Below are 57,671 nucleotides of genomic sequence, written 5' to 3'. Positions count from 1 at the left end.
TCCACCTGTAGAACTACAAGATTATCGGGTGCGTTTTTGCGAGAACATTCAATTTAATGCCGAGCAAAACCAAATCGAGTTTGACGCCCATTATCTCAAGCATAAAATCAAAAAAGATAAACAAGCGCTCAAAGATTTTCTCAAACACACGCCTTATAACCTGATTGTGCGCTTTAAGAATGAGAACTCATTAAGCTTACAGATCCGCCGTCAACTGCTATTACAACCACCATCACAGTGGGATGAACTAAAAGAGATTGCGCAGCAACTGAATATGTCGACTGCGACCATTCAACGTCGCTTAAAGCAAGAAGGTGTCAGTTATCAGCAGCTTAAAAATGACATCCGCTGTGATATTGCCATCGAACGACTCAGTAAAAGCAATGATTCAATTCAAACGATTAGTGATGATCTGCATTTTCATGACCCAAGTGCATTCCATCGTGCCTTTAAAAAATGGACGGGGGTCAGTCCAGGTGCTTATCGCGCTAAAACACTCAAACGCACGATAAACAGCATTTAATCAAATAAGGCGGCCATGCCCATTTTTATCCATTCGGCAGGATTTTCACTAATAGCATGTCTAAACCGAGATTAAAAATCTCATCATAATGCGGAGTTGTCCAATACGGTATGGCCTGTGCCAATAAAGGATAGTCCTCTGATCGTTGCTCGGGATTGATTGGCTCAAGTGCTGAATTGCCCAATTGATAACCTTTTGCTTCGTCAATGCCAGCACCAATTAAGTAATAATTCAAAATTCTGAGAAAATAGCTGCCTTGTTGAATGGATAAACCTGCATCTCTAAAAATCACTAAAAGTTGATTCATAAACTGACTACCAACATGAGTATTTAGTTGATGAATCGCCAATACAGGAAAGAAATTAGGATAGGTCTTTGCTAATGTTCGCCATTGCTGTGCGATCGAAATCAGCTGTTGTTTGATCGTTCCTTCTTTATTTTCGAATTGAATCGTTATAATCAGAAAATCGACAATTTCATCAAAAATCTGCTCTTTATTTTTAAGATGATAATAAATACTCATCGGCTCGCAATTCAGTCTTTCTGCCAGTTTACGCAAACTAAATTTTTCCACGCCAATCTCTTCAATCAGCGCAATTGACGTTTTCACGATAAATTCTTTTGACAGACTCCCCTTGGTTTTCGCCTTCTGATGAATGGTATTTGACATAAAAATGATTACCTAGTAATTTACCTTACAGTGTAAGTTTAATAAAAAGAGATTAAAAATGTATCACACTCTGCAAAGTTGGCATAAGACTGGAAATTATTTTTCTTTTCATAATTTTAATCTTTTTTATCAGTATTCAAACAAAGCTGAAGCTGACACGTTATTTCTCATTCATGGCTATCCTACTAGTTCCTATGATTGGTCAAAAATCTGGGATACGCTCTCAGAGCAATATCAACTTGTTGCGATTGATTTATTAGGCCTCGGATTTTCTGATAAACCAGCACCCTATGCCTATTCGTTTCAAGATCATGCCAATCAATGCATTGCATTAATCGAACACTTGAATTTAGACAAAGTGCATTTAATCGGACACGACTTAGGTGTGGGCGTCATTCAGGAGTTATTGGATCGACAACTGCAAGGAACGTTGAAGTTCACAATTCAATCTGGTGTTTTTATGAATGGCAGTTTGTTTGCAGAAGCGTATCGTCCACGCTTCATTCAAAAATTAATGGCTTCTTTTTTAGGCCATTTAATTGTGCCACTTATTTCACTACCTGTTTTTTCAAAATCGATGCGACAAATGTTTGATGCAAACCATCAACCCAGCACTGAAGAATTAAAGCAATGGTATGAACAACTCAACTTTAATCAAGGCAAAAAAATCATGGTCAGTTTAAATCAATCCATTTTTGATCGATTTAAACACCGTGATCGGCTGGTGAATGCCATGATCAATAGCCCAATCCCTATGTTATTAATAAATGGTAAAAATGATCCGAATTCTGGGCAACATATGGCGCTTCGTTATAAAAGCTTGATTCCAAATCCACGGGTGATTGAGCTAGAGGATTGCGGACACTGGACCCCTTGGGAACAACCGAACAGAGTGAAAAAAGAAATGATGCAATTTTTAGCAAAACCGTCTTAAAGCAATCCGCTACACAGTAAAACTCATCATCACACTGACTATTAAACTAAACCTGTAGCACAAAAGACTCTAATCAACGTATGATGAGTTCAGTTTTCGCTCTCTCGACCGATTGCTTGAGACAAGGAAATAACGCGGAGCATTCCATTTGCTTTTCAAGGATTTATTTAAATGTATTTACCTAAAATATTTGAAGAAACAGATCTTGAAAAACTCTATCAATTGATTCAAGACTATCCTTTTGCGACTTTAATTAGTCATAGTGCGGAAGGCTTGGAGGCCAATCATTTACCCTTTCATTTATTGCGTGATGAGCGAAACCAAACCGCAACACTGATTGCACATATTGCCAAGAATAATCCGCTGCATACGCAAATTGAAAACGGCGCTGAAGTTCTTATTATTTTTCAGGGTGAACACGGTTATATCTCACCGAATTGGTATCCAAGCAAACAACAACACCATCGACATGTACCGACATGGAACTATCAAGTGATTCATATCAAAGGAAACATCAATTTCCTGCATGACGAAAAATCTTTACGCGGTATCTTGGCTAGACTGACACGTACCCATGAAGCCAAACAAGCAACGCCTTGGAAAATGTCGGATGCACCAAGTGAATATATTGCTCAGGAACTGCAAGGCATTGTCGGGATCGAAATTCCGATCTCAGAAATCACGGGAAAGTTTAAACTCAGCCAAAATCGGGAAAAGCCAGATGCTTTGGGCGTGGTGGATGGGCTACAACAACAAAGTGAAAGCCGCTTAGCCAATGCAGTACAGCAATATATCGAGGATTAAACTGATTTTCGTCCTAGGCTAACACGATCATTTCCGCCATAGTCCTGAATGGTCTGAATCTGCTCAAAACCGTGTTGTTCAAAAATATCACGTACTGCTTGACCTTGGTCATAACCATGTTCAAGTACAATCCAGCCATTCGGTTTAAGCCAGTCTTTACCTTGGGTAATGATGATCTCAATATCCGCCATGCCCTGCTTATCTGCAATTAATGCACGCTCAGGTTCTGACTTGAGCTTTTGCATATGTACATCGTCAGGATCAATATACGGCGGATTGGATACAATCAAATCAAATTGTTGTTGTTCTAAAGCCTCAAACCAAGCACCACAGGCAAACTTCACCTGCATGAGACCATGTCGAACCGCATTGTCCTGTGCCACCTCTAAAGTCGGGGCATAGATATCAGTTGCAGTCACTTGCCATTGTGGACGTTCACTCGCAAGTGCCAAAGCAATTGCACCTGTTCCTGTACCTAGGTCAACAATATTGGCTTGTGAACTTAATGGCAGTTTTAATACCGTTTCCACAAGGATTTCGGTATCGGGACGCGGCACTAAAGTGTCATGGGTAACTTTTAAATCGAGCGTCCAAAACGGTTGTGAACCTGTGACATAGGCCAAAGGTTCACCTTGTTCGATACGAGCCAGCCCGTCTAAATAAGCTTGCTCTTGTATTTCCGTCAGTTCTTGCTCAAGTCTTAATTTAAGTTCTAAGGCATTGATTCCCAAAATATGTTCGAGTAGCCACGCCGCCTCTTGACGTTCATAGCTATCAATTTCACCTTTGATTTCTAAGGCTTGAGCAATATTCATTAGCCGCCATTTTCCTGTGCAAGCATCGCCAACTGATCCGCTTGATATTCACGATGTAAGCTATCTAGCAATTCGGTTAAATCACCTTCCATAATCGCATCTAACTTATATAAAGTCAGGTTGATACGATGGTCAGTCATACGACCTTGTGGATAGTTATAGGTACGAATACGCTCTGAACGATCACCAGAGCCGACCAAGTCACGGCGCATTTCTGAAGTTGCTGCATCAGCCGCTGCACGCTTGGCATTTTCTAAACGTGAGACTAACAACGCCATCGCTTTGGCTTTGTTCTTGTGCTGTGAACGCTCTTCCTGACATTCCACCACTACACCTGATGGGATATGGGTAATACGAACCGCTGAATCGGTTTTGTTAATATGCTGACCACCTGCACCTGATGCACGGTAAGTATCAATACGCAAATCGGCAGGATTAATTTCAACTGTAGTGTCTACATCGACTTCTGGCAGAATCGCAACCGTACAAGCCGAAGTATGTACACGGCCCTGTGATTCAGTCGCAGGAACACGTTGTACACGGTGCGCACCACTTTCAAATTTCAAACGACCATAAACACCTTCGCCATCAATACGGCAAATGATCTCTTTATAACCGCCATGCTCACCTTCATTTTCAGAAAGCACTTCAATACGCCAACCTTGTGTTTCAGCGTATTTGCTATACATACGGAATAAATCGCCCGAAAAGATCGCTGCTTCATCACCGCCTGTACCCGCACGAACCTCAAGATAGGCTGCGTTGGCGTCATTTGGATCTTTCGGAATCATCAACACATTTAACTGCTCTTCAAGCGCAACCAAAAGTGCTTTATTTTCTTTGATTTCTTCCTCGGCCATGTCTTTAAAATCAGGATCTGATTTCATCGTTTCAGCCGTTTCGATATCTTCTTCCGCTTGACGATATTTGCTCCAAACCTCAGTGATTTCAGTTAAATCATTATGTTCACGAGACAATTTACGAAAACGTTTATTGTCCGAAATTACTTCTACATCAGCGAGTAATGCAGTCAGCTCTTCGTGACGATCACAAAGTTGATCGAGTCTTAAACGGAGTGATGCTTTCATGGGTGGAATATCTCAAAATCTAAAGACTCAGTGCCGACGAAGCACGAGCAAAATCAAAAAATTGCGCATAGTTTACAGACTCTACTGCTTAAAAGACATAGAGAATCAGGGGAACTTACTATTCCACACCCATTTCATCACAAATTGTTCAGTTTTAGTTCTCAGTGCTTGTTCTCTGACCAAGGCTTATATATAAATAATGCAAGACAAATAGAAAGATAAAACAATAGGATAATTTATGAATAATTCTATAAACCGTCCCACCTCTGCCTTTATCGCTGCGAGTTGGGTGGCATTACTCGCAGGTGGTGTAGGCTTTATGATCGGCCTCTGGAATGCCAATATGCCTTTGCATGAAAAAGGTTATTATCTCGTGATCTTGCTGTATGGACTTTTTTCCGCAGCTTCTTTGCAGAAAACCGTGCGTGATCAACTGGAAGGGATTCCTGTTACGGCGATTTATTATGGACTCTGTTGGGCTTCGATGGCCCTATGTATTGGTCTTTTATTGGTGAGCTTATGGAATGCCGAACTGAGCATGAGTGAAAAAGGCTTTTACATCATGTCCTTTTTATTGAGTCTGTTTGGCGTGGTGGCAACCCAAAAGAATATTCGTGACTTAAACTATCAGCGTCTGCAGACTGAACTCAATCCACGTCAGTTCAAACACGAAGAGCAAACTGCGAAAGATGAATCCTTAGATTAATTAAAAAATGAATGGAGCCTTAAAATAAGGTTTCATTTTTTTTTGCAAGGTTTAACGATCTTATTGTTTAATCGTATCTTACGCGCATTCTCCTCTAAGCTCAGCAACATAACACTACAATCCAGAAACCAAAGAGTAATAATTCAGAAAAGCTTCTCCACACTTTCATACTCAAACTTTGTTACATTTGCAGCCATGAAAAAGAGGTCCGCTTTATTTCGGACACGGAGTCAAAAATGAAATTAAATGCTTGGTTATGTGCTGCTATTTTTGCGAGCTCATCATTGGTTACTGCTGCTCATGCTGATAATGCAACCCGTGTTGCTGCAACGTCTGCGCTTGGTAGCGTGGTCGGTACTGCGATTGGTAAAGAAATGGGTGGAAACAGCGGCGCAATGATTGGTTCTGCTCTCGGTGGTGCTGGCGGCGCTGCAGCTGCAAGTAGCAAACGTACCCGCACTGAAGCTGCCATTGGTGGTGGTCTAGGTGGTGTTGGTGGTTATACTGTCGGTAAAAACCTGGGTGGCACGACTGGTGGTTATATTGGTGCTGCTGCTGGTGCAGCGGGTGGTTCTGCTCTAGGCCGTAAAGTCGGACAAGACCGCGACTATGACAATTACCAATCTAAGAAATACAAGAAGAAAAGAAAGCATCGTCATCACTAATTCAAAAAGCACCTTCGGGTGCTTTTTTATGGCCTAGATTTTCCATTAATGTCTATAAAATCCTGAGCAAAACACTAGGTTGAATCCTTAATCTGAACTTTCTAGAATAATTCCTTATTTTTTATATGCCTTTTTTTGCATTATGAATACTGAATTACTCTCTCCTGCTGGTTCACTTAAAAATATGCGTTATGCCTTTGCTTATGGTGCCGATGCGGTCTATGCAGGCCAACCCCGCTATAGCTTACGCGTGCGGAACAATGAATTTGACCATGACAATTTAAAAATCGGGATTGATGAGGCGCATGCCTTAGGCAAAAAGTTTTATGTGGTGGTGAATATCCAGCCGCATAACAGCAAACTGAAAAACTTTATCCGCGACATTGAACCGATTATTGCCATGCAGCCCGATGCGCTGATTATGTCTGATCCCGGTTTGATTATGTTGGTACGTGAACATTTTCCTGAGATGCAGATTCATCTCTCGGTACAAGCCAATGCCATTAACTGGGCCACGGTAAAATTCTGGCAAGACTATGGTTTAAGTCGGGTGATCTTGTCACGAGAACTCTCACTGGAAGAAATCGAAGAAATCCAGAACCATGTCCCAGACATTGAACTGGAAGTGTTCGTACATGGTGCACTGTGTATGGCCTATTCAGGTCGTTGCCTGTTATCGGGTTATATGAATAAACGTGATGCCAATCAAGGTGCCTGTACCAATGCCTGTCGTTGGGACTATAAAATCCACACTGCGCAAGAAGATGCCAATGGGGACGTGATTCCTGTTCAACCAGTCGATACTCAACAGCAGTGTTGCTCACAGCCATCAAAAACGACGGATACGTCGCAAAGTGTTTTGGTGCAGCGTCATGATGAAGAGATGTTTGCCGCTGAAGAAGATGAGCACGGCACTTATTTTATGAATTCTAAAGACCTCCGCGCGGTGCAACATGTAGATCGTCTGACTCAAATGGGTGTTGCTTCTTTAAAGATTGAAGGTCGAACCAAATCTTATTTTTATTGTGCCCGTACGGCACAGATTTATCGTAAAGCCATTGATGATGCACTGATAGGTAATGAATTTGATCCTAGCTTGATGACTCAACTAGAAGGTTTGGCGAACCGTGGTTATACCGAAGGCTTCTTGCGCCGCCATGTGCATAGCGATTATCAAAATTATACCGATGGTTCATCGCATTTTGACTATCAACAATTTTGCGGTGAAGTCATTGCACGTCATGGCGACCATATTCGCATTGAGGTTAAAAACCGTTTTGTGATTGGTGATTCACTTGAGCTAATGACAACCAAAGGTAATATCAACTTCAAATTAGAACAGATGCGCGACCTTAAAGGCAATGCCATTGAAAGTGCCAAGGGTTCAGGCCATATCGTGGAAATTCCATTTTCCTCAGAGGTCGATATTGAATATGCACTGTTGATTCGTAATCTGCCTCATGCCACAACCGAGTTACGATCTGCGGCTTTGGCCTATTCGGCTGATTAAGATGACACTCATCATTACCAATGCATGTATCAATTGCGATATGTGTTTGCCTGAATGTCCTAATCAAGCGATTAATGAAGGTGCAAAAGTCTATGAAATTGATCCACAACGTTGCACTGAATGCATCGGTTTCTACACAGCACCCACCTGTCTCGCTGTCTGTCCCATCGATTGTATTCAGCCTGACCCAGCGTGGGTTGAATCTCCTGATCAACTGCTGATTAAATTCCATAACCTGAATCTATTCAAGCATTAAAGACTTGATTACAGATAGGCACAAACCCGTTAAAAGCATGGAAAAGTGCCTATCCTATCCTCAACGCAAAACAACTCATCATGATTTGCCCTTTTAAGCTCAGTACTGGCATCAAACTTGCTATTTAGTATTACGTTTTATTCAATTAGTATTACTACGGGTGTGCACCTATGCATCATTCAGTACTGTCAAAAAGGAAAAAGCTTTATTTGGGTTTGGGGTCTTTTCTAATTCCCATTCTGATCTGGAGCTGTGTCAGTTACTTACCTTTTATCTGGCATCCACAAGTTCAAATTATCAATGCAGGCTCAGCCACTTATCTACAGGCAGGCACCCGAATAGATAAGCAGGCTTATTATGCAGAGGCACAAGATGCCGTCAATCAAGGCAAAACACCGCCTACAGGTATTCTGGTCAATCCCATTTATTTGCCTGCACCGCATCAAGTGGCGAAGGCCTTATTTACCTCTTTTACCACACCTCCTCAACAGGCCGACGCGCCGTGGTTGCATCAAAGTCTATGGCACAGTATCAAGATTGTATTTACAGCGTTTTTTATCTCTTCATTGATCGGTGTGCCATTGGGCATCCTGTGTGGCTTTTCCAATACCATTTCCAAGCTGACTGAACCCTTTGTCGAGTTCTTTCGCTACCTGCCAGCACCTGCCTTTGGGGCATTAGCAGTGGCGATTTTAGGCATTAATGATGCCCCGAAAATTGCCATTATTGTGATTGGTACCTTATTTCAGCAAATTCTGATCATTGCCAATACCACTCGAATGGTTGATCGCGGTTTGGTTGAAGCAGGTTATACGCTGGGAACCAATAAGCTCAAAAGTCTGTTTCATGTGGTGATTCCTGCTGCATTACCCGATATATATCGTGATCAACGTGTGTTGCTCGGTTGGGCATGGACCTATCTGATTGTGTCGGAACTGATCGGTGCCACCTCAGGAATTACCTGGTTCATTACTCAACAAGCGCGTTATCAGAACTTTGACAATGTTTATGCCGCCATCCTGATTATCGGGGTGATTGGACTGTTGTGTGATTTGATTTTAATGAAACTCGGCAGCACACTGTTTAAATGGAAAAAAGGAGTATAAATATGACGGATAATTTTGATGCCAAAGCCTATTTTGAGCATATTTATGCGCGTCCCGTGATGTTGGAAACCAAGCAACTGACGCAAATTTTTCAGCATGGCCCATCTGAACGAATCGTGCTGAACCAAATTGATTTGCGTATTCATAAACGTGAGTTTGTCTGTGTGATTGGTCCTTCCGGCTGTGGAAAATCAACCTTAAGTCGTGTGATTGCAGGTCTAGATGACTACCACAGTGGTGAGGTTCTGGTTGAGGGGCAAAAGATTAAAGGCCCGAGTTCAGAACGTGGCATGGTGTTTCAAGGCTATACCTTATTTCCATGGAAAACCGTCAAAGAAAATGTGATGTTTGGCCCTTTGATGAAAGGTATCAGTCAAACCCGTGCCGAAGAAATGGCACGTGAGTGGATTAATATTATTGGCTTAGAAAAATATGAAAATCAGTTCCCACATGAACTTTCTGGTGGGATGAAACAGCGTGTCGCCATTGCCCGTGCCTTGGTCAATGAACCCAAAATTTTACTCATGGATGAACCTTTTGGTGCACTCGATCCCTATACCCGACAAAAGATGCAAAAGCATTTGATGGACTTGTGGCAAAACATTGATATCACCATATTATTTGTCACGCATGATATGGATGAAGCCATTTTATTGGCAGATCGTATTGTGGCCTTAAAAGCCAATCCGGGCGAGATCAAAGAGATTATCGAGGTCAATCTACCACGCCCACGAAGCATGGAACTGATGCATTCGCCTGAATTTAAACAATTACGGCAGCGGGTTGATCTGTTGGTACATCACCAAGAGGAACAACTCGACCCTGCACTACAAGATTTACCTAAAATTCCACGTATGACCCAAATGAGTACACAGAAATAAAATAGCGTTTGGGACGACCCAATCTGCTTCATTTATTGCTGGACGACCAGCCAATGGTGGATCTCATGAACCATGATTATGTGTTGCCCTTAATTGATATTTCACCCCTCAACAGTGAGCGTTTAGAAGATCGCAAACAGGTGGTCAAGCAACTTGATCAAGCCTGTAAGGAGGTTGGCTTCTTATACATTCAAGGAGAACAATTTCAGCCCGAACTGTTCGATCAGTTAAAACATGTCGCACAGCACTATTTTAGCCAAGACCAAGCCACTAAAATGCAACATTATATTGGTCTTTCCGAAAATCATAGTGGTTATGTGCCAATCGGTGAGGAACAATTCAAAGCCAATGTCTATGATCTAAAAGAATCCTATGACATCAATTATGACTATCTCGGTGAGCAGCATCGTCGCCCTTTAATCGGACCAACACTATGGCCTGAAGATGCCCACTTTAAACACACCGTCTTAAATTATTATCAACATATCAAAGCCATCGGTAATCAGCTATTTAAAGCTTTTGCTTTGGCACTTGAGCTGAATGAAGACTTTTTTGAACCGCATTTAAAGCATGCGCCGAGCCAATTAAGACTGATTCATTATCCTTACAATCCTGAGGCACAAGATCAATCAGGCATTGGTGCACATACCGACTATGAATGTTTTACCCTGTTATTTCCAACGGCGGAAGGTTTACAGGTACTGAATAAACAAGGTGAATGGATCGATATTCCCTTAATTGAAAACACCATGGTAATGAATATTGGCGATATGATGGAGATCTTATCTAATGGTCGTTATCTGGCAACCAAACATCGTGTTCGACGGGTGCAGCAAGAACGTTACTCTTTTCCGCTGTTCTTCTCCTGTGATTATGACTATCTGATTCAGCCACTGATTCCCAATGAAGCACCGTTATACCCGCCTATGAAAGGCGGTGAGCATCTATTCAATCAGACCGCTCAAACTTTTATGTACCTCAAGCAACGCATTCAATCAGGCGAGCTGGTACTTGAAAATGCCCGTCCGCTGTACTCCTTTGGTTTAAATGAACAAGGAGCAGGTGAATGAATCTAATCAACTTACTCGCGCAACTTGAGCCAACGCCAATTGATGATCACTTGCCCTTACCCCGCTATTTACTGGGATGTTTTAGACGTAAAAGTATCAGCTTCTTTAATGGTATGACCGATGAAAAAACCATTGTGTACTGGTTTCAGTCCAAATCTTTCAGCATTGACCTCCGACTGATCGATGCCAATCAAACTGCAGTACATGAGCGACAAGGATGGATTGGCGATACCTTATGGGATTCAGAGCGTGAATTACTCTCTTGGCAGGTGCATCAAAACTATCAGAATCATATTCAATGGCCTGAACCCGCCAAGCTTTACCCGATCGGTAACAGTATTTTAGAGTTTTCACCTTCCCATGCCTATGTCGAAGATTGGCGGCAACAGGCTCAACAGGGTTTATTTTTAGGTTTACGCCTCTTTCAGATGCAACATGTGGCAACACAGCAGATGATAGCTATGGATGGTGGCTTGATAATCAGCGATCAGCACATGGCTTATGCACAATCACGTCTTCCACAACAACAAAAGCAACTGAAAAATGGCCCACTTGATCATTCTAAAAATGATCTAAAAACAATTGAAAGCTATGAAGTCTCAGTTGCTTTAAATGGTTCTTCTATTGGTTTTAGTACAATCAGTAGTCGTTTACAGCAATCAATTTCACTCGATGATTTTGAAATTGAGAACGCCAATACCCTGACCCAACTGAAACAGATTGAAGGTGAGCTGTATCGACTTTATTTTCACTTAGATATCTATCAACCTGATTTTGTATTTCATACTACAACCGCAACCACCACGGATACACAACAATGGCTGGCTGCTGAACAAAAGCATTTATTTAAAAATGCCACGCGAATTTACTAATCCTGTTTCTATCTGATTGACTCTAAAAAGAACTATCAATTCTTTAAAAAGATTGTCCTTAAAGTTTTAAAATCCAGAAATAAAAAAATCGTTCTCATAGAACGATTTTTTTATACTAGAAAGTATCTATTTCAACTCACCCACCAAAGCCGGATAAATCAAGCCGTCTACATCCACTGCAGTTTTATAAATGCCATTACTGACATTGAATTGATTGACGTGATAGGTCGAACCATAAATCGAATCAAAGCCTGTTCCCTTCTGGAACACTTTCTTATTCGCTGTGATATCCAGTAAATGTGTCCCCTCAATAAATTGCTCATATTGTTGAGGATCAACACCAACACGATTAGCCATGATTTTTACCGCATCAGCGTGGGTTGCAGGGTCTTGGATGTATTTCACCGTTTTATCCCACACTTGGATCAGCTTTTTCCAGTCCTCTTGATGCGCCGATAAATGAGTTGGATTCACCGCAAGCGTATCGTAAATCAAACCTGGCTTATCTTTGGAACTATAAATAATCTTGGAACCCGCCACTGCTTTTAACGCTTGATTGGCAACGGGTTGCCATACTGCAATCGCAGCAATATCCTGACTGCCAAACACTTGAGGAAGTTCATTGGTTACTGAATTGACCAGTTTAATATCTGAGAATGGAATCTTGGCATCGGTCAAAGCCGTCGATAATAACAGGTGATCGACCAAGCCCTTTTCTGTTGCTATGGATTTGCCTTTTAAATCCTGGATGCTGTTGATGCCATTCTTGGCAATAATCACATCATTACCCGCAGAATAATCGGTCACCATAATGATCATGCCCTTGCTTCCACCCGAGGCATTGACTAAATTATCTCCATTGGTAATAAACACCGCATCCAGTTGATTGGCGGCAAAAGCAGAAATTGAGGCTGAATAATCAAACCATTTAAAGTCAACATTCAACCCTGCATCTTTTAACCAACCTTTTTCAATCGCTACTTGCCAAGCCACCCAACCAGGCCAATCACTATAGCCAATCGTAATAGGCGTGGTTGTCGGTACCTCTTTGGCCTCGGTCGCTTTTTCTGCTGTTGGCACTTTTGCGGAATTATCACACGCGCTAAGGCTCAGTCCCAACAGCACTGAAACGGATAAAGTTGCTATTGCTTGCTTCATAATCACCCCATATCTTTTTGAAAATCTCACCCAGAGCACATCTAAATCACGTGTTGAGCGACACTACCGATGCCGCTGCGTCCTAATCGTTTTGCTGTAAGGGTGGCATCACGGCATCCATCAGTTCCAGATGCCCTTTAATCACCCCTTTTAAAGCAGTAAATTGCTGACTAATCTGTTTAAGATCATTACTACCCCCTTGTAACAGCATGACTTCCAATATTTTTTGTTGATCCAATTGAATATGTAATGAACTGATCACCTGTTCTAAAAATTTTTGTTGTAAGTCTAAGAGTTGCATACGCAACGGCATACAACTAGCGTCATACAACAAGGTCAATGTGCCCACCATGACTGCATTTTGCTGTGCCTGTTCAGCAATTAGATGCTTGTTAATCATATCGACAATTGCCTGAGAGCGACTTTCATAATGCTCTTCGACAATGGTTTGATCTAAAGCCTCAACCGTTTTTTCAGGGACGGTAATACTGATTCGAGTCAGTTTAGGACGTGCATTCATCATGATCAGACTATTGTTTAGAAACTTGGTTTTGCTTTACATACAGACCTGCTCGGACCGTAAGTAAATTGGCAAAACAGCGCGCTGCAACTTTGAAATACTGAATTAGGATTGATTGCGTTTTCATAACCACCTCAGCCTTAGTAATACCAAATTTATAATTCGTAATATTTAATGCAGTATCTATGCCAATTTTTTAGCCAAATAAAGTAGAAAACCCGTGTGAATTGCTGAATAAATGCACACAAAAAAAGCCCGATGTTTCATCATAGGGCCTTTTCTGCATCATGGATTTTGATTGCTATACAGCGGGTGCTAGCGTAAACAATGCCTGTCCTGTTTTTACCGTTTGCGCTTTATCAATCAAGATACTATCGACTTTCATTTTTGCAGGCGCAAGGATTGGAATTTCAATTTTCATTGCTTCAATCACCGCCAAGGTTTCACCTTCTTCGATAATATCGCCTACGGTACATTCAATTTTCCAGACCGAACCCGGCATATGTGACTCCACGATCATGCCACCGCTCGGAACAATTATTTCTGAATCATCCAATACTGCATCCAAACTTTCGGAAACATATTCAGCCAAGCCTGCTTCATGCCAGCGACGGCGTTCCGCTTCAAAATTACTTTGTTGAACCTGTTTAAAAGCCTGAATACTGCTTTCATTGTCTTTTAGAAAAGCATTGTAGTCTTTGAGATTCAGCACCCCTTCTTCGATCCGCAGTTGCAAACGCCCTGCTTTAAAGTCTTCCCGCATTTCCAACAGCTCAGATTCGGACACTTCATAGAAACGGATTTGGTCAAAGAATCTGAGCAACCACGGTTTGTGCGCTTCAAAATTCGGATTTTGACGATAACGACTCCACACTTGTGTGGTACGTCCTACAAACTGATAGCCACCCGGCCCTTCCATGCCATAAACACACATATAAGCCCCGCCAATTCCGACCGCATTTTCTGGTGTCCATGTTCGAGCAGGATTATATTTGGTGGTGACTAGGCGATGTCTCGGGTCTAGCGGTGTGGCAACAGGTGCACCCAGATAGACATCTCCCAAGCCCATTACCAAATACGCGGTGTCATAGACTACGTCTTTGACTGCTTGCTTAGATGCAAGACCATTAATACGGCGAATGAACTCGATATTATCTGGACACCACGGTGCATCTGGACGAACCAATTGGGTATATTTTTCGGTGGCAAGTTGGGTTTGTGAATCTTCCCAAGCCAGTGGTAAATACACAGTTCTAGACGGTACCTGCATATTTTCAATATCGGGTAATTCACTTTCAGCCACCTGTAACAAGCGAAGTAAATCCAGTTGCTCTAGAACCATTGAATCATAATGAATCTGCAATGAACGAATGCCTGGGGTCAAATCAATGATGCCCTGAATATTTTGTTGTTGTACCCATTGCATTAAGGCATGAATACGAAAACGTAAATTGAGATCTAAGACCAGTTCACCATATTCAACCAACAAATATTGGTTACCTGCGGGGCGATAGCTCACTTTGGGTTTGTCGGCACCCTGATCCAAAGTCGCCAACACGGCATTTTTTAAAGTGATAGGCTCTGCTTTGAATATAGGTTCAAAATTAATCTGTGATGCCGTTTCATTCTGTAAGGCCGATTGATAACGCTGTTCTAACTGTTGCGCCTGTACATAACTGACAGGGATAAATCTCACTTTATCACCTGCTTTGAGTTGACCTAATTTCCATAACTCTGAGTTGATCACCACCGCAGGGCAAACGAAGCCGCCTAAACTCGGGCCATCAGGCCCCAAGATAATTGGCATATCCCCAGTGAAATCAATGGCACCAATCGCATAGGCATTGTCATGAATATTCGATGGGTGTAAACCCGCTTCGCCGCCATCAATCCGTGCCCATTCAGGTTTCGGGCCAATCAAGCGAATACCGGTACGACTCGAGTTAAAGTGAATCTCCCAGTCTTGATCAAAAAACATGGCAACATCATTCGGCGTAAAGAAATCAGGTGCGCCATGCGGACCATACATGACCGCGATTTCCCATTCGGTTTTAAAACTTGGGATTTGCTCAGGTTTTAATGCAACTGTTTGCTCGTTTTTCGCCCCCGTGATTGGCAACATATCACCCATCAGTAAGTTACGCCCTGCATGACCACCAAATTGCCCTAAGGTAAACGTGGCTAAACTGCCCAAATACGCAGGCAGATTAAATCCATGTTTAATCCCAATATAACTACGGCAACCCGTACTGATACGACCGCATTTTAACACCTGACCTTTACGCACATTAATGGTTGACCACATCGCGACTGGCTGACCATCCAGACTGACCTCCATCTCACCACCTGTGATGGCAATCTGACTATCACAATGAAACTTTAAAGTCGGTCCAAGCAAGGTACATTCTAGTCCCGAACTGTTAAATGCATTGCCCAACAATTGATTGGCAACATTCAAGCTCAATGCATCCATCGCACCTGAAGGCGGAACACCCACATCCCAATACCCTAAGCGACCTGTTACATCCTGCACTGCAGTTTGAATCCCCGCCTGTAACACTTCTATTTTTTGGGTTTTCCATTCAAACTGATTCAAGAAACGGGTGGTTTGTGTGCCTTGCCCAAATACCTCACCCGCAATAATTTCCTGTAAGTATTCGAGATTGGTTTCAATCCCTGCAATCTCTGTATTACTTAGGCTATTTTGCATAGCAACGATGGCCTGCTCTCGATCCGTTGCCGTCACAATAATTTTTGCAATCATCGGGTCATAGAATGAGGAAACATTTGAGCCAGTTTCGACCCAAGTTTCCACCCGTGATTGAGGGTCAAATTTGACACTGGTCAATAAGCCCGCGCTGGGTTGAAAGTTCTTAATCGGATCTTCAGCATATAAACGCACTTGAATCGAATGACCTTTGGGTGGCGCAATCTGTTGCGGTGCTTGCCAGTCTCCACTGGCCAAGCTCACCATCCATTCCACCAGATCAACGTCATACACCTGTTCCGTCACCCCATGTTCCACTTGCAAGCGTGTATTCACTTCCAGAAAGTAAAACTGTTGGGTATCGGTATCCATCACAAATTCAACCGTACCCGCGGAACGATACTGCACCGACTGCATCAATTGAATAGCAACCTGTTGAATATACGTGCGTTGCGTATCATTCAAATGTGGTGCGGGTGTTTCCTCAATCACTTTTTGATTACGGCGTTGTACCGAACAATCGCGCTCACCAAGTGCAATGACATGACCTTGACCATCGCCAAAAATTTGCACCTCAATGTGACGGGCATTTTCGACAAACTTTTCCAGATACAGTCCTGCATCTTTAAAGTTCGCTTGCGCCAGATAGGAAACGGTTTGATAGGCTTCTTTTAATTCCTGTTCATTCCAGACCAGACGCATACCAATACCACCACCGCCTGCGGTGCTTTTCAGCATCACGGGATAGCCAATCTGATCGGCCTGAAGCAATGCATCATCCAAGTCGATAAGCAACTGACTGCCCGGTAGCAAGGGTACATGGTTCTGAATCGCCAATGCTCGTGCGGTATGTTTTAGACCAAAATCACGCATTTGCTGTGAGGTCGGACCAATAAAGGCTATACCGTGTTGCTCGCACAGATCACAAAATGCGGCATTTTCCGATAAAAAACCATAACCCGGATGAATCGCTTCCGCCCCAGTGTGCTGTGCTGCGGCAAGGATTTTTTCAATATTTAAATAGCTTTGTTGTGCAGCTGAATCGCCGATAAAAATCGCTTCATCGGCTAAACTGACATGCAAGGAGTCCCGATCCGCTTCGGAATAGACCGCAACCGATTGAATCCCAAGTTTTTTTAAGCTACGAATGACACGACAGGCAATCGCCCCACGATTGGCAATCAGTACTTTTTTAAACATTATGCCACCTCACGCGTCACGTATAACAAGTTGAATTTTGGTCGGGTTATAGGCATTGCAAGGATTATTCAATTGCGGACAATTTGAAATCAGAACGATCAAATCCATTTCCGCTTTGATCTCGACATATTTACCCGCTGCCGAAACGCCATCTTCAAACTTTAAATGGCCGTCTGCAGTCACGGGTACATTCATAAAAAAGTTAATATTGGGCCCAATATGACGGACATTGAGCTGATGCTTTTTGGCAATTGGATGTTGTGCCAAGGCGTACATAAAATTATTACGGCAACTATGCATCGGATATTTATCGTGTGCATAACGGACGGTATTGCTTTCGCATGAACATGCGCCACCTAAGGTGTCATGTCTGCCACAATTGTCATCGACAATCCGAGCAATTGGACGGGCAAAATTACTAAATAAGGTTGTGCCTTTTTCCAGATAAAGCTGCTGATTTTGCGCCAAGGTATCGGTTGCGCTATAACGTTCTTCGGCATTATTGGCACTGATAAATAAGGTATCAACGGCTTGGTTTCCTTCCAGATCAATAATGCGGAAATACTGACCTTGCTTCACCTCACCCATCCATGCTTCACCTGCAAGACAAATCTGGTCTAAAACAATCTGTTCAATCTTTGCTGATGCTGTCATTTTCTCGTCCCCCATCTTAATTCGACAATGCGTAATAGCGTGTGTTATTGGCAAAACCACGCTGATTTTGCGCGCATGAATCCCGACAAACATCTTGTTCAGTTAAGGCATTGGCTTTGAATAGACGAAGTTGGATATCGGCGGGTTGATACTGTGTAGATAAATCGAGTGGATGTGGTGCCGCAGAAAGAAAAACCAGACAATCCATTTCAAAGCGCAGTTCAATCTTTTGCTGTTGATTGTCGTCTGTGACATAACTTAACCGACCATGATCATCGGGCTGGACTTTTGAAAATAAATTTACCGTCGCACTCAAATCCACTTGACCTAGACCAAACTTGTTCAATTCCACCAATAAACTATCTAGACCATTTTGATGCATATCATTACGCGCATCCTGAAAGTTTTTTTTGCCAAAATTTTGTGCAATATGCTGTGCGGTACTTGGACCGCAAAACACATCATTCCAGCCATGCTCATCTTGAACAATGGAGGCCATCACACGGCCAAGATCAGAGTACAAAACATGCCCTGTCGAGAGAAAAGCCGTATGCTGTGCTTTTAGACTATCGGGCATATTAAAACGCTCAAGTTTGTCATCAGCATTGACACAGAACAAAGACACATTGGCCTGCTGCCCCAGCGCTTCAAGCTGTAAAACTGCCCCTCGTTGAATGCGACCCGACCAATGATGCCCACCAGGCAATGTTTCTTGCCACAGTATTTTATTGTCGTGATAGAACGATTGATTCATAACAAACCTCTTGCGGATGCTTAACCTCGTTATGGCAATATGCCTGACCTCCCGGGCTTTTATCCCTCCGTGTAGTTCTATCGAACCGTTCTCTCTCGGACCAGTCATGCCTCCATACAGAGACATCGGAACCCTAGACAACTTTATCTATGTTGTTATGAAGCAAAAGACATGCCAGATTGGTAATACGATTTTTCATATTCGTAATACCAAAAGGATCATTTTTAGCTTGTTCAGAGTGCATTTTTTAAAATATAAGCACCAACTTGATGCTATTGAATAGAAATGATTGATCTTTTTTAGTTTTCTTTACCCATAAAAAAAGCGCCTTACGGCGCTTTTTTTAACTATACAAATTAGTTTGCATAGACTGGGAATTTTGCACAAACAGCTTCAACTTTTGCTTTTACGTCAGCAATCACTTTTTCATCACCTTTGCTGTCGATCACGTCAGCGATCCAACCTGCAAGTTCACGTACTTCAGCTTCACCGAAACCACGAGTCGTCACTGCTGGCGTACCAATACGGATACCAGAAGTCACAAACGGAGAACGTGGATCATTTGGAACCGCATTTTTGTTTACAGTGATGTGCGCTGAACCTAACCAAGCATCAACTTCTTTACCCGTTACGTCTTGTTTGATCAAAGACAATAAGAATAAATGGTTTTCTGTACCACCAGAAACAACATCATAACCACGTGCAATCAATACTTCAGCCATTGCTTGTGCGTTTTTCACAACTTGTTGTTGGTAAGTTTTAAACTCATCAGACATTGCTTCTTTGAAGCAGATTGCTTTAGCGGCAATTGCATGCATCAAAGGACCACCTTGGTTGCCTGGGAATACAGCTGATTGAAGTTTCTTTTCGATTTCTTCATTTGCTTTCGCAAGAATTAAACCAGAACGTGGACCACGAAGTGTTTTATGCGTCGTAGTTGTAGTTACGTCTGCAATTTGCACTGGGTTAGGATATACACCCGCAGCAACTAAACCAGCAACATGCGCCATATCAACAAAAAGGTATGCACCTACTTTGTCTGCGATGTCACGGAAACGCTGCCAATCAACGATTTGACTGTATGCAGAGAAACCAGCAACGATCATGCGTGGCTTGTGTTCCAATGCTAAACGTTCTACTTCTTCATAATCAATTTCGCCAGTTTCAGTATTTAAACCATACTGAACAGCGTTATATGTTTTACCAGAAAAGCTGACTTTAGCACCGTGAGTCAAGTGACCACCGTGAGCCAAGCTCATACCAAGAACGGTATCACCTGGGTTAAGAAGCGCTAGGTAAACCGCAGAGTTTGCTTGTGAACCCGCATGTGGTTGAACGTTTGCATAGTCTGCACCAAACAACTCTTTTGCACGATCAATTGCAAGTTGTTCAATCACGTCCACATATTCACAACCGCCATAGTAGCGTTTGCCAGGATAGCCTTCTGCATATTTATTCGTAAGTTTTGATCCTTGTGCTTCCATTACAGCTGGTGAGCAATAGTTTTCAGATGCGATTAACTCGATATGTGCTTCTTGGCGTACGCCTTCAGAAGCAATCGCTTGAGCTAATTCTGGATCAAATTCAGCAATAGAGATATTGGCAAACATTAGCGGAGGGTCCTATGAATTAGGGCTTTTAAGCCGTGCTAAAGATTGGTGCATATTGTAGCACGAAGTTTATGGTTTCACAGATTGATATTTATTTAATTATTCGTGAAATTTACTCATCTTACTTGTTATGCTAACAACTCAAATAAAAAAGGATATCTAAATGGGATTAATAGATAAATTTTGGCCGAATAAGAATCATATAACCCTGAAAGAATCTACCAATCAATTACTAGAAGTTCCAGAAAATTGGGATTTTTATATGTGTGATATAGATGGGCAACCTGCAAGTTATTTTCTTAATCTCGCTTTAACGAGAATTGCACCGATATCAGATAGATCAACCTTACTCTGGGTTGAGATACAGATGAACCATTCAAGAGAAGATGGCCTATCTTCCAGTGAGGAATTTGATCATCTGATCGAATTAGAGGATCAAATCATCCCAGCGCTTACCACCAGACTCCCAGCTCTCTATGTCGGCCGTTTGACTCATAATCACTTGAGATATTTTTACTTTTATTGCAAAGATGGAATAAATGTACACCCTATTATTCATAAAATCATGCAATCTTATCCACGCTATAGTTGTCATTTTGGCCAAAAAGCTGACTCTGATTGGTCAACCTATTTCGATTATATGTATCCAACTGAAGAAATCATGCAATCCATTTCGAATAGATCTGTCATTGAAGAACTTTTAAATCATGGAGATAATCTTGAAGTTGAACGTCCTATAGATCACTGGATTTACTTCCAAAATGACACAGACCGAACTGTTTTTGCAAAAGCAATTCTATCTTTAGGCTTTGAAATTATTCAGCAAGGTCAAGTTGAAGGAAGTGAAAACTTTCATTATCAACTACAAATTTCCAGAAAAGACTCTGTGAACCAACAATCTATTGATGCATGTACTACACAGCTAAATAAATTGGCTCAACAATTTAATGCTAAATATGATGGTTGGGAAACACAGATCATTAGAAATTAAATAAACAACCCAACTTACATTGTAAAAAATAAATCGGGCTTATCTCGTCTCTTAATTATTGGCAGACATTTTCGTTTTTACATCATTCACAATATTCACAATATTCGCCTCATAGGCAGTACTATGATCCCACTCTGCATTGGTAATATATTGGATTTTTGATCCTTTGTTTTGAGCAGTTGCGACCAACACATCCGTTACAGCTTTAGGAACAGTTGTATCTTTGTCGCCCTGATAAATAGTGACAGGTTGATTCAACTTCACTTGAGCAGGCTGGGAATCTGTATCCAAGAATGTTTTTATCACAGGAATACCCATAAAGTTAGTTTGAGTTCGTGGGTAACCATCTAGACTATTATTATGGCTTGCAGCATAAATCCCCATACTTTGGACAAAAGCTTGCCCTAAACTTTTGTCGCCACTAGCGCATAAGCTTTCAGCTTTACTTGCCACATCATCAGTAGGAACTTTAAATACATCTCGATAAGTTAAAGCAGGCTCACTATTTCTAAGCCCGGCTGTGATCAATGCAGTATATGTATCTAACTGTGCGTACATCGCAATTTTTTGTGCTAAAGGTGCATTCTCAACTGACGCATTACCATTGACTAAAATCGCAGCTAAATTAGAGGCAGGTGCAACAGCAATTGTCCCTTTATAGTCAAGCTTAGCACGACTTTGATATTGTGCTGCACCTAATGCGGCTTGCCCACCTTGAGAGTGCCCAACGGTCATCCATTGACGTGAAAGCAGTTTACCTTGCCCTGCTAAATAATAGCGTGCAGCAACCACCGCATCGGTAATTGAATATGCCTCACTTTTAACATTCAAGAAAGGATGAAGTTCGCGACCACTTGGCTCTCCTAAACCCTCATAGTCAGGTGCAACCACCACATAACCTGCTGCCAAAAATTGGCTAATCATATCTTTAATAGCAGGATTAGTCGCATTACGACTAGGTGCACATTGATCTGCAACTCCAGTTGTACCATGCGCCCAAGCAACAATTTTCCAGCCGCCTGCTGGCGTTGGTCCACCAGGGACAAACAATAAACTGGTTGCCATGGTTTCTTTACCATTTTGTCCTAACATTTTATACGTCATGACCGAACTTTCAGCAGCCACAGCGCTAAAATCTGTTTTGGTATAAGCGACAGGAATACCAACCACAGGATTTTTAATATTATTTTCTGGAATTTCTGGCTTCGGTACAAACGAAATATTGTCGTTATCGTCATTACATGCGGTAAGCAACACACTTGAGCTGAGGAGTGCAACCGTTAATAATTTCATATTCATGTCATGTATCCCTAATTTTTATCGTTGTCATTTTAATACTTAGCATTTATTTTACTAAGGCAATTACTTCCATAAGGATGCGCTTAATATCAAATTGTTCAAGTATTTTTTTATTTCGCCGCTTATTTATCCAAATTGAATCAAAATCTTTTCTAATTTTTTTAAAAAACCAAACGGTAACGCTCTCATTCAACACAGCTCACAATGATTTTCTTGTAAGATATCAAAATTCTCAACTCAAGCTAGGACATTTTTATGCAAGCAATCATCTTAGATACTGAAACCCATACGCTAAATGGTTTGCCAATTGAAATTGCCTATGCTCCGATTGAAATTGAAAATGGAAAACTTAGCCTCGATAAAAAACAAATTTTTGATCAGCTTTATCAGGTTGGCCAGCCTATTTCCTTCGCGGCAATGGCAGTACATCATATTTTAGAATCCGATCTCGTAGACCAACCTTTTTATAATGAGTTTCAGTTTCCTGCTCAGACCACTTACATCATTGGACATAATGTTGACTATGATATTGCAGCAATTGCACGCTGTGGCATTGATACATCCAAACTAAAACCAATTTGTACCTTGGCCTTAGCTCGTCGCGTATGGGAAGATTCCGAAGCGCACAACATTTCCGCCCTGATTTACCTGATCTCAAAAGGTAGTGATAAAGCACGGGAAATGTTAAAAGGTGCACATCGAGCCGATGCAGACATTATCTTAACCGCCAACATTCTGATGCATATTATTCATCAGTTGAACATTCAAAATATTGAACAACTTTATCTTGCATCTGAAGATGCCCGTATTCCTAAAAGCATTACATTTGGCAAACATAAAGGTACTGCCATTCAAGACCTGCCTGCTGACTATATTCAGTGGCTCATGCGTCAGGATGATCTTGACCCGTATTTACGCAAAGCATTAGAAACTAAATGAGTGAAATAAGGGATAAGGTTCTCAATTTTTAGCTTATTTGCCACTTACTTTAAACAAGACAATGATATTTAATAAATTGTTAACATTATTGTCATTTTTTAACCTTATCTTAATCTCCGTCTAGATCTTGATTGGGGGAGATTAGGAGATGTCACATTTTTTTAAAACAGAGCTTGGGCAAACTGCCCTACAAGAACGCAGTATTGCATTGACTGCACGTCAACGCCGTCTTCTACTTTTAATTGATCATGAAGACTTCAAAGAACTGGATCAAGACTATAAAGAAAGGATTGCACCGACTGAACTTGTTCAACAACTGATTGATATGGGACTGTTAGCAGAACAAGCATCACCTATTGTTCAAAAAGAAAATGTAGTGCCCGAATTAAAAGCTCATGATCTCAAAACGCCATCAGGCCCCTATACAGCACAAGAAACGATCGCAATCGTACCACAAGCGATTGAGGCTGAATTAAAACATGAATTAGAACCTGAAATTCTTGAGTTAGAAAAATTACCTTTTGTTGAAATCCAGCAAGTCATGATTCAAACACTCACGACCTATTGCGGTCTAATGGCGCGTCCGTTAATCCAGAAAATTCAGTCGATTAATTCTTTACAACAACTGAAGGCCTGCCAAATGCAATGGATTACGTCCTTGCAAGAATCACGAATTCCACCTGCTCAACTGAATCAAACGTTGAAATTAATTAATTATTCAGTGCAGCATTTATAGAGAAGTGAAAAGAAAGAATTTGAGCCAATCGCAATACTCTAAAAGCTCATTTAGAGAGACTATGATTATTATGTTATGTAAGAAATTAATAATTTTGGTGCGCTCAGCGGGACTCGAACCCACGCCACAGGCTTCGGAGACCTGTACTCTATCCAGTTGAGCTATGAGCGCATGCGAGCCACATCATAGGCAAAAAAAGCATATTGGTAAATACATAGCCTTAAACAAAAATGTTTATTGTCTATTAAAACAACGATTTTGGTCTTATAGAATTATCTAATTACTTTTAAACAGTTTAATTTAACAAAAACCTATCTCCTTACGCTTGAATCAAGCCCAACAGACAACGTTCTGTTTTTAACACGCCATAAACCTATTTTTCTACTTGGTTTATTTTTTCATATCGCTCAAAATACCCGTTCTATTTAACAACGTGAGACGTTTATGACTGATGCTTTGGTGTTGAGTGGTTTGTCCAAAACTTATCGTAATGGTTTTCAGGCGTTAAAAGGGATCGACCTTACCGTACCTGAAGGTGAATTCTATGCATTATTAGGACCTAATGGTGCAGGAAAATCGACAACGATTGGTATCATCAGCTCTTTAACCAAAAAAACATCTGGTTCTGTTGAGATTTTTGGGCACAACTTAGATACCCATCCCTCACATGCAAAACAATGTCTTGGTGTTGTTCCTCAAGAATTTAACTTTGGGCAATTCGAAAAAACTTTCGATATTTTAGTGACCCAAGCCGGTTATTACGGCATTCCCAAAAAACTGGCCGAACAACGTGCCGAACACTATTTAGAAAAGCTCGGCTTATGGGAAAAACGCAATATTCAATCGCGTATGCTCTCTGGTGGTATGAAACGCCGTTTGATGATTGCACGCGCAATGATGCATGAACCTAAACTGCTGATTCTCGATGAACCGACAGCTGGCGTTGATATTGAGTTACGTCGTTCGATGTGGGACTTCCTCACCGAAATGAATGAAAATGGCACATCCATCATTCTCACAACACACTATTTAGAAGAAGCAGAAATGCTGTGCCGTCGCATCGCAATCATTGACCGTGGTGTGATTAAAGAAGATACCTCGATGAAAGGTTTCCTCAATCAGCTGAATGAAGAATCTTTCATTTTTGATTTAGCTGAGCCAATTGAAGCCTTTGACCTGAATATTATTGGTTTTAAATTCAATTTAATTGACCCCGTCACCTTAGAAGTCACCATGGATAAGGCACATAGCATGAATGACCTGTTCTTGTTATTACAGTCACAGAATATCCAAGTCAGCAGTATGCGTAATAAATCGAATCGCTTAGAAGAATTGTTCGTAAAAATGGTCGAGAAAAATCTTGCAGGAGCGGACGAATGAACTTTAATCAATTAAAAACTGCGCTTTGGACCTTAGTTGTTAAAGAAATTCGTCGCTTTATGCGAATTTGGCCACAAACCCTGCTTCCACCCGCCATCACCATGAGTTTGTACTTTGTGATTTTTGGCAACTTGGTGGGTTCCCGTATCGGTGAAATGGGTGGCTTTAGCTACATGCAGTTTATTGTGCCTGGTTTAATTATGATGGCCGTGATCACCAACAGCTATGCTAACGTTTCCTCAAGCTTCTTTAGTGCCAAATTCCAGAAAAGTATCGAAGAACTGATCATGAGCCCCGTACCTTTGCATTTAATCTTATGGGGTTATGTGATTGGTGGCGTCAGCCGTGGTGTATTGGTCGGTTTGATCGTCACGATAATGAGCCTATTCTTTACTCACTTAGAAATTTATAATGTGTTTGTGACTATATATACAGTCATTATTACTTCATTATTATTTTCATTGGGCGGTTTCATCAATGCGGTCTATGCCAAGTCGTTTGATGATATTTCAATTATCCCGACTTTCGTATTAACACCGCTCACCTATTTAGGTGGGGTGTTCTATGCCATTAGTGCACTCAGCCCATTTTGGCAAAACGTCTCTTTAGTTAATCCGATTGTATATATGGTCAATGCCTTCCGTTACGGTATTTTAGGGCATAGCGATGTTAATGTGACCTTCTCTTTAGGTATCGTGACACTTTGCTGTGTTGTCCTCTATGCAATTGCCTATCATTTATTAGCTCGTGGTTCAGGAATGCGTGAATGAGTGTTGAACATTCTTTATTGGGAAAAGACACCCAATACCCTACTCAATATCAGCCAGATGTTTTATTTCCAATTGCGCGTGCTGAGTCTCGTCAACAATATGCGCATATTGAAGGCATTACTCAGGGTAAAGACTGGTGGCATGTATTTGAAATTTCATGGCTGAATAATCTTGGTTTACCGCAAGTGGCGATTGGTCGCTTAACCTTACCTGCCAGTTCACCCAATTTAATTGAATCAAAGTCATTAAAACTTTATTTCAATAGCATGAACTTCACTCAATTTGAATCTCAGCAAGCCTTTGTTGAAACCGTTGAGCGTGATTTATCCAATGCTGCGGGTGCAAAAGTTGAATTACAACTGTTCCAAGTTGATGATTTAGAGATATCTAAACCTAAAGGGATTTGTATCGATGATCTCATTCCTGAGCGTTTATCCGAACATCCTGATTCGACTTTATTGCAGCGAGATACATCTGTAGAGGATGAAGTTGAAATCGAGTTGTATTCACATTTATTAAGAAGCAATTGCCCTGTAACTGGTCAGCCCGATTGGGGCACGGTTTTTATTCGTTTACAAGGTAAAAAACCTTGTTATCGCAGCGTTTTAGCTTATATTATCTCGTACCGTCAGCATAATGGTTTCCATGAACAATGTGTTGAGCAAATATTTGCGGATATTTGGCAACTTCTAAAACCAGAAAAACTGATGGTCTATGCAACTTATACTCGCCGCGGGGGCTTGGATATTAACCCATGCCGAGTATCAGATTTGTCATGGATGCCCGAGCCAATTCGCTTGGCACGACAATAAAACGAATAAATTTGATATAGAGGACGTTCTTCAATGACCAGTTATTTCGGGATTCTTCCGTCAGCAAGTTTGAGTCAGGACATTCAACTTGCACAAGCCAACCGTGATAGTAAAGAGCCACAATACCCTTTACGTGACAAAATTTCTCTACAGCTAACTGATGAGTTAATTGACACTATGTTGGTTCACTTGGTTCAACAATTTCCACCAAGTGACAAACGTGATACGACTGAAGGTCTTGCAATTAAAATTCGCGGCATTGTTGAAACCTTGATGAAGCAGCTATTAGGTAAAGCTTCAAATGAACAAGTGCTTGAATCACTCGCATTCATGGAAAAGAGCTTATTCATTGATAATGAAGGCAAGCAACGTATCGGGACTGTATTACCAGATAGCCTTGTCGCAGAGATGAAAAAGAGCTTTGCAGAGGTCGCTGCTGGAAACGGTAAAGAGCAACGTGATGCTTTAACAAAGCAGTTTAAAGCTTTTGCGGATGCCTTAATTCATCACTTTATGACTGAATTCAACAAAACCCTTGGTCTAGGTATGGTGAAACGTGGCGTTGCCAGCGTTGCGACCAGTGGGGTTGAAACTGCTGTTCATATCGTGATTAAGAAACTGATTCCGAGCTTAAGCCAAGTGGAACTTGAAGTCTTTACTAAGCACTTCGACCAACTTTTGGTACAAAAATAAGTCTAGAATGCTGAGAAAGCGACGATTACCAAATCGTCGCTTTTTTTATGCCAAATTAATCTCTTATAAATGTCACAATTTCTAAATTTGCATTGTCTAAATCAGCGTTTATGTTAGCATTCGCGAAGCGTTGATTTACCTGATTTAGAATCGCATGTCTCCAAGCCCGCAATACAAATTTTTACGTCAAGCACCTCGTGATGGCTTGAGTACTGCCAATCAGCCTTCTCGTTGGCAACAACTGCATATCGACCCATGGCTTTGTCTATTTCTGATTCTAAATGCCATACTGGGGCTCACTGTCTTATATAGTGCATCAGCCCAAGATGTTGGATTGGTCAGCAAACAAGCCATGAGCTTTGGTATTGGCTTTGTGGTCATGTTTAGCTTGGCTCAAATTCCACCAAAAGTATATCAAGCATTTTCCCCTTACTTTTATGTATTTGGGGTATTGTCGCTGCTTGCAGTGGTGATTTTTGGTGAAGTCCGCATGGGCGCACAGCGTTGGATCGACATTCCTGGCTTTGGTAGCGTACAACCCAGTGAATTTATGAAAATTGGTATGCCAATGATGGTAGCGTGGTTCTTGTCACGTAAAGCTCTGCCTCCAAGCTTCTCACAAGTCATTCTGTCTTTATTGCTGATTGTGGTGCCTTTTCTACTCATTGCTGAACAACCTGACTTAGGCACCTCCTTATTGGTACTTGCCAGTGGTATTTTTGTGCTTTTCCTGAGTGGCTTGTCATGGAAATTGATTGCAGGCGCAGCGGGTGTAGCAGGTGTGATTATTCCGATCGCATGGGAATTTTTACTACACGACTATCAGCGTCAACGTGTTTTGACTTTATTTAACCCAGAAGCGGATGCACTCGGAACAGGTTGGAACATTATTCAATCAAAAACTGCAATTGGTTCTGGTGGCTTTTCAGGTAAAGGTTTCCTAGAGGGAACTCAATCCCACTTGCACTTCTTACCTGAAGGGCACACTGATTTTATTATTGCAGCCTATTCAGAAGAGTTTGGTTTGATTGGTGTCACCCTGCTGATTCTTCTCTATTGTGCAATTATTTTTAGAACATTCCAGATTGGCTTACAAAGCTTCCATAACTATGGTCGTTTGGTTGCGGGTGCATTTGGTTTGTCATTTTTTGTTTATGTATTTGTAAATGCAGGCATGGTCAGTGGTATTTTACCTGTAGTAGGTGTGCCTTTGCCGTTCATGAGTTATGGCGGAACTGCAATTATTACCCTTATGTCAACTTTTGGACTGGTTATGTCTATTCATACACATCGATAATGAGGAATTTTATAAACTTATGTTTCTTCCTACTTTGAATAAAACTTTTAAATTTTTAACTTTAAGTGCTGGTTTATTCTTGAGCAGTAATTGGGCACAAGCAAATGAATTTTACAATCACCCCAATTACTTTGCTTTCAAACAAAAGGCAATGACAACCTACGGCTTAAGCAGCGAACAAATCGATGCTGCCATGAGTGGTGCGCGTAATTTACCAAATATTTTGAACATCATGACTCGCCCTGGTGAAAGTAAACCTTGGTATCAATATCGTTCAATGTTTTTAGTTGAAGGTACCATTCAACGTGGTGCACGTTTTAAAAGCCAATATGAAGACGTACTGAATCGTGCTGAACAGCAGTATGGTGTGCCTAAATCGGTGATTCTCGGTATTTTAGGTGTAGAAACAGGCTATGGTGCCAATAAAGGCTCTTTCATCACCAGAGACGCCTTAGCAACGCTTGCCTTTGGTTACCCACGTCGTGCTGACTACTTTAGTGATGAATTGGCTGCATTAATTTCATGGACATATAAAGAAGGCTATCCAACCAACAGTATTGTAGGTTCTTATGCAGGTGCAATTGGTTACCCGCAATTCATGCCAAGCAATATTCAAAAACTAGGTGTGGATTACGATGGTAATGGACATATCGATTTAAGAAACTCTGCTGCTGATGCAATTGGTTCAATTGCCAACTATTTAGCTCAACACGGTTGGCAGCGAGATCGTCCAATTGGCTTCCCTGCTCGCTACTTAGGTAACAATCCAGATAGCGTGATTGCTAAAGATTTGACCCAGCCAGTTCCTTATGGTGAATTGAAAAAATTGGGAGTCGCACCAATTGACCCTTTGGTAAAAATTGATGATCTTGATTTAGTCAATGTTATTCAATTACAAGACCAATTTGGTCCAATTTACTATATTACTTATCCAAATTTCCAAGTCATTACGACCTACAATAAGAGTCGCATGTATGCAACTGCTGTATGGTTATTAGGCACCGAAGTAGCTAGCCGATAGGTTAGCTTTTTTACAAGATTATGAAAAGTCAATAAATTTTTTATCAAAAAAGCACACTTAATCAGCAAAATTCATAAATTGTTACAATATTGATTATTTTTTAATCTAAAACTGTAAGTTTTTGCCCTTTTTGTAACTATTTATCGTTAAGGACTAGACACACTTCGTAAGTGATGAATATTATCGCCGCAAGATAAAGTAATTGCAAAAGTGAATAATTAGACATGTGCACTATATTTCAAGGTGTTTTTATTGAAATAGAAAAGCATGTTCTCTAGGAGTTTATACAATGCAGTTTTCGCTAAAATATATTATAGCGCTGACGGCAGGCTTAAGTTTAAGCCCGTTACATGCTGAAATGGTACAGTCTTCATCATTAACCAATGATGTGGAAGGTTCTAACTTGGCTGCCCGCGTACTGAGCAAAGATTCTCAAAATTTTAATTCTCGTTTTTCAAACGTTAATAGTCTTTCAATCACTGAGAGTTCAGGTGACAAAGTACGTCGCCAAACGATCGCTGCTAAGATCGATATCCCAGCAGAAGAGCCTTCAGTGATTGAAAAACTGAATACTGTTGCTTCGAACACCGTTCGTAAATTCAGCCAAAATGGCGTTGCATCATGGTATGGTCGTCAATTCCATGGTCGCAAAACAGCAAGCGGTGAAACATTCGATATGAATGCTATGACTGCTGCTCACCGTAGCCTTCCTTTGAACTGTTATATTCGTGTAACAAACAAAGACAATGGCAAAAGTGTTGTTGTAAAAGTTAACGATCGTGGTCCATTCCATGGTAACCGTGTATTAGACTTATCTTATGGTGCTGCAAAGCAACTTGGTATGTCTAGTTCAGGTACGGGCAATGTAAGCATTGAACGTGTTGATGGTCCTAATTCTTAATCATTAAGACCATCACTAAAAAGCCGCTTATTGCGGCTTTTTTATTTTTATCTATTACATTTGTTAATGCTTTACGCCCTATCCTATTCTTCGGTATATTGAATCAAGAAAAATGAATATCGCAAGGAGAGCAATGTGAAGTCGATCGATGAATGGTTTGATGAATATAGTGACAGTCACCAAAACCAAACCAACAAAAAAATCCACTGGGTCTGTGTTCCTGCAATTTTATTTTCGATCATTGGTATTCTGGCGCACTTTAGCACCTTACTCACTGCGCTATTGCTAGTTTTAACTTTGGTGTTTTATGCACGTTTGGACATCGTACTTGCAATTGCAATGGCTGCTTTATTAGCCGTCATGGCGTGGCTAATTGTGATCTTACCTGTAGGTGTTGGATTCTATATCGGTGTTTTTGTGATCGCGTGGATCGGACAATTTTATGGGCATAAAGTTGAAGGCAAGAAACCTTCATTCTTTAAAGATTTACAATTCCTCCTGATTGGCCCTGTATGGTGCATGGACGCTTATTTAGCTAAAGTCCTACCTAAATGGAAAATTCGTCAAAAATCAGCGCTTACAAGCTAATTTAGCGCACATCTTGCAAGCAACCAGCCAAGGGAAACTGTTATTGATAGATTTTCCCTTGGTATTTCAACCAACCATCGATATGTTTTCCACGCGGATCATGATGGGTCCAATGAATGACGCCACCTTTTTGGCTGTATTCATATTCACCAAAAAACTCAACTGTATCGCCTTTTTTCAGCCCTTCGATTCTTGGGGCTAAATCAATGTTGTGTGCGATCAATACGGTTAAACCATTTTCTAGTTTAAGAATCATTTTCTGATGTCTTGAACCTTCATTGTCATCTGGCAAAATCGCTTTCACAACACCTTGTGCTTGAACTTGTACATTACTTCGCTGCTGCTGATAGGCTTGCATGATCTTGTGCTGATCATCCACAGACACATTGCTATTTGTAATCGGTGAATGACCATTTGTATTTTGTTTTTGCCTTAAATCAAAGCCGAAATAAGCTGCGATCAATACAATGATCGCAATAATAATCAGATTATTTTTTTGAGTTTTCATACTTACCTTTTATCAGACGCAAAATAGCAAAATGCCAATCGAATTGATTGGCATTTTGATCATACAACGTCTATCACATTTAGAATAGTCGATTCATACCATTCAAAGCCGCAACACGATAGGCTTCGGCCATGGTTGGATAGTTGAATGTCGTTTCAACAAAGTACTTCAAGGTATTGTTTGGACTGTGCATCACCACTTGCCCAATGTGAATAATCTCTGCTGCATTGTTACCAAAACAGTGAATACCCAAGACTTCTAAAGTATCACGATTGAACAGAATCTTTAATTCACCAACAGTATCACCGGTAATCTGTGCACGTGCCAAATGACGGAAAGAAGCCTGACCAACTTCGTAAGGTACTTTCTCTTCAGTCAGTTCTTGCTCAGTCTTACCAATTGAAGAAATCTCTGGGATGGTATAAATGCCTGTTGGTACATCACGGATTGGCTTCACATTCTTTTCGCCCACCATGTTTGCACCTGCACAACGACCTTGGTCATACGCCGCCGATGCCAATGATGGCCAACCAATCACATCACCTGCCGCATAAATATTTTCAGCTTCAGTTTGGTATTGATCATTTACCATCAATTGACCACGACCATTCGGTACTAGACCTACATTTTCTAAGCCTAAACCATCAGTATTACCTGAACGGCCATTACACCATAAGATCGCATCTGCTTTGATCTTCTTACCACTGAGTAAATGTAAGACCACATGATCATCAAAAGTTTCTAAACGATCAATCTGCTCATTGTGACGAATCAATACGCCTTGTTCACGTAAGTGATATGACAATGCATCGGCAATTTCATCATCAAGGTAACTTAAAAGCTTTTGCTGAGTGTTGATCAAATCAACTTTATGATCAAGTCCGATGAAAATAGAAGCGTATTCACAACCAATCACACCCGCACCATAAATGATGATTTTTTGGATTGAATAATCAAGATCAAGAATTTTGTCTGAATCAAATACGCGCGGATGATTAAAATCTAAACCTTTCGGTTGGTATGGACGGCTACCAGTTGCAATCACGATTTGCTTGCAAATAATGGTATCTTTGATGCCATCCTGACCAAAAATCAGTACGGTGTTTTTATCTTGGATATAGGCACGACCGTGGAAAACTTCGATTTTATTGCGATCATAAAAACGTGTATGCGTATCAACTTGCTGTTGAATGACTTTATGCGCATTACGTAGTACCTGTTTCATGGTGAATTGTTTCCACTCACCTACTTTTTGAAACATTGGGTCACGTTGATAACGAATAATACTTGAAACTGTTTGACGTAAAGCTTTACTTGGAATTGTGCCTACGTGTGCGCAGTTACCACCGAGTTGATCACGAACATCAACGATTGCAACACGTTTACCTGCTTTTGCAAGCTTCATTGCCGCGCCTTCGCCAGCTGGGCCAGAACCGAGAATTACTGCATCATATTTAACAATATTCCCACCGACGACCTCTTTCTTACGTGGCATTCAAAGCTCCTTTGTCTCTTAACCGTTTTGCTATATATATGATAACCAATATGCAGCCAGATGATGTATTTCACAACTATATATTTTTATATATTTACATTTTCAAAATGAATACCACTTTTCATGCTTTATTACGGTAAATTTGACTATAATAACGGGATATCTCAAGTCAAAGGCTGTAGAACTTATATGTCTGAACACCGTAAACCTGAACAGGGTATAAAACTTCGTGGCGCGGAAAAAGTCGCGAGAATTCCTGTAAAAGTTATCCCTACGGTTGAAGTACCTCGCAAACCTGACTGGATTCGAGTCAAGATGACCGCTCCAGAAGAAGTTCAGCGTATCAAAACAACCTTGCGCTCGCAAAAACTGCATACCGTATGTGAAGAAGCTGCTTGTCCTAACCTACCTGAATGTTTCGGTGGTGGTACAGCAACGTTCATGATCATGGGTGACATCTGTACCCGTCGCTGTCCATTCTGTGACGTTGCACATGGTCGTCCAAATGCTCTAGATCCAGATGAACCACGCCACATGGCAGAAACCATTTCCAATCTCGGCCTCAAATATGCAGTGATTACCTCGGTTGACCGTGACGACCTTTTAGATGGTGGTGCGCAACACTTCGTTGATTGTATCAAAGAAGCCCGTGCATTAAGTCCAAAAACCTTATTGGAAATTCTGGTACCTGACTTCCGTGGCCGTATGGATATTGCCTTACGCATCATGACTGAATGTCCTCCAGACGTATTCAACCACAACATTGAAACTGTGCCGCGTTTGTATAAAGCGATGCGTCCAGGTTCTGATTATCAGCACTCTTTAACGCTGTTAAAAATGTTTAAAGAATACTGTCCAGATGTACCAACCAAATGTGGTTTGATGGTCGGTATCGGTGAAACTGAAGAAGAAGTGATTGCCCTGCTTGATGATCTTAGAGCACATGATGTTGACTACATTACTATTGGTCAATATCTACAGCCGTCTAAGCAACATGCACCGATTGACCGCTTTGTAACGCCAGAAGAATTTGAGCGTTATGCTGAGCATGGTCGTAAACTTGGTTTTAGAAATATTTGGTCTGCACCAATGGTTCGCTCAAGCTACTTTGCTGATCGCCAATACCATGGTGAACCTGTTCCAGCGGTACGCCGTAAAGTCGATCCTGCCAAGAAAATTGCCGTTCAAACGATTGAAGCTTAAGACTCAATAAGAGAAAGAGAGAATTCTAATATTCTCTCTTTTTTTATATCTCAAAATCCTAGTTTGAATAAACCAAGCTATAAAAATAGACTTTCTTATTCGCCGTGAAATAAGCGTGAATAATTACAACACAGAACTCAAATACAAAAAAATCATATAAAAACATTGATTTACTCTAATCCAACACCTCTATATCCTGATTAGACCAAGTACAAAGTTGCTAAATTACAGATCCGAGAATAAAACCGAAATTTTTAGGGCCAATCCTCTAGGCCATTCAATGATAAGAAGCTCAACGTTTTTATAAATGACAGGGAACATTTCTGCAAAGCGTCTTATAACCCAAATATATTTATCAGGATTTAGAACTATGAAGAAGAAAGTATTAACACTGACCGCCGTAACTCTGGGAAGCTTAATATTATTAGGTTGTAATAATGATTCAAACAATGACTCCGAGACAGTGAATACCAACACTGGAGATACCTTAATTTTAACCAACGATGGGATGATCAGTTCAATAGACAGAATTGCACCGAACACAATAGTCTCAAATTTTAAAATTACAGGTTTACAATCTGGTGATGAACTTGTAGGAATTGATTATCGACCTAAAGATAGTAAACTTTATGCAGTTGGTTTATTAGGAAATATTTATACGCTTAACCCCTCAACTGGTGTTGCCTCACTGGTTAAAAAACTGATTGCTGATCCAACTGATACCAGCGATGGAAATGCGCCATTTACAAAAATTATAGGAGATGCAAATCTCATCACAGTCAATTTTAATCCAGTTGCTGACCGTTTAAGAGTTATGACCAATACAGGACAAAACCTTCGAATTAATGTTGATACAGGTGCAACGATAACTGACGGTGCTATTAATTTAGCTGGAAGTAACCCTGCTATTATTGCTGGTGCATATACCAATGCATTTGCAGGAACAGGATCTACAAAACTTTACAGCATAGATCAAAACTCTGATCGAATTTATTTACAAAATGCCAATGCGGGTACACTTGGAAGTTCAGCAGCACTAGGTTCAGATATCAATGGAGGTGGTGGATTTGATATTGATCCTGTGAACAATATTGGATTTGCTGCTCTTAAGCTCATGTCTGGGACGTATAAATTTTACCAACTTAACCTTGCCAATATTGGCACGACTAATGATGCCATTTTTGCAACGAGTGAATTAAACAGTCGTTTCAATAGTACGGTCATTCGCGGAATTGCTTTGAAAAGAAGCACAGATTCAACGGCACAAGGCTTTGGTCTAACTGCAAATAATAAATTATTAAATTTTGCATTAAACAACCCAAATTCAGTGTCAGAAAAAACCCTAAACGGTTTACTGGTTGATGAACGATTTATTGGTATTGATTACCGCTTAAGAACAACAACAGAAAATTCAGGCAAACTTTACGGGCTTACCAACAAAGCAAATTTGTATACGATTAATACTGATTCGGGGTTAGCAAGCTTAGTTACTGCATTGAAACCAGCCACAGGAAGTAGTTTTACGACATTACAAGGTTCAAGTTTCGCGGTTGACTTTAACCCTACAGCCGACCGCTTGCGTGTGATTAGCGATACAGGACAAAACTTACGAATAAATGTTGATACAGGTGAAACGATTAAAGATGGTGATATTAATGGGGCTTCGGGTGCCAAAGTAACAGCAGTAGCTTATACAAATAGTTTTAAAACACCTATAGCCACACTTAGTACAGAACTTTTTGATCTAGATCAAAGTAATAAAACACTGACTAAACAAAATCCTCCAAATAATGGAACACTAAATTTGATTGGAGATTTAGGCATTAGCCTTGGCCTAGATAATGGCTTTGATATTGCGGGTGGAGACAACGGTTATGCCCTTGCTACTGTTTCCACTGAATCAGGTCCATCTATTCTGTATCGTATTGATCTAAATAGTGATACTACGATTACAACACCTCGTGCAAGATTGGCAATTAATGTCGATAACACACCAGACTTAGCGGCATCTACAATTGGAAACAGCTCCACTCCACAAGTGATTGATTTAGCAATTTTATTTAAATAAACCTAATGCACAAATAAAAAAACACCACAAATTGTGGTGTTTTTATTATCAAAAAAGACTTAAGCAATATGTTTTTGCACTACAATCGAACCGACTGAATAGCCAGCACCGAATGAAGAGATCACAGCATACTCACCATCACTCACTTGCTCACCAGTACGATGCATTGCAATAATCACACCCGCAGAGGATGTATTAGCAAACTCATCCAAAATGATCGGTGCACGCTCTAAATCAGCCTCTTTACCGACCACCAATTTTAAAATCAGTTCATTCATATTGGCATTGGCTTGATGCAACCAGAAGCGCTTGATTTGTTCAGCGCTTAATTCAAGTTTTTCCAATTGCGCGGTAATGATTTTCGCAACCAGTGGACAAACTTCTTTAAAGACTTTACGGCCATCTTGACGGAATAATTTATCATCCACAACTGCATCTTCACTACGGTTTAAGAAGCCGAAGTTATTACGGATATTATTCGAGAACTGAGTAAACAAATGGATATCTAAAATTTCATAACCAGATTTAGTTTCTGTCTCTTCAATAATCGATGCCGTTGCAACATCACCAAAGATAAAGTGTGCATCACGGGTGCGATAATCTAAATGACCTGAAGTAATTTCAACATTGAGCAATAAAACACGACGAGCACCACATTTCACTGCATCGTAAGCTTGTTTCAAACCAAATGTCGCAGCAGAACATGCCACATTCATGTCATAGGCATAACCTTGAATACCCAAGGCAGACTGAATTTCAATTGCAACCGCTGGATAAGCACGTTGCATATTTGAACATGCCAAAATCACAACATCGATATCTTCTGCGGTTACACCTGCATTTTCCATCGCTTGTTTCGCAGCGATTACGCCCCACTCCGCTTGAAGTGAAAGCTCATCATTGCTACGTTCTTGCAAACGTGGGCGCAAACGTGCTGGATCAAGAATACCTGATTTTTCGACCACATAACGGCGTTGGATACCCGATGCTTTTTCGATAAATTCAGGGCTTGAGCCACGAAGTGCTTCAATTTCGCCAGCTTCAATTTGAGCTGCGTGATCTTGGTTATACTGTTCTACATAAGCATTTAAACTTTCAACCAACTCTTCATTGGAAATAGATTCAGTTGGATGGAATAAACCTGTACCTGTTATACGGATGCCCATGTAAAACTCCTGTAAAGAATAGTTCTAACTTTCATATTTCTCAGTTTAACCGATTGCTAATCGATCCCATAGTTTTTGTAATCTAGTTGGTGAAATAGGCAGCTTTGTTTTCATCGGTTGAGAAAACAAAGAAATCCTGAACTCTTCCAACATCAAATACAGTTCTTTGATTTTAGGATCGTTTTTAAATTTAAATACTTTGTCCATCCATGGATCGACATCATCAATTGCAGCAAGGTCTCGTTGTAGATTATTGGGCAAACGATCTAAACGCAATAGCAGCGCTTTTAAATAACGCGGGTATTCCTGCCAAATTTCAACGGGACGGCTATAAACAAAGTTTGCTAATGACATTAAATCAAGTTGATCTTCAATATCATCCACACTTCGACCAAAGATGGTTTGATCCAACACCAATAACTCACGGCGGATCTGCTGCCATTGAGTAAATATTTCAGTTAAATCACTTAATGTCTGTTGACCATTTGCTAAAAATTTCTTTTTGCTTTCAGTCAACAGGTGTTGAAATTCAGCCGTATTTTTAGGTAATTCTTGAATTGAAACTTGCAAGGTTGCATAGACCAGCATTTGTTCCAGCTTGGCACGATCACCCAACGGTGAATAAGCGAGAGCCAAAGGTTTAGAAATCTGCTTTTTCAATTGACGGATTAAATCCCCCAATTGCATATGTACCAGACGAATCACCCCTTCTCGATGTTGCTTAACCGCTTCATCTTGATCATTAAAGATTTGAATCACCACACCAGATTCATCTTTGGCTTCAAGCTCAGCAAATAGTTTAGCTGGTATCAAAGCTTGATATTGCTTGATCACAACACCTGTTACTTTTTGCGATGCTTCAAATACAAAATTTTCAGGGAAGGTCTGGAACTCACCTTGTTGCTGTTTCACTGGGCGATGGGTTTCAACCCGACAACGCGCTTTCAACTCATCCAGATCACGCCCTTGTGCGATTAACTTGCCTTTTTCATCAACGACTTTAATAAACGGGATCAGATACTGGTCAATGCGCTCAAAAGAAAAATCTTTTTCCGTAATTTGCTCCCCGCGCAAAGCAAATGCCAAGTAGCTAAATAAATGTTCGCGCAGATGAACGGCATCAATTCCCTGCATCAGCTTTTTCGCAGTATCGGGAATCGGAACCAAATTACGGCGTTTGTCTTTAGGTAATGCCTTGAGTAAAGCCTCAATCAAATCCTGACGCCACCCAGGAATCCCCCACGACCATTGCTTTTCATCCACTTGCGGTAAAGCCTGCACAGGAATTTTGACGGTTGCACCATCTTCATCATGGCTTGGATCAAAACGATAGCTAGCAGCAAGTCGCAGCTGTCCATTATGTAAATAATCTGGGAATTGCTGCGTGGTTGGACGATCATTCATCCACAACGCATCATCTTCTACAAATAAATAACGTGGCTGCTCTGACTCAATGGTTGCGCGCCAATCTTCAAAACTACTGCGACTGGCGATTTCTTCCGGCACTTTCTGTGCATAGAACTGGTAAATGGTCTCTTCATCCACCACCAAATCACGACGGCGTAATTTATCTTCAACCCGTTCAACTTCTTCAAGTTTGAGTAAGTTATGTTTTAAAAATGGTGGAGTAATGCCTAATTGACCTGTCGTTAATGCATCACGTAAAAAGATTTCATGTGCCGCAGCTTGGTCTACTTTCTCAAAATTGATTAATCTTTTTGGCTCGATAATCAAACCAAACAAAGAGATTTGAGCATAAGCATTGACGATACCTGCTTTTTTCGACCAATGTGGTTCGAAATAGTGGTACTTCAATAAATCACGCGCAGCCAATAAAATCCATTCAGGATCAATTTTTGCCAAGGTGCGTAAATACACCTGAGAGGTTTCCACCATCTCAAATGCCATCACCCAAGCCGTATTGGTTTTGTGCAAAGTACTTGCAGGAAACACTTTGGCCTTCTGCTGGCGCACTGCCATAAAAGTATTACGTTCATCGGTCTTATTGGCGATAAATGAAAGCAAGCCAGTTAACAGCGCGCGGTGTAAGTTTTCATAGTTGGCTGATTTTTCATTAAAACTGAGCTTTAAACCTTCAGCCAGTTCTACTAACTGCTGATGGGTTTGCTTCCATTCACGTAAGCGTAACCAACTTAAAAAATGCTGACGGGCAAACTGACGACGTTTATTTTCAGTTTGTGTTTCGGGACTGGTTTGCAGTGTATTCCAGAGTTTTAAATAGAATAAAAAGTCCGAGTCCGCTTCTTTGAATAAGGCATGTTTTTGATCAGCCTGCATTTGCTTGTCGGCAGGACGTTCTCGAGGATCTTGAATGGCTAAGGCACTAACAATAATCAAGGTTTCTTTGAGTACACCAAAATGTGCCCCGCCAACCAGCATACGTGCTAAACGCGGGTCAATTGGCATACGCGCCATCATTTGACCAACTTTGGTTAAGCTATCTTGGCTTCCCCCTTTGGTAAAGGGGGATTGAGGGGGATTATCTCTAGATGAATCTCCCTTGCGGAACATCGTTTGTTCCTCACCTCTTTGAGAAAGAGGGGCTTTTTTATCTGTTAATGCGCCTAACTCTACCAAGAGCTTACGTCCATCATTGACCAAACGGAAATCAGGCGGCTCAATAAAATCAAAATCTTCTAGATTACCTAGGCCTAAGCTTTGCATTTGCAAAATAACAGAGGCCAAGTTGGTCCGCTTAATTTCAGGTTCAGTAAATTCAGGACGGCTTAAAAAGTCATCTTCGCTATATAGACGAATACAGACACCCGCAGCAATACGGCCACAACGACCTTTACGCTGATTGGCTGCAGCCTGCGAAATTGCTTCAATTGGTAAGCGCTGTACCCGTGAGCGATAGTTATAACGTGAAATACGAGCAAAGCCACTATCAATCACATAACGGATGTTTGGCACTGTCAACGCCGTTTCCGCCACGTTAGTGGCAATAATAATGCGACGCCCTTTACCGCTCGGACTGAAGATTTTTTGTTGTTCAGCCAGCGCCAAACGTGCATATAAAGGCAAGACCTCAGTATGACGAGGACCAAACTTCTGCAAGGTTTCCTGCAATTCACGAATTTCTTGTTCAGTACTGGCAAATATTAAAATATCCGCATATTCGGGATGGCCTTTGCTCTCTGCATCGGCAAAACATTCTTCTACCGCTTGTACCACTGCACGTGGCAGATTTTCTTCAAAATCATCAAACTCGTCGTCATCACTACCGACAATACTCAACTCAGAGATTGGACGATAACGCAGTTCGACAGGAAAGCTGCGGCCTTCTACTTCAAAAATTGGTGCGTCATAAAAATACTGGCTAAAACGGTTTACATCTAGCGTAGCTGAGGTCACGATCACTTTTAAATCAGGGCGTTTTGGCAAAAGCTGCTTGAGATAGCCCATGATGAAATCAATATTGAGTGAGCGTTCATGCGCTTCATCAATAATGATCGTATCGTATTTTGATAAAAAACGGTCATTGGTCAATTCAGCCAACAAAATACCATCGGTCATCAAACGGACGATTGAATCTTGCGAACCTTGCTCATTAAAGCGAATTTTAAAGCCAATTGATTCGCCAAGCTTCTCGCCCACTTCTTCCGCAATACGTTGCGAGACACTCCGTGCAGCCAATCGACGTGGCTGAGTATGACCAATCATGCCTGTGAGTCCACGACCTGCCAGCATGGCAATTTGTGGAAGCTGTGTGGTTTTACCAGAACCCGTTTCACCAGCAACAATAATCACCTGATGCTTTTGAATCGCCTCAATTAAACGATCTGCATATTGGGTAACAGGCAAGTCTTGATTCAGCTTGATCTTGGGAACACGTGCTAAGCGTTGTTTTACCTTATGATTCGATTGCTGAATGAGTTTTTCGATTTCCGCTGTTTCTGTTTTTTTATCTTTGCGCAGTCGATTTAAACGGTGACGGTCACGTGCCATAACCAATTGATCTACATTTAAATGACTCTGCACTGAACAGCTTTCCTGAAAAATTAAATAATCGGCTATTTTACGCCTTAAACCCTTGCTATGCAAAGAAAGCTTTTCTAGACATTAACCACCACAGAGGCTTATCACTAAAAATTCAGGTCTTGAATCAAGTTAAATAATTATTCACCCCGGGCTGAAACAATAAAAATAGACCTTAATTTTGATTCACTGACTTCGTTTGGATCAATATCAACGATAAGATTAAGAAAAGTCGAGACCTGTAACCAGTGCTGATAAGCTTTTCCTTTTAATACTTTTGTGATGAAAATAGCGCCTTATCTTATTTCTTGCTGACTTTGTTTAGCATCTAATACAATCATCGAACATGAGAATAAATCAACGACCCGACAATTTGGAATAAATATTGCTTCGTCTTTTGGGAGATAAGTTTTTGCTTGTGTAACATGTACTAGACCATTATATGATTCCATTCTTTTCACTCCTGCCAAATAAATCCTGTTTTTTTATCGCAACAAATTAATAATCTCATCAAACTAATTACTATTCTCCTTATCGTATTCGTATTTTTTCTTTTGCAAATCTATCTCAACAACTCAGGATCACGACCAGATAGCTTTCCAAATAAAATAGATCCACGTCGAAAATTTAATCGTATATCTCCGTTTTTTATATAATTTTAGATTTTTTCAATTTTACCCTTGAATTTTGATGGCGTAGACTTCATGTTGTTATGCACATTAGTTCTGGATCTTTTGTCATGTTTGCTTCATCTCGATGCAGTCAAATAGGACAGATATTCTTGGGTGAAAGTCGTTTTTATTGAGTTATTCAATTTTCCGATTTTAGTCATGTAAAAATACTATTTCCCCAATAACTAAAAATTATTTATTCTTGACCTCGTAAACAAGTAAGGCGTTAGCCTCTCAATAAAACCTCAATCATGGAGACAATGATGAGCTTAATTAATACTGAAGTTAAACCATTTAAAGCGACTGCGTACCACAACGGTCAATTTGTTGACGTATCTGAAGCAGATCTTAAAGGCAAATGGTCTGTTGTGTTCTTCTACCCAGCTGACTTCACATTCGTATGTCCAACTGAGTTAGGCGACCTTGCTGACAACTATGCTGAATTCCAAAAATTAGGCGTTGAAATCTATGGCGTGTCTACTGACACTCACTTCACGCACAAAGCTTGGCACGACACTTCAGAAGTTATTGGTAAAATCCAATACCCATTGATCGGTGACCCAACTTGGACACTTTCTAAAAACTTCGACGTATTAATCGAAGCTGCTGGTCTTGCTGACCGTGGTACTTTCGTAATCGATCCAGAAGGCAAAATCCAAATCGTTGAAATCAACGCTGGTGGTATCGGCCGTGATGCATCTGAACTTCTTCGTAAAGTTAAAGCTGCTCAATATGTTCACGCTCACCCAGGTGAAGTTTGCCCAGCTAAATGGAAAGAAGGCGAAGCTACGCTTGCTCCATCTATCGACTTAGTTGGTAAAATCTAATTTTTTAGATTAGACCAATAGGTTTGAAACCACCCTTTTTTAGGGTGGTTTTTTTATTGATTATTTTTATCAATCCAAGTCCTATTCCACACCGAAAATTTATAGCTAATTTTTTACAATTCTTATACTTATAAATTTATAGCAAGCTTCATTTATGAATTGTCAGACTGCCCCAGTTGGAGTACTGTCAAATTATGAAACAAAAGAGTTTTTAGATATGTACTAAAAGATCAAACAAAAATAGGAGTCGTTATATGGAAAAATCTGTTGTTGTAACCTCTTGGAAATACGATGTTTCTTCACGCTATTTAAAAATTTTCTATAGCAATGGCTCAGGTGAGCTTTATCATCCCGTTCCAGAGTTTATCTACAATAATTTACTTCGCACCAATGATAAAACAGCCTTTGTGCATAAATATCTTGAGTTTGATCTGCATTTTAAACGACTCTGTATTTCAGCCTAACCATAAAAAAATCAGCCCCTTAGGGCTGATCTGTTTTGATATCTTTCGATTATTTAAGCCGCATCATTTTGCTCAATATATTTCTCGAGCATTTCTTCCTTCACATCAGCATGCATATTAATTCTACTGAGGTCACCTTTATAATGCGCTACAACACGGTCATCCATGATTTTTGACCACCAAGATGGAATAAATGCTGGCAGAATCATGGCACCATAACCTGCAGGTAATTGTGGTGCATCCTGAAAGTGACGTAAAGTTTGAAAGCTTCGGGTCGGATTGGCGTGATGATCCGAATGACGTTGTAATTGATACAAGAACAAATTGGTCACGACATTATTATTGTTCCAGCTATGTTCTGGCAAAGTACGTTCATATTGGCCATTTTCTTTCTTTGCACGCTTTAAACCATAATGTTCAATATAATTTACTGATTCAAACAAAGTAATCGCATAAGCCGCTTGCGTGACTTGGAACGGTACTGAACGTAGACCAAACTTGCTGAACATCGCGGTATGATATATAGCAGACATCGCCCAACCATGAATTAACTCATTTTCCTTACAGAAGAAAGGTAATTTCTTACGTTCTAAGCGGCTTTTCTCAATTTCGATCGCAGATTTAAAGCTACCAATCACAGTACGTGGTAAAAACTTCCAGAAAGTCTCGCCAAATTGTGAAGAGGCAGGATCTTCCGGTGTCGCAACACGACGATGGTGCCCATATGGGTGTTCGATTCGAAAATGGTTATAACCTGACGGCGCCAAAGCCAAATGCGAAAGATAATGCTCCAAGCGCCCTGCCTTATGGCTCAATTCATGTGCAGTATTAATTGCAATACCATTGACCATACCCACCAAAGTTCCCAATAACACTTGATCTGCAACTGGCGTGTCTTTACGACTGGCTAAATAGGCCCCATAAATATTGGTCGCGTATTGTAAAGGAATAAAAAGTTTAACAATACGAGCGTAATACGGATCAGCTTCTAAATCTGCGATTGCATCTAATGGCGGGTTTTCCGTATCTTCACCAATCAATTTATCTAAAGTTGGAATAACGCCATGAATAAATAATGGCCCAAATGAGGCGAAGAACTTTTTCGTTTTTTTAGGGCCAAACTGATAGCCAGCCAAGCCCCCCATTGCAATGGTCGGTACAGCCAAACCCAATAGCCATAAATGACGCTTTTTATCCTTAAATGTTGTTGTCGCTTGCTCGACATCCAGTTGAGTATGCATATTCATTAGAAATTCCTCAATCAAACACAAAATGCTTTGCTTGAATTGATTGTGTTCCGTCACAGCCCCTCTATATTATCATTTTAAGACTTGCTATTATCATTTTAAGACTTTAATGAGTTTTTCTTGTGCAAAAGCAACAGATCCCTGTTATTCCATCACGTTATTATTTACGACTGATTGAAATTTTAATCGGTACGCATCAATACGATAATGATTTACTGATAGCAGTACAGCAAGAACTAGCAAAAACAGAATTATTATCGATTCAGCAAATTGAACAATTCATAGAAATTGGTTTAAGCCTGCCCGACACCCAAGATCTAGCCTTTGAACTTGGTAAAAATATCAAGCTCAGCTCACATAGTCTCGTCGGCTATGCACTCATGACCAGCCCAAATCTAGAACATGCACTTAGGCTGATTGCACAATATTTTAGACTGATTATGCCAAGTTTTAAGCTCAGCATTCAGTTTCTAACAGGCTCACAAAAAGTTGAACTGTTATTTGAACCAATTTTGCAGATGAATAAGCAGTGTTTGGCCTTTCATATTGAAGCGATTGCCGTAGCGTTCTACTACAGTCTATTAGAATTGGCAGGTCAGCAATTACAACGCTATCAAGTATATTTGAGTGTTCCAGAGCCAAGCTATCAAGAACGTTACTTAGCCTTAGTGAAAGCCAATTTCCATTTTAACTATACCTGGCTTTCGGGCATACGCGTGGTGATTGATCAGCAACAATTGGCACTCCCCTTACCTTTGGCAGATGCACATAGTTTAAAAATCGTTGAACAACGCTGTCAGGAACAAATCCAGAAGATCTATCATCAAGGAGAAATTGTTGAATGGGTTAGCATGATGTTGCGACAAGCCAATCAAGTCCCAACTCTCATGGAATGTGCCAAAGTATTAAACATTTCCACTAAAACCTTGCAACGCTATTTGCAGCAACAAGGTGTTGAATTTCAAGCTTTAAAGCAGCAGATCAGCACTGAACGAGCCATTGAGTTATTAGAAAATTCTAGCTTTACCATTACCCATATTGCCTATGAACTGGGTTATTCCAATCCTGCCAACTTTACCCGCGCCTTTAATAAAATGATTGGCTGTAGCCCTCAAGCATATCGACTACACCATCAAAGTAAAATCAATTCACTTCAACACCACCAAACATAAACCTGCGCCGATCGGCAGGATGGTGCTCATATAATCCTCATCATCTTTGATCAGTTCAAGAAATGTCTTCACCTCTGCTGCATGAGAAATCACATTATCAACAATTAAAGTGCTACCTGAAGATTGCAATAAACGCTTTAAGTCTTCCCAATACCCAGCATAACTACCACGCTCAGCATCAAGTAAAATTAAATCGAAAGGTTCGGTCGCTTGGGCCAGATAATCAGCAGCATCCCCCACCCAAAAATCAATCAAAGATCCCAAGCCAAATTCTTCCGCATATTTTTTTGCTTGGGCACTGCGAAATGCATTGATTTCTAGAGTGTTTACCTTACCCCCCACGACTTTCGCAGCTTCCGCTAGCCAAAGCGTCGAATAGCCTGTAGAGGTGCCAATTTCTAGAATCCGTTTTGATCGTTGAGTACGAACCAACATCGCTAGTAGCTTAGCTGACTCCGCTTCAATATTTCGGTAGCGTCTTAAACGATCAGACTGTCGGGCATCGTGTTGTTTAAACTCATCATATAAATCAGAAATACGTTGTAAAAATACCGTGCTAGTCATATCTGATCCCCTCAAACAGGCTGTTTTAAAGCTGAATGAATTTAAGTTGGTTGTATTAATTTAAAACGCGGTAAGACTTGCCCATCATCAAGCTGAACCGTTTCGCTAAACATTGCCAATGGACGTACCCACATTGAGTAATCACCATATAAGCATTGATAGACGACCAACTGTTCTTCTGTTTCACTATGACGAGCCACGTTAAACACTTGATATAGCTGACCTTTATAGTGCTGATAGATACCACGTTGTAACGCCATGTTGCTTACCCTTTATTTATGCCACGAAATGATTGCAGTTATATAACAACTTTGATTGTACTCAAATTTTTACTGAAAGATATGTTCAAAAAAGTGACAAAACCAGCAAAAATTCAAAAAACCGATCAAACCCATAAAAACATACTGTTTTACCTATTTAGTACTTTTGCGTACTATAGCCTCATTGAATGAATTTAGCTGATTTAAAAGTCTTAGCATTTGGAGAAATACATGTTAGATCAAAATATTAAAACTCAATTAAAAGCTTACTTAGAACGTTTAGAAAGTCCAATCGAGTTGGTTGCTGCTTTAGATGAATCAGACAAAGCTGCAAAAATCAAAGAACTCGTGACTGAAATTGCTGAACTTTCTGATCAAGTTACGGCGCGTTTCGACGGTTCAAACGCTCGCCGTCCTAGTTTTGGTGTGGCCAAAGCAGGTGAACAACCACGTGTGTTCTTTGCTGGCTTACCGATGGGACATGAGTTTACTTCTTTGATCTTGGCATTATTACAAGTGTCTGGTTATGCGCCTAAAGTGTCTGATGAAGTACTCACTCAGATCAAAGGCCTAAACTTAAGCGCGAACTTTGATGTGTTTGTCTCGCTCAGTTGCCATAACTGTCCAGATGTGGTTCAAGCTTTAAACTTAATTGCGATCAACAATCCAAATACCACAGCAACCATGATTGATGGTGCTTTCTTCCAAGACGAAGTTGAAGAACGCAAAATCTTGGCTGTACCGATGGTGTTCCAAGACAATCAGCATATTGGTCAAGGTCGTATGACTTTGGAAGAAATCGTTGCCAAGTTGGATAGCAATTCAGCTGAGAAAGATGCAGCAGCAATCAATGCCAAAGACGCATTTGATGTGTTGGTGATTGGTGGTGGTCCTGCAGGTGGTACAGCGGCGATCTACGCAGCACGTAAAGGGATTAAAACCGGTATCGTAGCTGAGCGCTTTGGTGGTCAGGTGATGGATACCATGGACATTGAAAACTTCACCACCGTTCAAAAAACCGTAGGTCCTCAGTTCGCTCAAGACATGGAAGCACATGTTCGTGAGTACGGCGTGGATATCATGAACTTGCAACGTGTCAGCAAGATCACGGGTGCAGATCAAACGGCCAATGGTCTGGTTGAAGTAGAACTGGAAAATGGAGCCAAGCTTGAATCGAAAACCATCATTCTTTCAACAGGTGCACGTTGGAGAGAAATGAATGTACCAGGTGAAGCAGAATATCGTACCCGTGGTGTTGCGTACTGTCCACACTGTGATGGTCCATTATTCAAAGGCAAACGTGTTGCCGTGATTGGTGGTGGTAACTCGGGTGTCGAAGCAGCGATTGACCTTGCAGGCATTGTTGAGCATGTGACTTTGGTTGAGTTTGATACCAAGCTTCGTGCTGACCAAGTATTGCAAGACAAGTTAAATAGTTTGCCAAATACTACTGTGATCTTAAATGCACTCAGTACTGAAGTGGTGGGCGATGGTTCACAAGTAACGGCATTGAAATATAAAGATCGTGCCACTGAGGTTGAACACACAGTCGAGCTTGCAGGGATCTTCGTACAAATTGGTTTATTACCAAACACGGATTTCTTGAAGAACAGTGCGGTTGAATTGAGTAACCGTGGCGAGATTGTGATTAATGATCGTAATGAAACCAATGTCAAAGGTGTATTTGCCGCAGGTGACTGTACCACAGTGCCATACAAGCAAATCATCATTGCCACAGGTGAAGGCGCGAAAGCATCGCTGTCTGCCTTTGATTATATGATTCGTTCTGGCGTATAAGTCTACTCAGAACATGTGCACGCACTTACATTTTCCGATGTAAGTGCGTGTTTTTACAAGTTATCAACAAATTTTCAACTTTATTATTCATCAAGTTTATGTTTATATTTTCGGTATCCATATCCAATTGGATGCCACAAAGAAAAGGAAATAGACAATGAATAAATTACTTGTTGCATTAGGTCTTGCTGCTACTGTTGCGCTTGTAGGCTGTAATAAAGATAAAGCACCTGAAACTGGTGCAACCACGGGTGAGCATTTAGAACATGCTGCTGATCAAGCTGGTGCTGACGTTCAAAATGCAGCTGATGCGGCTGCGAGCAATGTTGCAACTGCTGTAGATACTGCTGGTGATCAAATTGATGCTGCTGCTGATCACACTGCAACTGCAACGGCTGAAGCTGCTGCTAAAACTGAGGCTGCGGCACGTGATGCAACAGCTAAAGTTGCAGGCGCTGTAGAATCAACCGCTGCTGATGTGAAAGAAAAAGCTCAACAATAATTGAGTTGAAATAAAAAAGCCTCTATCAACAGAGGCTTTTTTATTGATCTGAATTAACTTAACAAACCTTCATCACGCATCGCAATTTGTACCGACTGACGTTCAGCCACTTTGTTACGCAATGCGATAATGTTGATATAAGGGGTTAAATCATGTTCGATATGGTTGGACCAATTGGTGAGAACAAATAAATACGCATCCGCAGGACCAAAGTTGTCATCAACTAAATAATCACAATCTGATTCAGCTAAATAGTTGTCGATATATTTAAGTAAACGATCAACTTCTGCATAAGCTTTGGCTTTCTCATCATCAGTGAGCTTACCACCAAAGAACACTGAATAAGCGTCATGCAGTTCTGAGTTCAAATAGCCTAACCATTCAAGGACTTTAGCACGCCCCATCCCCGATGGTGGGATTAAATCCTGTTTTGGGTCATGCTGCGCCAAAAACGGTAAAATCGCTACATTCTCAGTTAAAATTAAACCTGGATTAATTTCCAATGCAGGGACATAGCCCTTTGGATTAATCTCGTAATAATCTGCACCTTTTGAAGTTTTATGTGTTTTTAGATCAACTCGTTCTAAATCAAAATCAACGTTTATTTCATTTAAAATAATATGGGCAGCCAATGAGCAAGCACCAGGGGAATAATACAACTTCATAATTGATCCTTGTTATCTAACAACTTATGCTCTAGGACGTTCCTACGAAACTCGAGAACAGAAATAACTAAAATTTATAATCGCTTTCATGCTAAGAACATCTACACCACTACTATTAATGAATTTTTTTCTGCCTTGCAAGTTATATTCCGTGACGATTGATTAATTTATGAAAAAACAAACTAAACAATGTCACGGAAATCGGGTTATGCTCGACCAAAAAGCTTGCCTAACCATTCAAATAATGAGTTTAAAAATTCAACAATAATATTCTTCGGATTGTTTGGTTCAAGTTGCGAGTCCGAGCTTTTCATATCCAAATCTACAATCACAGGATCATGGTCTGAAGAACGATAAGCATCTGCCGAGAAGAACAAGGCCTTTTGCTCATCGGTTTTATATTCCTCGTTATAGTCAAGCACCGTTGGCTCATCGGCATTGATATGCCATGCAAAGGTCTTGATTACACGTTTATACAGATTGGCATCGGCAATGGCATGATCAAGATTACCAGCACCGCCATAACCATCAGCGTCACTCGCAACACCAAACACATAACTATACGCCTTATTGCCCTCACCCACTTTGCTGTCATTCAGCAAAACTTTGTAGTTGGCTTTCTCAAAGGTCAGGATCGGATCTTCTTTGGCATAACTATTCATATCACCTAAGAGCAAGATATTCGGATTCTTCACTTGGGTTGGATTCTTGGCAATCCATTGGGTGAGTTGCTCAACCGCTTTCACTCGAGTTGGATTCCAACAGCCCTGTCCATCACGCTGATCCGCATCGAGAGAACTTTCATCGACACCACGACAGCTCTTCGATTTAAGGTGGTTTGGAATCACAGTAAAAATTTGTCCACCCTGTACAGGCTTGAAGGATTGTGCAATGGTCGAACGGCTCTTATCACCTAAGTCCAATACCGCAGGTTTATTCACTGGCTGTACACGTTTGCTGTTATAGATAATTGCAACTGCAATCACATCTGTCCCCAACTGGTTCAAGCCTTCTGGAATTACATATTTCCAGTCTGGTCCTAAAGCTTTGGTGAGATTGGCAACCGCACTGTCACTGCCATAACCATTATTGGCAATCTCCATCAGACCATAAACATCTGCATCAATCGATTTTAATGCGTTGACGATTTTGGCATGTTGCTTATCAAACTCAGCCTGACTGTTGGCACCACGTTCGGTTGGGAAGCCATTTTTGCCATTGTCATAGTTCAATACGTTAAATGCCGCAGCACGAATATGCTTGCTTTGTTTAGCCGTAATGCTTGGGCGCGGATTAGTGGTGGTCACGACTTCTGGTAAGTTAGCACCCGCAATCGGCTGTACACGCCAAGCATTAAAGCGGTACTCCAAAATACCTTGTGCATTTTTTAATTGGTAGCCCGAACGTAATGTATTTAAAGCACTAAAGTTTTGTGGCAACCACGGTGCGCGGTTTTGATTGTTATAACCATCATCAAAGATAATCTTAGAAAGTAAATTTTGTTGCGCTAAAGCCTTGGCTTCATTTGAAAGTGCAGGATAAAGATTGGTTGGAATGAATAAGCGACCCAAGCTTAGAGAAAGTTCACCATAACGACCAAAATTATAGTTTTCACTCACCGTTAAGGTTTGCGGCAATTTCACCAACATCCCTTGGTAACGTTTCGGTGAGTTCCCCGCTGTATCAGTCAAACTGCTAAAGGGTAAATTTAAGTCCAGTGGTTGAATCAGCGATGCCATGTTCTGGTTACAGGTCTTAATATCCTGCTGTAACTGATCCAATTGAAGTTGGTTTTGATAACTGGTTAAACGACCACGCAGGATAACTTCATCACCAACCTGTCCGCCTTTGACTACACTGCTCGCAGGAATATAAACAAAGACGGCGTTACTGACATTTGGCGTTGATTTGCTATCAGGCGTTTGTACATAGAAACCCGAGAAACCATTGCTATAACGATAATCCGCTGTGATCACACCACGAATGGTATAGTTTTGATTCTGAGTCGACTCGGCTAAGCTCGCAATTGGTGTATCACTGCTGCTACAGCTGACTGCGTCTACAGGCGGTGTTGTGGTTGAGCCAGTTAAATTCGAAAAATCATTTCGATCAGTCCATGCCTGCCAAGATTGGTCGAGGTCAAATGGACTGGTCGGGTCAACACTCACTACAGGATTATCTGTTTGAATGCGTTTAAAGCTATTCGCAGTACTCAACACCGTCGCACCCCAACCTGACGTTGGGCGCTCACCAATACGACCAAAACGATCTACAGGCGTACCGCGATACAGCAAGACAATGGCATCGTCACCATTAAAAGATAACCCAGCAACTTGATTAACCTTATCGCCCAATTGCGCCTGTAATTCAGAACGACCTATCAGAAATTTTTGTTTACTGGCTAAAGTTCCCTGTAATGGGAAGGCAACTGTTTTAACTGTGCCACCATTATTAAACTGCTGGATTTCATAATCAGCTAAATTCACTGTTGTGGCATCGGGGTTATAGATTTCCAGTCCCTTTTTATTGCTGCTGCCATCGACATATTGGCTAAACATCAATTGTGCATGTGCAGCAGAAAAGAGTGAAGACGCGCCTAATAAACCTAGACAAATGGCGATCGAATGGTATTTAAAATTGTTCATAGTTTTTTACTTAGTGTTAAAATTCTAATTAGGCTATGCAATTTCTGTGACAGCTACATGAAGATTTTTTGACAAATTTTAAGCAATTTCGAAAATGACTGGCTAAATAAAATCACTTAAAGTTTGACTTGACCACCTGAACACTTAAAATACGGCATTTCTATATTTATATCTCCAGAATCATGTCAAACGATCAGTTAGAAACGCAAATTACGGAACTCGACAATTTGCCTGAGCACCGTGAAATTGTGACGTTTATGCGTCGTTCAGCTCCGCTCAATACTTCACAACGTACTGCTTTAGAAGATTATCGTGATTTAATTTTGGAATATCCTGTTGGTGATTTACGTCAACACTTTGAACATCCCGAACGCCCATTAACTGTTGAAATCGGTTTTGGTATGGGCCGTTCTTTGGTGTTAATGGCAAAAGCCAATCCTGAACGTAACTTTGTCGGAATCGAAGTGCATGTGCCTGGTATCGCACAGTGTGTCTATGAAGCGGGTATGGCAGGTTTAAAGAACCTGTTTGTACTGGATGCTGATGCAATCCAAGTGTTACGTGAAATGCCAGACAACAGCATTAACTGTGTACAGCTTTATTTCCCAGATCCGTGGCAGAAGAAGCGTCACTTTAAACGCCGCTTTGTGATTCATGAGCGTATGCAACTGGTTGAACAGAAGTTAGAGCTTGGTGGTACCTTCCACTCAGCAACTGACTGGGAACCGTATGCAGAGTGGATGCTTGATATCCTAGATAATCGTCCTGATATGGAAAACTTGGCAGGTAAAGGCAATAGCTACCCTCGCCCAGAATGGCGTCCAGTGACTAAATTCGAGCGTCGTGGTCTTGAATCAGGTCATAAGATTAATGATTTTATCTTTAAGAAAATAAAGTAAAGAATCTCGGTTGAGCTAGCAAACCAAGCCCTCTTAAAAACCAAACTATAGCATTAAATATCATATATTTAATGCTATTTTAGCATTCAGTCGTATTCAAAATATTGTTAGCAGCGCGATACATCTTTAGTCTCAAAAACCGATCAAGAAAAAAATATCTTGAATTAGCCTCAAGGAATAAAAAGATTAAGGACATGCTCCATTTAGAGCATGCCCTATCATTTCCCTTCCAATCTCCCATAACCAAAGGACGGGGAGAATAAAAATAGCGAGCGTTAATAATATATAGGTTTATATCATCTTAATTTTAAAACAAATATAAGCATTAGGACACTAATAGTTGCCCTATTTCTAGGTTAGAATAACCTCGTTCTTTAAATATTAAAACGATCGCTTTTTTATAAGCTTCCGAGTGAGATGTTTTATATTTTGTGATCAACTGAATTTCAGTATTCAGTTCCAGATCACTTTTTAAAGTCAATACTTCCGTAGAGATTGCGTCAAAAATCTTTAGCTTAAACATACAGGTGCTCTTTAGTTACGTTATAGCGGCCCGACTACAACAAACACCTGCCTAAGTTCAAAACTAGACACCCTTTTGACAAGGATTACAAATTTAAGAAATGTCTGCAATACACTCCTTAAATAAAGTGTAAATATTATTCAAGAAAACTGATCCATTCCGAACATTAAAAATAGATCGTGATCACTATCCAACAACATATTCTCTATTAGATTAGAAAAAATCTGTCGCCTTGATTTCAGAGAGGTAATCACTATCCAGTACTTTCACTGTTTTATTTTTGAACTGAATAATACTTAACTCCGCTAAATCTTTAAGAACACGATTGAGCTGTCTAGTTGAAATTCCAAGCATAGCGGCAATAGAATCCCGTTTCTCTAAGTGAATAACTGTCCCTTCAGCTTCAGCCCTGATTGCCAAGTACTTTCGCACTTTAACAAATGCAGGAAGTGATACATTCGTCAGCAATTGAGTCGAAGCGTATAGTTTTTTACTCAGGTGAGTACAAATAAAACGTAGAAAAATAGGGTCATTAAAACCATATTGCTGAATCTTGCTCAAAGGTATTTCAAAAATATCCGACTTTGAAATCGCTCGAACAGTACTCACCGTATACATATCGATATCTAAAAAAAGCTCTAAATCACCAATCACCGAGAATGCCTTTTCAATAGAAAATACAGCATAACTTCCATCATGCTGAAAATGTTCTACTTGCAGCTTTCCATCCACCAATAAGTAGAGATTATTTAATAAACTTCCTTGTGCAACAAGGTATTCACCCTCTTCTATTTGCTTTAATCGTAGATTTTCTAACAATGCTGGAGAGAAATAGCTACACAATGAAAATGTATCAATATAGGTCTGCATTAATTCATGTTTACTCATATTGTTCATCATTTACGACTCTTCTCTAGCCCAAGCATCTATCAGGCGTACACAGTTTCACTTTATGTTTCAAGCCGACCTTGGGCATAAGTACCATAGGGCTAAATACATTCTTCGCTTAGCACATTTTATCAAATATTTAAAAAGAGACATATGTCCTTTTTTTAATTTAAATTGGAACATAAGCTGTAGCACACCTCAAGAATAAAGGTATTGTCACAGTAAGACTTTATATTGATTGATACTGAGATGCAGCATTTGATGCTGCGATATTGAGCTAGTCACTATCTATAAACTGAGAAAATTATGAAGTTATTTGATCCTAAAAAATTAGCCAAGGTTGAGCTGCATGTTCATTTAGACACCTCCCTTAGCTATTATTGTGCGAGACAAATTCTGCCAGATTTAAGACTAAAAACATTTAATGACACTTTTATTGCCCCGAATAAATGTAAAGATCTAGGGGATTTTTTAAGTAAGATAGCACCCACTCTGGATATTCTACAGACAAAATCAGCCATTGCTCTTGCAGTCGATGATCTATTTGATCAACTGAAGGCAGACCATGTTATTTATGCAGAACTTCGCTTTGCGCCCCTATTACATACCCGACTAGGACTAACAGTAGAAGAAGTGACTGAAACAGTCCTAGAAGCAATGCAGCAAGCATCGGCAGTATACAATATCAAAGCTGGACTACTTTTATGCACGCTCAGGCACTTTAGCCTTGAAGATAGTATGAAGACTGCAAAATTAGTGACTAACTTTATGAATGACGGCGTTGTTGGACTTGACTTGGCTGCTGACGAAGCACGGTATTCATTAGACAATCACATCGCAGCTTTCGAACATGTTAGACGCATGGGCGGCAATGTCATAGCGCATGCAGGAGAAGCCAAAGGGGCTGATAGTGTCACCGAAGTGCTCGATAAATTAAGTGTAACTCGTATAGGCCATGGCGTACGTAGTATAGAAAATGATGCTGTCGTTGCGAGATTAAAGCAGCAGAATATATTACTTGAAGTATGCCCAAGCAGTAATATCGTATGCGATGTTTTTGAAAACATCGAAAAACATTCCGTCGATAAGCTTAAGCAAGCTGGTGTAAAACTCAATATTAATACTGATGCTCGAACGGTGGCGAATACAACTTTAAATCAAGAATATCAATTATTACATGATCGGTTGGGTTGGCAGAATGAAGACTTCATACAAACGAATATTGATGCCTTGAACGCAGGTTTTATCTCAACAGAAACCAGAGAAAAATTGTTGCAATTAGTTCAAATATATTAAGCCAGACCTTACAACGATTTTTTAATGGCTCTACAACCTTGTGAACGTAGAATTCTCTAATTTTGGAACCAACAGGAAAGCTGAATGAATACCGACATTATTAAAGGACGTTTACTCTTTTTAAAAGAAGCTGAAAATCTAAAAAATATCATGCGTTCAGCCCACACGTCTAATGGCCGAAATGAAAGTACTGCTGAGCATACCTGGAGACTTGCCTTATTAGCACTGGTATTTGAAGATGAATTGAAATACCTCGACTTTTCAAGAGTCTTAAAGATGTGTCTTGTTCATGACTTGGGCGAGACAATTCATGGTGATATTCCTGCAATTGAAAAGCAAAATCATCCTAATAAAAATGTCCAAGAACGTAATGATCTCTTATTCCTTACCCAGTCATTAGATGATCCGCTCAGAAGCTCGTTACTTGGGCTGTGGGAAGAGTATGAAGCCGGTCAAACGCAAGAAGCGATTGCTGTAAAAGCTTTAGATAAGTTAGAAACGATTTTACAGCATAATCAAGGCATTAATCCCGATGATTTCGATTATGAGTTTAATCTTACTTATGGCGAGAAATACACGAACAAACATCCTTTGTTTAAAAGTATCCGTGCACTCTTAGATAGGGAAACAATGCAAAAAATAAATAGCAGCAAATAAGGGTTGGCTCTTAATAACCAGCATTTATTTGACTCAATTTTCCTCAAAACGAGCCGTGGTAAATTGCCTTCGTAAAGAATGTCCTTCTATTTCCCCTGTAAACGTGATGCCTTCTTTAGCTTTGCCTACCAACACCAAAATAGGAGCACTGGTAAGTAACGAACTACTTTCAGCCAGTACACCTGCAAAAGTGGTACCAGTTACGATTCCACCTATATTTTGATT

General features: G+C 40.6%; 53 protein-coding genes, 1 tRNA gene, 1 pseudogene and 1 riboswitch (2 of these 56 only partly in view). Of the genes and pseudogenes, 32 read left to right on the top strand and 23 right to left on the bottom strand.

The features are described 5' to 3' along the window. Nucleotides 1-523, top strand: partial view of an AraC family transcriptional regulator gene (locus tag A7P55_RS14185; RefSeq protein WP_171552586.1) — the 3' portion only. Its footprint begins 527 nt before the window's first position; the window shows 523 of its 1,050 coding nt (coding positions 528-1,050); the start codon falls outside the window, past its left edge; its stop codon occupies nucleotides 521-523. Nucleotides 524-548: 25 nt separating this feature from the next. Here A7P55_RS14185 and A7P55_RS14180 read toward each other — a convergent pair whose 3' ends face one another. Further along, on the bottom strand, nucleotides 549-1,193 hold the full coding sequence (locus tag A7P55_RS14180; protein ID WP_171552585.1) for a TetR/AcrR family transcriptional regulator: 645 nt from the start codon (nucleotides 1,191-1,193) through the stop codon (nucleotides 549-551). A 58-nt stretch (nucleotides 1,194-1,251) separates the two neighbouring features. Between A7P55_RS14180 and A7P55_RS14175 the strand changes: the two genes are divergently transcribed. Both A7P55_RS14175 and A7P55_RS14170 read left to right on the top strand, forming a co-directional pair. Beyond that, nucleotides 1,252-2,127: an alpha/beta hydrolase gene (locus A7P55_RS14175; RefSeq protein ID WP_171552584.1), complete on the top strand. Its 876-nt coding sequence runs from the start codon at nucleotides 1,252-1,254 to the stop codon at nucleotides 2,125-2,127. Nucleotides 2,128-2,298: 171 nt separating this feature from the next. Then, on the top strand, nucleotides 2,299-2,931 hold the full coding sequence (locus A7P55_RS14170) for an FMN-binding negative transcriptional regulator (protein WP_171552583.1): 633 nt from the start codon (nucleotides 2,299-2,301) through the stop codon (nucleotides 2,929-2,931). On the opposite strand, the gene prmC is transcribed toward A7P55_RS14170, so the two are convergent. Together prmC and prfA are read right to left on the bottom strand one after the other, a co-directional pair. Next, nucleotides 2,928-3,746 carry a peptide chain release factor N(5)-glutamine methyltransferase gene (prmC, locus tag A7P55_RS14165; protein WP_171552582.1) on the bottom strand — a complete coding sequence of 273 codons (819 nt, stop codon included), beginning with the start codon at nucleotides 3,744-3,746 and terminating at the stop codon, nucleotides 2,928-2,930. The genes A7P55_RS14170 and prmC overlap by 4 nt on opposite strands. Beyond that, nucleotides 3,746-4,834 (bottom strand): peptide chain release factor 1, encoded by a 1,089-nt coding sequence (gene prfA, locus A7P55_RS14160; RefSeq protein WP_005212840.1) that lies wholly within the window; start codon nucleotides 4,832-4,834, stop codon nucleotides 3,746-3,748. Before prfA ends, prmC begins: the two co-directional genes overlap by 1 nt. Before the next feature lie 238 nt (nucleotides 4,835-5,072). Here prfA and yiaA point away from each other — a divergent pair, with 238 nt between their 5' ends. From yiaA to A7P55_RS14120, 8 genes are all read left to right on the top strand, one after another. Beyond that, nucleotides 5,073-5,540, top strand: coding sequence for an inner membrane protein YiaA (gene yiaA, locus A7P55_RS14155; protein ID WP_171552581.1), 468 nt, complete (start codon nucleotides 5,073-5,075; stop codon nucleotides 5,538-5,540). A 236-nt stretch (nucleotides 5,541-5,776) separates the two neighbouring features. Continuing rightward, nucleotides 5,777-6,205: a hypothetical protein gene (locus A7P55_RS14150; protein ID WP_016539803.1), complete on the top strand. Its 429-nt coding sequence runs from the start codon at nucleotides 5,777-5,779 to the stop codon at nucleotides 6,203-6,205. A 142-nt stretch (nucleotides 6,206-6,347) separates the two neighbouring features. Then, nucleotides 6,348-7,715 carry a tRNA 5-hydroxyuridine modification protein YegQ gene (gene yegQ / locus A7P55_RS14145; protein ID WP_171552580.1) on the top strand — a complete coding sequence of 456 codons (1,368 nt, stop codon included), beginning with the start codon at nucleotides 6,348-6,350 and terminating at the stop codon, nucleotides 7,713-7,715. Between the two features lies 1 nt (nucleotide 7,716). Then, the gene (locus A7P55_RS14140) at nucleotides 7,717-7,971 is read left to right on the top strand and encodes a YfhL family 4Fe-4S dicluster ferredoxin (RefSeq protein ID WP_171552579.1); all 255 of its coding nucleotides are present in this window, start codon (nucleotides 7,717-7,719) and stop codon (nucleotides 7,969-7,971) included. 170 nt (nucleotides 7,972-8,141) lie between these two features. After that, complete coding sequence (locus tag A7P55_RS14135; RefSeq protein ID WP_171552578.1) at nucleotides 8,142-9,077, top strand: ABC transporter permease; 936 nt, start codon at nucleotides 8,142-8,144, stop codon at nucleotides 9,075-9,077. Between the two features lie 2 nt (nucleotides 9,078-9,079). Beyond that, nucleotides 9,080-9,958 (top strand): ABC transporter ATP-binding protein, encoded by an 879-nt coding sequence (locus tag A7P55_RS14130; protein ID WP_171552577.1) that lies wholly within the window; start codon nucleotides 9,080-9,082, stop codon nucleotides 9,956-9,958. Nucleotides 9,959-10,011: 53 nt separating this feature from the next. After that, nucleotides 10,012-11,028 carry an isopenicillin N synthase family oxygenase gene (locus A7P55_RS14125; protein WP_171552576.1) on the top strand — a complete coding sequence of 339 codons (1,017 nt, stop codon included), beginning with the start codon at nucleotides 10,012-10,014 and terminating at the stop codon, nucleotides 11,026-11,028. After that, a complete protein-coding gene (locus A7P55_RS14120) occupies nucleotides 11,025-11,900 on the top strand; it encodes a hypothetical protein (protein WP_171552575.1) in 876 nt (291 codons plus the stop codon). The genes A7P55_RS14125 and A7P55_RS14120 overlap by 4 nt, the downstream gene beginning before the upstream one ends. A gap of 126 nt (nucleotides 11,901-12,026) precedes the next feature. On the opposite strand, the gene A7P55_RS14115 is transcribed toward A7P55_RS14120, so the two are convergent. From A7P55_RS14115 to glyA, 6 genes are all read right to left on the bottom strand, one after another. Further along, the gene (locus A7P55_RS14115; protein WP_171553249.1) at nucleotides 12,027-13,061 is read right to left on the bottom strand and encodes an ABC transporter substrate-binding protein; all 1,035 of its coding nucleotides are present in this window, start codon (nucleotides 13,059-13,061) and stop codon (nucleotides 12,027-12,029) included. Between the two features lie 79 nt (nucleotides 13,062-13,140). Beyond that, nucleotides 13,141-13,578, bottom strand: coding sequence for a ribbon-helix-helix protein, CopG family (locus A7P55_RS14110; protein ID WP_005187690.1), 438 nt, complete (start codon nucleotides 13,576-13,578; stop codon nucleotides 13,141-13,143). 301 nt (nucleotides 13,579-13,879) lie between these two features. Further along, a complete protein-coding gene (uca, locus tag A7P55_RS14105; protein ID WP_171552574.1) occupies nucleotides 13,880-17,485 on the bottom strand; it encodes an urea carboxylase in 3,606 nt (1,201 codons plus the stop codon). Between the two features lie 9 nt (nucleotides 17,486-17,494). Further along, nucleotides 17,495-18,139 carry an urea amidolyase associated protein UAAP2 gene (locus tag A7P55_RS14100; protein ID WP_005274703.1) on the bottom strand — a complete coding sequence of 215 codons (645 nt, stop codon included), beginning with the start codon at nucleotides 18,137-18,139 and terminating at the stop codon, nucleotides 17,495-17,497. A gap of 16 nt (nucleotides 18,140-18,155) precedes the next feature. Continuing rightward, a complete protein-coding gene (locus tag A7P55_RS14095; protein WP_171552573.1) occupies nucleotides 18,156-18,893 on the bottom strand; it encodes an urea amidolyase associated protein UAAP1 in 738 nt (245 codons plus the stop codon). Between the two features lie 46 nt (nucleotides 18,894-18,939). Further along, a riboswitch (guanidine-I (ykkC/yxkD leader) is annotated at nucleotides 18,940-19,041 on the bottom strand. 208 nt (nucleotides 19,042-19,249) lie between these two features. Continuing rightward, complete coding sequence (gene glyA, locus A7P55_RS14090) at nucleotides 19,250-20,503, bottom strand: serine hydroxymethyltransferase (RefSeq protein WP_005313196.1); 1,254 nt, start codon at nucleotides 20,501-20,503, stop codon at nucleotides 19,250-19,252. A gap of 163 nt (nucleotides 20,504-20,666) precedes the next feature. Between glyA and A7P55_RS14085 the strand changes: the two genes are divergently transcribed. Beyond that, on the top strand, nucleotides 20,667-21,494 hold the full coding sequence (locus A7P55_RS14085; protein WP_171552572.1) for a DUF695 domain-containing protein: 828 nt from the start codon (nucleotides 20,667-20,669) through the stop codon (nucleotides 21,492-21,494). A 51-nt stretch (nucleotides 21,495-21,545) separates the two neighbouring features. Here A7P55_RS14085 and A7P55_RS14080 read toward each other — a convergent pair whose 3' ends face one another. Further along, nucleotides 21,546-22,793, bottom strand: a complete 1,248-nt coding sequence (locus A7P55_RS14080; protein WP_171552571.1) for an alpha/beta fold hydrolase — start codon at nucleotides 22,791-22,793, stop codon at nucleotides 21,546-21,548. Between the two features lie 255 nt (nucleotides 22,794-23,048). Between A7P55_RS14080 and A7P55_RS14075 the strand changes: the two genes are divergently transcribed. Together A7P55_RS14075 and A7P55_RS14070 are read left to right on the top strand one after the other, a co-directional pair. Beyond that, complete coding sequence (locus tag A7P55_RS14075) at nucleotides 23,049-23,732, top strand: DUF3820 family protein (protein ID WP_171552570.1); 684 nt, start codon at nucleotides 23,049-23,051, stop codon at nucleotides 23,730-23,732. Nucleotides 23,733-23,880: 148 nt separating this feature from the next. Then, the gene (locus A7P55_RS14070; RefSeq protein WP_171552569.1) at nucleotides 23,881-24,468 is read left to right on the top strand and encodes a hypothetical protein; all 588 of its coding nucleotides are present in this window, start codon (nucleotides 23,881-23,883) and stop codon (nucleotides 24,466-24,468) included. 95 nt (nucleotides 24,469-24,563) lie between these two features. Here A7P55_RS14070 and A7P55_RS14065 read toward each other — a convergent pair. Further along, nucleotides 24,564-24,639 (bottom strand) — tRNA-Arg (locus A7P55_RS14065). 273 nt (nucleotides 24,640-24,912) lie between these two features. Here A7P55_RS14065 and A7P55_RS14060 point away from each other — a divergent pair. The 8 genes from A7P55_RS14060 (at nucleotide 24,913) to A7P55_RS14025 (ending at nucleotide 31,930) form a co-directional block, all read left to right on the top strand. Then, nucleotides 24,913-25,848, top strand: a complete 936-nt coding sequence (locus A7P55_RS14060) for an ABC transporter ATP-binding protein (protein WP_171552568.1) — start codon at nucleotides 24,913-24,915, stop codon at nucleotides 25,846-25,848. After that, a complete protein-coding gene (locus tag A7P55_RS14055; RefSeq protein WP_171552567.1) occupies nucleotides 25,845-26,618 on the top strand; it encodes an ABC transporter permease in 774 nt (257 codons plus the stop codon). The genes A7P55_RS14060 and A7P55_RS14055 overlap by 4 nt, the downstream gene beginning before the upstream one ends. Further along, entirely contained in the window at nucleotides 26,615-27,430 is an 816-nt protein-coding gene (gene queF / locus A7P55_RS14050) for an NADPH-dependent 7-cyano-7-deazaguanine reductase QueF (RefSeq protein ID WP_171552566.1), read from the top strand. The genes A7P55_RS14055 and queF overlap by 4 nt, the downstream gene beginning before the upstream one ends. A gap of 33 nt (nucleotides 27,431-27,463) precedes the next feature. Further along, on the top strand, nucleotides 27,464-28,123 hold the full coding sequence (locus tag A7P55_RS14045) for a hypothetical protein (protein ID WP_016163999.1): 660 nt from the start codon (nucleotides 27,464-27,466) through the stop codon (nucleotides 28,121-28,123). 154 nt (nucleotides 28,124-28,277) lie between these two features. Beyond that, on the top strand, nucleotides 28,278-29,420 hold the full coding sequence (rodA, locus tag A7P55_RS14040; protein WP_004806385.1) for a rod shape-determining protein RodA: 1,143 nt from the start codon (nucleotides 28,278-28,280) through the stop codon (nucleotides 29,418-29,420). Between the two features lie 19 nt (nucleotides 29,421-29,439). Then, on the top strand, nucleotides 29,440-30,441 hold the full coding sequence (mltB, locus tag A7P55_RS14035) for a lytic murein transglycosylase B (protein ID WP_005204399.1): 1,002 nt from the start codon (nucleotides 29,440-29,442) through the stop codon (nucleotides 30,439-30,441). 289 nt (nucleotides 30,442-30,730) lie between these two features. Further along, entirely contained in the window at nucleotides 30,731-31,342 is a 612-nt protein-coding gene (locus A7P55_RS14030; protein WP_004806381.1) for a septal ring lytic transglycosylase RlpA family protein, read from the top strand. Between the two features lie 135 nt (nucleotides 31,343-31,477). Beyond that, nucleotides 31,478-31,930, top strand: a complete 453-nt coding sequence (locus A7P55_RS14025; protein WP_005204402.1) for an Mpo1-like protein — start codon at nucleotides 31,478-31,480, stop codon at nucleotides 31,928-31,930. A gap of 40 nt (nucleotides 31,931-31,970) precedes the next feature. Here the strand turns inward: A7P55_RS14025 and A7P55_RS14020 are convergent, their stop codons facing one another. Then, nucleotides 31,971-32,438, bottom strand: coding sequence for a DUF3465 domain-containing protein (locus A7P55_RS14020; protein ID WP_171552565.1), 468 nt, complete (start codon nucleotides 32,436-32,438; stop codon nucleotides 31,971-31,973). A 79-nt stretch (nucleotides 32,439-32,517) separates the two neighbouring features. Further along, nucleotides 32,518-33,933: a Si-specific NAD(P)(+) transhydrogenase gene (gene sthA / locus A7P55_RS14015; RefSeq protein ID WP_004806376.1), complete on the bottom strand. Its 1,416-nt coding sequence runs from the start codon at nucleotides 33,931-33,933 to the stop codon at nucleotides 32,518-32,520. A gap of 189 nt (nucleotides 33,934-34,122) precedes the next feature. Here sthA and lipA point away from each other — a divergent pair, with 189 nt between their 5' ends. After that, a complete protein-coding gene (gene lipA, locus A7P55_RS14010; protein WP_032862080.1) occupies nucleotides 34,123-35,136 on the top strand; it encodes a lipoyl synthase in 1,014 nt (337 codons plus the stop codon). Nucleotides 35,137-35,506: 370 nt separating this feature from the next. Then, nucleotides 35,507-37,204: a DUF4394 domain-containing protein gene (locus A7P55_RS14005; RefSeq protein WP_171552564.1), complete on the top strand. Its 1,698-nt coding sequence runs from the start codon at nucleotides 35,507-35,509 to the stop codon at nucleotides 37,202-37,204. A gap of 59 nt (nucleotides 37,205-37,263) precedes the next feature. Here the strand turns inward: A7P55_RS14005 and A7P55_RS14000 are convergent, their stop codons facing one another. Further along, on the bottom strand, nucleotides 37,264-38,370 hold the full coding sequence (locus tag A7P55_RS14000) for a beta-ketoacyl-ACP synthase III (RefSeq protein ID WP_171552563.1): 1,107 nt from the start codon (nucleotides 38,368-38,370) through the stop codon (nucleotides 37,264-37,266). Between the two features lie 45 nt (nucleotides 38,371-38,415). Continuing rightward, complete coding sequence (locus A7P55_RS13995) at nucleotides 38,416-42,372, bottom strand: DUF3418 domain-containing protein (protein WP_171552562.1); 3,957 nt, start codon at nucleotides 42,370-42,372, stop codon at nucleotides 38,416-38,418. A gap of 931 nt (nucleotides 42,373-43,303) precedes the next feature. Between A7P55_RS13995 and ahpC the strand changes: the two genes are divergently transcribed. Further along, the gene (gene ahpC / locus A7P55_RS13990; protein WP_004654049.1) at nucleotides 43,304-43,867 is read left to right on the top strand and encodes an alkyl hydroperoxide reductase subunit C; all 564 of its coding nucleotides are present in this window, start codon (nucleotides 43,304-43,306) and stop codon (nucleotides 43,865-43,867) included. Nucleotides 43,868-44,121: 254 nt separating this feature from the next. After that, nucleotides 44,122-44,331 (top strand): KTSC domain-containing protein, encoded by a 210-nt coding sequence (locus A7P55_RS13985; protein WP_003652651.1) that lies wholly within the window; start codon nucleotides 44,122-44,124, stop codon nucleotides 44,329-44,331. Between the two features lie 53 nt (nucleotides 44,332-44,384). Here A7P55_RS13985 and A7P55_RS13980 read toward each other — a convergent pair whose 3' ends face one another. Then, on the bottom strand, nucleotides 44,385-45,578 hold the full coding sequence (locus A7P55_RS13980; protein ID WP_171552561.1) for an alkane 1-monooxygenase: 1,194 nt from the start codon (nucleotides 45,576-45,578) through the stop codon (nucleotides 44,385-44,387). A gap of 122 nt (nucleotides 45,579-45,700) precedes the next feature. Between A7P55_RS13980 and A7P55_RS13975 the strand changes: the two genes are divergently transcribed. Further along, complete coding sequence (locus A7P55_RS13975) at nucleotides 45,701-46,750, top strand: helix-turn-helix domain-containing protein (RefSeq protein ID WP_171552560.1); 1,050 nt, start codon at nucleotides 45,701-45,703, stop codon at nucleotides 46,748-46,750. On the opposite strand, the gene A7P55_RS13970 is transcribed toward A7P55_RS13975, so the two are convergent. Then, a complete protein-coding gene (locus A7P55_RS13970) occupies nucleotides 46,727-47,314 on the bottom strand; it encodes a class I SAM-dependent methyltransferase (RefSeq protein WP_171552559.1) in 588 nt (195 codons plus the stop codon). The genes A7P55_RS13975 and A7P55_RS13970 overlap by 24 nt on opposite strands. 41 nt (nucleotides 47,315-47,355) lie before the next feature. Next, complete coding sequence (locus A7P55_RS13965) at nucleotides 47,356-47,574, bottom strand: DUF1653 domain-containing protein (protein WP_171552558.1); 219 nt, start codon at nucleotides 47,572-47,574, stop codon at nucleotides 47,356-47,358. 231 nt (nucleotides 47,575-47,805) lie between these two features. On the opposite strand from A7P55_RS13965, the gene ahpF reads away from it, so the two are divergent. Together ahpF and A7P55_RS13955 are read left to right on the top strand one after the other, a co-directional pair. Then, nucleotides 47,806-49,371, top strand: a complete 1,566-nt coding sequence (gene ahpF / locus A7P55_RS13960) for an alkyl hydroperoxide reductase subunit F (protein WP_171552557.1) — start codon at nucleotides 47,806-47,808, stop codon at nucleotides 49,369-49,371. 157 nt (nucleotides 49,372-49,528) lie between these two features. Continuing rightward, a complete protein-coding gene (locus tag A7P55_RS13955) occupies nucleotides 49,529-49,873 on the top strand; it encodes a hypothetical protein (RefSeq protein ID WP_004806359.1) in 345 nt (114 codons plus the stop codon). 53 nt (nucleotides 49,874-49,926) lie between these two features. Here A7P55_RS13955 and A7P55_RS13950 read toward each other — a convergent pair whose 3' ends face one another. Further along, complete coding sequence (locus tag A7P55_RS13950) at nucleotides 49,927-50,538, bottom strand: glutathione binding-like protein (protein ID WP_016542190.1); 612 nt, start codon at nucleotides 50,536-50,538, stop codon at nucleotides 49,927-49,929. 206 nt (nucleotides 50,539-50,744) lie between these two features. Beyond that, complete coding sequence (locus A7P55_RS13945) at nucleotides 50,745-53,183, bottom strand: ExeM/NucH family extracellular endonuclease (RefSeq protein ID WP_171552556.1); 2,439 nt, start codon at nucleotides 53,181-53,183, stop codon at nucleotides 50,745-50,747. Nucleotides 53,184-53,365: 182 nt separating this feature from the next. Between A7P55_RS13945 and trmB the strand changes: the two genes are divergently transcribed. Then, the gene (gene trmB / locus A7P55_RS13940; protein WP_004654068.1) at nucleotides 53,366-54,082 is read left to right on the top strand and encodes a tRNA (guanosine(46)-N7)-methyltransferase TrmB; all 717 of its coding nucleotides are present in this window, start codon (nucleotides 53,366-53,368) and stop codon (nucleotides 54,080-54,082) included. A gap of 325 nt (nucleotides 54,083-54,407) precedes the next feature. Here trmB and A7P55_RS22635 read toward each other — a convergent pair whose 3' ends face one another. Both A7P55_RS22635 and A7P55_RS13935 read right to left on the bottom strand, forming a co-directional pair. Further along, complete coding sequence (locus A7P55_RS22635; RefSeq protein ID WP_252727869.1) at nucleotides 54,408-54,605, bottom strand: hypothetical protein; 198 nt, start codon at nucleotides 54,603-54,605, stop codon at nucleotides 54,408-54,410. Nucleotides 54,606-54,818: 213 nt separating this feature from the next. Beyond that, nucleotides 54,819-55,505: a Crp/Fnr family transcriptional regulator gene (locus A7P55_RS13935; protein ID WP_171552555.1), complete on the bottom strand. Its 687-nt coding sequence runs from the start codon at nucleotides 55,503-55,505 to the stop codon at nucleotides 54,819-54,821. Between the two features lie 294 nt (nucleotides 55,506-55,799). Between A7P55_RS13935 and add the strand changes: the two genes are divergently transcribed. Both add and A7P55_RS13925 read left to right on the top strand, forming a co-directional pair. After that, nucleotides 55,800-56,789 (top strand): adenosine deaminase, encoded by a 990-nt coding sequence (add, locus tag A7P55_RS13930; RefSeq protein ID WP_171552554.1) that lies wholly within the window; start codon nucleotides 55,800-55,802, stop codon nucleotides 56,787-56,789. Between the two features lie 84 nt (nucleotides 56,790-56,873). Continuing rightward, nucleotides 56,874-57,446: an HD domain-containing protein gene (locus A7P55_RS13925; RefSeq protein WP_171552553.1), complete on the top strand. Its 573-nt coding sequence runs from the start codon at nucleotides 56,874-56,876 to the stop codon at nucleotides 57,444-57,446. 36 nt (nucleotides 57,447-57,482) lie between these two features. Here the strand turns inward: A7P55_RS13925 and A7P55_RS22630 are convergent. Further along, nucleotides 57,483-57,671: pseudogene (locus A7P55_RS22630) on the bottom strand (ABC transporter ATP-binding protein) (its annotated part continues 39 nt past the right edge of the window); the annotation flags it as partial.

This window comes from Acinetobacter sp. Ac_5812, assembly GCF_013072695.1.
Lineage (GTDB): Bacteria > Pseudomonadota > Gammaproteobacteria > Pseudomonadales > Moraxellaceae > Acinetobacter.
The sequence above is the reverse complement of the archived record's forward strand: the minus strand, read 5'-3'. Positions and strand labels throughout refer to the sequence as shown.

Excerpts from the sequence above, each read along its gene's own strand:
- A7P55_RS13965 (WP_171552558.1), bottom strand. The coding sequence starts at position 47,574 with ATGGCGTTACAACGTGGTATCTATCAGCACTATAAAGGTCAGCTATAT.
- A7P55_RS14130 (WP_171552577.1), top strand. The coding sequence starts at position 9,080 with ATGACGGATAATTTTGATGCCAAAGCCTATTTTGAGCATATTTATGCG.
- A7P55_RS14075 (WP_171552570.1), top strand. The coding sequence starts at position 23,049 with ATGCAAGCAATCATCTTAGATACTGAAACCCATACGCTAAATGGTTTG.
- A7P55_RS14140 (WP_171552579.1), top strand. The coding sequence starts at position 7,717 with ATGACACTCATCATTACCAATGCATGTATCAATTGCGATATGTGTTTG.
- A7P55_RS13980 (WP_171552561.1), bottom strand. The coding sequence starts at position 45,578 with ATGAATATGCATACTCAACTGGATGTCGAGCAAGCGACAACAACATTT.
- glyA (WP_005313196.1), bottom strand. The coding sequence starts at position 20,503 with ATGTTTGCCAATATCTCTATTGCTGAATTTGATCCAGAATTAGCTCAA.
- trmB (WP_004654068.1), top strand. The coding sequence starts at position 53,366 with ATGTCAAACGATCAGTTAGAAACGCAAATTACGGAACTCGACAATTTG.
- A7P55_RS13925 (WP_171552553.1), top strand. The coding sequence starts at position 56,874 with ATGAATACCGACATTATTAAAGGACGTTTACTCTTTTTAAAAGAAGCT.
- A7P55_RS14085 (WP_171552572.1), top strand. The coding sequence starts at position 20,667 with ATGGGATTAATAGATAAATTTTGGCCGAATAAGAATCATATAACCCTG.
- yegQ (WP_171552580.1), top strand. The coding sequence starts at position 6,348 with ATGAATACTGAATTACTCTCTCCTGCTGGTTCACTTAAAAATATGCGT.
- A7P55_RS14030 (WP_004806381.1), top strand. The coding sequence starts at position 30,731 with ATGCAGTTTTCGCTAAAATATATTATAGCGCTGACGGCAGGCTTAAGT.
- lipA (WP_032862080.1), top strand. The coding sequence starts at position 34,123 with ATGTCTGAACACCGTAAACCTGAACAGGGTATAAAACTTCGTGGCGCG.
- uca (WP_171552574.1), bottom strand. The coding sequence starts at position 17,485 with ATGTTTAAAAAAGTACTGATTGCCAATCGTGGGGCGATTGCCTGTCGT.
- A7P55_RS13955 (WP_004806359.1), top strand. The coding sequence starts at position 49,529 with ATGAATAAATTACTTGTTGCATTAGGTCTTGCTGCTACTGTTGCGCTT.
- A7P55_RS14135 (WP_171552578.1), top strand. The coding sequence starts at position 8,142 with ATGCATCATTCAGTACTGTCAAAAAGGAAAAAGCTTTATTTGGGTTTG.
- prmC (WP_171552582.1), bottom strand. The coding sequence starts at position 3,746 with ATGAATATTGCTCAAGCCTTAGAAATCAAAGGTGAAATTGATAGCTAT.
- A7P55_RS14070 (WP_171552569.1), top strand. The coding sequence starts at position 23,881 with ATGTCACATTTTTTTAAAACAGAGCTTGGGCAAACTGCCCTACAAGAA.
- A7P55_RS14150 (WP_016539803.1), top strand. The coding sequence starts at position 5,777 with ATGAAATTAAATGCTTGGTTATGTGCTGCTATTTTTGCGAGCTCATCA.
- prfA (WP_005212840.1), bottom strand. The coding sequence starts at position 4,834 with ATGAAAGCATCACTCCGTTTAAGACTCGATCAACTTTGTGATCGTCAC.
- rodA (WP_004806385.1), top strand. The coding sequence starts at position 28,278 with ATGTCTCCAAGCCCGCAATACAAATTTTTACGTCAAGCACCTCGTGAT.
- A7P55_RS14060 (WP_171552568.1), top strand. The coding sequence starts at position 24,913 with ATGACTGATGCTTTGGTGTTGAGTGGTTTGTCCAAAACTTATCGTAAT.
- queF (WP_171552566.1), top strand. The coding sequence starts at position 26,615 with ATGAGTGTTGAACATTCTTTATTGGGAAAAGACACCCAATACCCTACT.
- A7P55_RS14110 (WP_005187690.1), bottom strand. The coding sequence starts at position 13,578 with ATGAATGCACGTCCTAAACTGACTCGAATCAGTATTACCGTCCCTGAA.
- A7P55_RS14175 (WP_171552584.1), top strand. The coding sequence starts at position 1,252 with ATGTATCACACTCTGCAAAGTTGGCATAAGACTGGAAATTATTTTTCT.
- A7P55_RS13935 (WP_171552555.1), bottom strand. The coding sequence starts at position 55,505 with ATGATGAACAATATGAGTAAACATGAATTAATGCAGACCTATATTGAT.
- A7P55_RS14095 (WP_171552573.1), bottom strand. The coding sequence starts at position 18,893 with ATGAATCAATCGTTCTATCACGACAATAAAATACTGTGGCAAGAAACA.
- A7P55_RS14020 (WP_171552565.1), bottom strand. The coding sequence starts at position 32,438 with ATGAAAACTCAAAAAAATAATCTGATTATTATTGCGATCATTGTATTG.
- A7P55_RS22635 (WP_252727869.1), bottom strand. The coding sequence starts at position 54,605 with ATGTTTAAGCTAAAGATTTTTGACGCAATCTCTACGGAAGTATTGACT.
- ahpF (WP_171552557.1), top strand. The coding sequence starts at position 47,806 with ATGTTAGATCAAAATATTAAAACTCAATTAAAAGCTTACTTAGAACGT.
- ahpC (WP_004654049.1), top strand. The coding sequence starts at position 43,304 with ATGAGCTTAATTAATACTGAAGTTAAACCATTTAAAGCGACTGCGTAC.
- mltB (WP_005204399.1), top strand. The coding sequence starts at position 29,440 with ATGTTTCTTCCTACTTTGAATAAAACTTTTAAATTTTTAACTTTAAGT.
- A7P55_RS14120 (WP_171552575.1), top strand. The coding sequence starts at position 11,025 with ATGAATCTAATCAACTTACTCGCGCAACTTGAGCCAACGCCAATTGAT.
- A7P55_RS14125 (WP_171552576.1), top strand. The coding sequence starts at position 10,012 with ATGGTGGATCTCATGAACCATGATTATGTGTTGCCCTTAATTGATATT.
- A7P55_RS14170 (WP_171552583.1), top strand. The coding sequence starts at position 2,299 with ATGTATTTACCTAAAATATTTGAAGAAACAGATCTTGAAAAACTCTAT.
- A7P55_RS14055 (WP_171552567.1), top strand. The coding sequence starts at position 25,845 with ATGAACTTTAATCAATTAAAAACTGCGCTTTGGACCTTAGTTGTTAAA.
- A7P55_RS14180 (WP_171552585.1), bottom strand. The coding sequence starts at position 1,193 with ATGTCAAATACCATTCATCAGAAGGCGAAAACCAAGGGGAGTCTGTCA.
- A7P55_RS14045 (WP_016163999.1), top strand. The coding sequence starts at position 27,464 with ATGACCAGTTATTTCGGGATTCTTCCGTCAGCAAGTTTGAGTCAGGAC.
- yiaA (WP_171552581.1), top strand. The coding sequence starts at position 5,073 with ATGAATAATTCTATAAACCGTCCCACCTCTGCCTTTATCGCTGCGAGT.
- A7P55_RS14000 (WP_171552563.1), bottom strand. The coding sequence starts at position 38,370 with ATGGGCATCCGTATAACAGGTACAGGTTTATTCCATCCAACTGAATCT.
- A7P55_RS13970 (WP_171552559.1), bottom strand. The coding sequence starts at position 47,314 with ATGACTAGCACGGTATTTTTACAACGTATTTCTGATTTATATGATGAG.
- A7P55_RS13950 (WP_016542190.1), bottom strand. The coding sequence starts at position 50,538 with ATGAAGTTGTATTATTCCCCTGGTGCTTGCTCATTGGCTGCCCATATT.
- A7P55_RS14005 (WP_171552564.1), top strand. The coding sequence starts at position 35,507 with ATGAAGAAGAAAGTATTAACACTGACCGCCGTAACTCTGGGAAGCTTA.
- add (WP_171552554.1), top strand. The coding sequence starts at position 55,800 with ATGAAGTTATTTGATCCTAAAAAATTAGCCAAGGTTGAGCTGCATGTT.
- A7P55_RS14100 (WP_005274703.1), bottom strand. The coding sequence starts at position 18,139 with ATGACAGCATCAGCAAAGATTGAACAGATTGTTTTAGACCAGATTTGT.
- A7P55_RS13945 (WP_171552556.1), bottom strand. The coding sequence starts at position 53,183 with ATGAACAATTTTAAATACCATTCGATCGCCATTTGTCTAGGTTTATTA.
- A7P55_RS13985 (WP_003652651.1), top strand. The coding sequence starts at position 44,122 with ATGGAAAAATCTGTTGTTGTAACCTCTTGGAAATACGATGTTTCTTCA.
- A7P55_RS14080 (WP_171552571.1), bottom strand. The coding sequence starts at position 22,793 with ATGAATATGAAATTATTAACGGTTGCACTCCTCAGCTCAAGTGTGTTG.
- sthA (WP_004806376.1), bottom strand. The coding sequence starts at position 33,933 with ATGCCACGTAAGAAAGAGGTCGTCGGTGGGAATATTGTTAAATATGAT.